The sequence below is a fragment of the Vibrio sp. CUB2 genome (genome assembly GCF_001557945.1).
GTDB lineage: Bacteria > Pseudomonadota > Gammaproteobacteria > Enterobacterales > Vibrionaceae > Vibrio > Vibrio owensii.
Window position 1 is genome coordinate 230,685 of the sequence record NZ_LNRB01000007.1, and the last position, 57,671, is coordinate 288,355.

General features: G+C 45.8%; 47 protein-coding genes and 2 tRNA genes (2 of these 49 cut by a window edge). 19 read left to right on the forward strand and 30 right to left on the reverse strand.

What is annotated here, in order from left to right:
• The 5 genes from ATB78_RS29850 to ATB78_RS13700 form a co-directional block, all read right to left on the reverse strand.
• Nucleotides 1–32, reverse strand: partial view of a DUF5363 family protein gene (locus ATB78_RS29850; protein ID WP_179947004.1) — the beginning only. 136 nt of this gene lie to the left of the window's left edge; 32 of the gene's 168 nt are visible here — the first part of the coding sequence; its start codon is at nucleotides 30–32; its stop codon lies off the left edge, out of view.
• Between the two features lie 123 nt (nucleotides 33–155).
• Nucleotides 156–1,745, reverse strand: a complete 1,590-nt coding sequence (gene prfC / locus ATB78_RS13685) for a peptide chain release factor 3 (RefSeq protein WP_005439503.1) — start codon at nucleotides 1,743–1,745, stop codon at nucleotides 156–158.
• Between the two features lie 118 nt (nucleotides 1,746–1,863).
• A complete protein-coding gene (locus ATB78_RS13690; RefSeq protein WP_061008926.1) occupies nucleotides 1,864–2,931 on the reverse strand; it encodes a GGDEF domain-containing protein in 1,068 nt (355 codons plus the stop codon).
• 231 nt (nucleotides 2,932–3,162) lie between these two features.
• Nucleotides 3,163–3,621, reverse strand: a complete 459-nt coding sequence (gene rimI, locus ATB78_RS13695; protein ID WP_061008927.1) for a ribosomal protein S18-alanine N-acetyltransferase — start codon at nucleotides 3,619–3,621, stop codon at nucleotides 3,163–3,165.
• 12 nt (nucleotides 3,622–3,633) lie between these two features.
• Nucleotides 3,634–4,032 (reverse strand): DNA polymerase III subunit psi, encoded by a 399-nt coding sequence (locus ATB78_RS13700; protein ID WP_005431900.1) that lies wholly within the window; start codon nucleotides 4,030–4,032, stop codon nucleotides 3,634–3,636.
• Between the two features lie 63 nt (nucleotides 4,033–4,095).
• Between ATB78_RS13700 and ATB78_RS13705 the strand changes: the two genes are divergently transcribed.
• Nucleotides 4,096–4,548, forward strand: a complete 453-nt coding sequence (locus ATB78_RS13705; protein ID WP_005439486.1) for a hypothetical protein — start codon at nucleotides 4,096–4,098, stop codon at nucleotides 4,546–4,548.
• A gap of 83 nt (nucleotides 4,549–4,631) precedes the next feature.
• Here ATB78_RS13705 and ATB78_RS13710 read toward each other — a convergent pair whose 3' ends face one another.
• Nucleotides 4,632–5,135 (reverse strand): N-acetyltransferase, encoded by a 504-nt coding sequence (locus ATB78_RS13710; RefSeq protein WP_009707522.1) that lies wholly within the window; start codon nucleotides 5,133–5,135, stop codon nucleotides 4,632–4,634.
• Nucleotides 5,119–5,646 carry an SCP2 domain-containing protein gene (locus ATB78_RS13715; RefSeq protein ID WP_005431915.1) on the reverse strand — a complete coding sequence of 176 codons (528 nt, stop codon included), beginning with the start codon at nucleotides 5,644–5,646 and terminating at the stop codon, nucleotides 5,119–5,121. Before ATB78_RS13715 ends, ATB78_RS13710 begins: the two co-directional genes overlap by 17 nt.
• Nucleotides 5,647–5,911: 265 nt before the next feature.
• Here ATB78_RS13715 and ATB78_RS13720 point away from each other — a divergent pair, with 265 nt between their 5' ends.
• The 3 genes from ATB78_RS13720 (at nucleotide 5,912) to ATB78_RS13730 (ending at nucleotide 10,013) form a co-directional block, all read left to right on the forward strand.
• Nucleotides 5,912–7,951 (forward strand): EAL domain-containing protein, encoded by a 2,040-nt coding sequence (locus ATB78_RS13720; RefSeq protein WP_005439475.1) that lies wholly within the window; start codon nucleotides 5,912–5,914, stop codon nucleotides 7,949–7,951.
• Between the two features lie 149 nt (nucleotides 7,952–8,100).
• Nucleotides 8,101–9,114, forward strand: coding sequence for a U32 family peptidase (locus tag ATB78_RS13725; protein ID WP_005431919.1), 1,014 nt, complete (start codon nucleotides 8,101–8,103; stop codon nucleotides 9,112–9,114).
• Nucleotides 9,115–9,134: 20 nt separating this feature from the next.
• On the forward strand, nucleotides 9,135–10,013 hold the full coding sequence (locus tag ATB78_RS13730) for a U32 family peptidase (protein WP_009707523.1): 879 nt from the start codon (nucleotides 9,135–9,137) through the stop codon (nucleotides 10,011–10,013).
• Between the two features lie 70 nt (nucleotides 10,014–10,083).
• Here ATB78_RS13730 and vmrA read toward each other — a convergent pair whose 3' ends face one another.
• The 17 genes from vmrA to rlmE form a co-directional block, all read right to left on the reverse strand.
• The gene (gene vmrA, locus ATB78_RS13735) at nucleotides 10,084–11,430 is read right to left on the reverse strand and encodes a sodium-coupled multidrug efflux MATE transporter VmrA (protein ID WP_061008928.1); all 1,347 of its coding nucleotides are present in this window, start codon (nucleotides 11,428–11,430) and stop codon (nucleotides 10,084–10,086) included.
• Between the two features lie 57 nt (nucleotides 11,431–11,487).
• Nucleotides 11,488–11,901 (reverse strand): MarR family transcriptional regulator, encoded by a 414-nt coding sequence (locus ATB78_RS13740; RefSeq protein WP_005439471.1) that lies wholly within the window; start codon nucleotides 11,899–11,901, stop codon nucleotides 11,488–11,490.
• A 97-nt stretch (nucleotides 11,902–11,998) separates the two neighbouring features.
• Nucleotides 11,999–12,922: a lipoprotein NlpI gene (gene nlpI / locus ATB78_RS13745; RefSeq protein ID WP_005439469.1), complete on the reverse strand. Its 924-nt coding sequence runs from the start codon at nucleotides 12,920–12,922 to the stop codon at nucleotides 11,999–12,001.
• Nucleotides 12,923–13,105: 183 nt separating this feature from the next.
• Nucleotides 13,106–15,238, reverse strand: coding sequence for a polyribonucleotide nucleotidyltransferase (gene pnp, locus ATB78_RS13750; RefSeq protein ID WP_061008929.1), 2,133 nt, complete (start codon nucleotides 15,236–15,238; stop codon nucleotides 13,106–13,108).
• Nucleotides 15,239–15,552: 314 nt separating this feature from the next.
• Nucleotides 15,553–15,822 carry a 30S ribosomal protein S15 gene (gene rpsO / locus ATB78_RS13755; protein WP_005380094.1) on the reverse strand — a complete coding sequence of 90 codons (270 nt, stop codon included), beginning with the start codon at nucleotides 15,820–15,822 and terminating at the stop codon, nucleotides 15,553–15,555.
• A 150-nt stretch (nucleotides 15,823–15,972) separates the two neighbouring features.
• The gene (gene truB, locus ATB78_RS13760) at nucleotides 15,973–16,917 is read right to left on the reverse strand and encodes a tRNA pseudouridine(55) synthase TruB (RefSeq protein WP_020193888.1); all 945 of its coding nucleotides are present in this window, start codon (nucleotides 16,915–16,917) and stop codon (nucleotides 15,973–15,975) included.
• Nucleotides 16,917–17,324, reverse strand: a complete 408-nt coding sequence (rbfA, locus tag ATB78_RS13765; RefSeq protein WP_005431935.1) for a 30S ribosome-binding factor RbfA — start codon at nucleotides 17,322–17,324, stop codon at nucleotides 16,917–16,919. The genes truB and rbfA overlap by 1 nt, the downstream gene beginning before the upstream one ends.
• Before the next feature lie 109 nt (nucleotides 17,325–17,433).
• The gene (gene infB / locus ATB78_RS13770) at nucleotides 17,434–20,118 is read right to left on the reverse strand and encodes a translation initiation factor IF-2 (RefSeq protein WP_009707526.1); all 2,685 of its coding nucleotides are present in this window, start codon (nucleotides 20,116–20,118) and stop codon (nucleotides 17,434–17,436) included.
• Nucleotides 20,119–20,139: 21 nt separating this feature from the next.
• Nucleotides 20,140–21,627: a transcription termination factor NusA gene (gene nusA, locus ATB78_RS13775; protein ID WP_005439457.1), complete on the reverse strand. Its 1,488-nt coding sequence runs from the start codon at nucleotides 21,625–21,627 to the stop codon at nucleotides 20,140–20,142.
• A gap of 36 nt (nucleotides 21,628–21,663) precedes the next feature.
• On the reverse strand, nucleotides 21,664–22,119 hold the full coding sequence (gene rimP / locus ATB78_RS13780; protein ID WP_005439455.1) for a ribosome maturation factor RimP: 456 nt from the start codon (nucleotides 22,117–22,119) through the stop codon (nucleotides 21,664–21,666).
• A 231-nt stretch (nucleotides 22,120–22,350) separates the two neighbouring features.
• Nucleotides 22,351–22,427 (reverse strand) — tRNA-Met (locus ATB78_RS13785).
• A gap of 56 nt (nucleotides 22,428–22,483) precedes the next feature.
• A tRNA-Leu gene (locus tag ATB78_RS13790) sits at nucleotides 22,484–22,567 on the reverse strand.
• Nucleotides 22,568–22,585: 18 nt separating this feature from the next.
• Nucleotides 22,586–22,924 carry a preprotein translocase subunit SecG gene (gene secG / locus ATB78_RS13795; RefSeq protein ID WP_005439454.1) on the reverse strand — a complete coding sequence of 113 codons (339 nt, stop codon included), beginning with the start codon at nucleotides 22,922–22,924 and terminating at the stop codon, nucleotides 22,586–22,588.
• Between the two features lie 225 nt (nucleotides 22,925–23,149).
• Nucleotides 23,150–24,490: a phosphoglucosamine mutase gene (glmM, locus tag ATB78_RS13800; RefSeq protein ID WP_009707527.1), complete on the reverse strand. Its 1,341-nt coding sequence runs from the start codon at nucleotides 24,488–24,490 to the stop codon at nucleotides 23,150–23,152.
• Between the two features lie 10 nt (nucleotides 24,491–24,500).
• On the reverse strand, nucleotides 24,501–25,340 hold the full coding sequence (gene folP, locus ATB78_RS13805) for a dihydropteroate synthase (protein ID WP_061008960.1): 840 nt from the start codon (nucleotides 25,338–25,340) through the stop codon (nucleotides 24,501–24,503).
• A 69-nt stretch (nucleotides 25,341–25,409) separates the two neighbouring features.
• Nucleotides 25,410–27,389, reverse strand: a complete 1,980-nt coding sequence (gene ftsH / locus ATB78_RS13810; protein ID WP_038894275.1) for an ATP-dependent zinc metalloprotease FtsH — start codon at nucleotides 27,387–27,389, stop codon at nucleotides 25,410–25,412.
• Nucleotides 27,390–27,497: 108 nt separating this feature from the next.
• Nucleotides 27,498–28,127, reverse strand: a complete 630-nt coding sequence (gene rlmE, locus ATB78_RS13815) for a 23S rRNA (uridine(2552)-2'-O)-methyltransferase RlmE (RefSeq protein WP_005439450.1) — start codon at nucleotides 28,125–28,127, stop codon at nucleotides 27,498–27,500.
• Nucleotides 28,128–28,265: 138 nt separating this feature from the next.
• Here rlmE and yhbY point away from each other — a divergent pair, with 138 nt between their 5' ends.
• The gene (gene yhbY / locus ATB78_RS13820) at nucleotides 28,266–28,562 is read left to right on the forward strand and encodes a ribosome assembly RNA-binding protein YhbY (RefSeq protein ID WP_005425257.1); all 297 of its coding nucleotides are present in this window, start codon (nucleotides 28,266–28,268) and stop codon (nucleotides 28,560–28,562) included.
• A 92-nt stretch (nucleotides 28,563–28,654) separates the two neighbouring features.
• Here the strand turns inward: yhbY and greA are convergent, their stop codons facing one another.
• Nucleotides 28,655–29,128 carry a transcription elongation factor GreA gene (gene greA, locus ATB78_RS13825; protein WP_005439449.1) on the reverse strand — a complete coding sequence of 158 codons (474 nt, stop codon included), beginning with the start codon at nucleotides 29,126–29,128 and terminating at the stop codon, nucleotides 28,655–28,657.
• Nucleotides 29,129–29,665: 537 nt separating this feature from the next.
• On the opposite strand from greA, the gene ATB78_RS13830 reads away from it, so the two are divergent.
• Together ATB78_RS13830 and dacB are read left to right on the forward strand one after the other, a co-directional pair.
• On the forward strand, nucleotides 29,666–30,670 hold the full coding sequence (locus ATB78_RS13830; protein WP_009707530.1) for a porin: 1,005 nt from the start codon (nucleotides 29,666–29,668) through the stop codon (nucleotides 30,668–30,670).
• A gap of 117 nt (nucleotides 30,671–30,787) precedes the next feature.
• Nucleotides 30,788–32,212: a serine-type D-Ala-D-Ala carboxypeptidase gene (gene dacB / locus ATB78_RS13835; protein WP_061008930.1), complete on the forward strand. Its 1,425-nt coding sequence runs from the start codon at nucleotides 30,788–30,790 to the stop codon at nucleotides 32,210–32,212.
• Here dacB and ATB78_RS13840 read toward each other — a convergent pair.
• Together ATB78_RS13840 and tyrS are read right to left on the reverse strand one after the other, a co-directional pair.
• Entirely contained in the window at nucleotides 32,191–33,036 is an 846-nt protein-coding gene (locus ATB78_RS13840) for a magnesium transporter (RefSeq protein WP_009707532.1), read from the reverse strand. The two genes, dacB and ATB78_RS13840, sit on opposite strands and share 22 nt — an antisense overlap.
• Before the next feature lie 424 nt (nucleotides 33,037–33,460).
• A complete protein-coding gene (tyrS, locus tag ATB78_RS13845) occupies nucleotides 33,461–34,648 on the reverse strand; it encodes a tyrosine--tRNA ligase (protein WP_005439437.1) in 1,188 nt (395 codons plus the stop codon).
• 130 nt (nucleotides 34,649–34,778) lie between these two features.
• On the opposite strand from tyrS, the gene ATB78_RS13850 reads away from it, so the two are divergent.
• Nucleotides 34,779–36,068: a peptidoglycan DD-metalloendopeptidase family protein gene (locus ATB78_RS13850; protein WP_005439427.1), complete on the forward strand. Its 1,290-nt coding sequence runs from the start codon at nucleotides 34,779–34,781 to the stop codon at nucleotides 36,066–36,068.
• A 38-nt stretch (nucleotides 36,069–36,106) separates the two neighbouring features.
• Here ATB78_RS13850 and ATB78_RS13855 read toward each other — a convergent pair whose 3' ends face one another.
• From ATB78_RS13855 to erpA, 3 genes are all read right to left on the reverse strand, one after another.
• Nucleotides 36,107–39,241 (reverse strand): efflux RND transporter permease subunit, encoded by a 3,135-nt coding sequence (locus ATB78_RS13855; protein WP_061008931.1) that lies wholly within the window; start codon nucleotides 39,239–39,241, stop codon nucleotides 36,107–36,109.
• A gap of 9 nt (nucleotides 39,242–39,250) precedes the next feature.
• Nucleotides 39,251–40,366 (reverse strand): efflux RND transporter periplasmic adaptor subunit, encoded by a 1,116-nt coding sequence (locus tag ATB78_RS13860; RefSeq protein WP_061008932.1) that lies wholly within the window; start codon nucleotides 40,364–40,366, stop codon nucleotides 39,251–39,253.
• 114 nt (nucleotides 40,367–40,480) lie between these two features.
• Complete coding sequence (gene erpA, locus ATB78_RS13865) at nucleotides 40,481–40,822, reverse strand: iron-sulfur cluster insertion protein ErpA (protein WP_061008933.1); 342 nt, start codon at nucleotides 40,820–40,822, stop codon at nucleotides 40,481–40,483.
• Between the two features lie 246 nt (nucleotides 40,823–41,068).
• Between erpA and hemL the strand changes: the two genes are divergently transcribed.
• From hemL to ATB78_RS13925, 11 genes are all read left to right on the forward strand, one after another.
• Nucleotides 41,069–42,364: a glutamate-1-semialdehyde 2,1-aminomutase gene (gene hemL, locus ATB78_RS13870; protein ID WP_061008934.1), complete on the forward strand. Its 1,296-nt coding sequence runs from the start codon at nucleotides 41,069–41,071 to the stop codon at nucleotides 42,362–42,364.
• Nucleotides 42,365–42,722: 358 nt separating this feature from the next.
• Nucleotides 42,723–43,808 (forward strand): AI-2E family transporter, encoded by a 1,086-nt coding sequence (locus ATB78_RS13875; protein ID WP_009707537.1) that lies wholly within the window; start codon nucleotides 42,723–42,725, stop codon nucleotides 43,806–43,808.
• Between the two features lie 76 nt (nucleotides 43,809–43,884).
• Nucleotides 43,885–44,910, forward strand: coding sequence for a 16S rRNA (guanine(1207)-N(2))-methyltransferase RsmC (gene rsmC, locus ATB78_RS13880; RefSeq protein ID WP_061008935.1), 1,026 nt, complete (start codon nucleotides 43,885–43,887; stop codon nucleotides 44,908–44,910).
• Between the two features lie 228 nt (nucleotides 44,911–45,138).
• Nucleotides 45,139–48,525, forward strand: coding sequence for a response regulator (locus ATB78_RS13890; protein WP_061008936.1), 3,387 nt, complete (start codon nucleotides 45,139–45,141; stop codon nucleotides 48,523–48,525).
• Nucleotides 48,526–49,361: 836 nt separating this feature from the next.
• Nucleotides 49,362–51,044, forward strand: a complete 1,683-nt coding sequence (locus tag ATB78_RS13895; RefSeq protein WP_009707539.1) for an ABC transporter substrate-binding protein — start codon at nucleotides 49,362–49,364, stop codon at nucleotides 51,042–51,044.
• 170 nt (nucleotides 51,045–51,214) lie between these two features.
• Nucleotides 51,215–52,201 carry an ABC transporter permease gene (locus ATB78_RS13900; RefSeq protein ID WP_005425282.1) on the forward strand — a complete coding sequence of 329 codons (987 nt, stop codon included), beginning with the start codon at nucleotides 51,215–51,217 and terminating at the stop codon, nucleotides 52,199–52,201.
• A 2-nt stretch (nucleotides 52,202–52,203) separates the two neighbouring features.
• Nucleotides 52,204–53,229, forward strand: a complete 1,026-nt coding sequence (locus tag ATB78_RS13905) for an ABC transporter permease (protein WP_041058686.1) — start codon at nucleotides 52,204–52,206, stop codon at nucleotides 53,227–53,229.
• 2 nt (nucleotides 53,230–53,231) lie between these two features.
• Nucleotides 53,232–54,215: an ABC transporter ATP-binding protein gene (locus tag ATB78_RS13910; RefSeq protein WP_005439411.1), complete on the forward strand. Its 984-nt coding sequence runs from the start codon at nucleotides 53,232–53,234 to the stop codon at nucleotides 54,213–54,215.
• Nucleotides 54,216–54,263: 48 nt separating this feature from the next.
• Nucleotides 54,264–55,259 carry an ABC transporter ATP-binding protein gene (locus tag ATB78_RS13915; RefSeq protein WP_005439409.1) on the forward strand — a complete coding sequence of 332 codons (996 nt, stop codon included), beginning with the start codon at nucleotides 54,264–54,266 and terminating at the stop codon, nucleotides 55,257–55,259.
• 71 nt (nucleotides 55,260–55,330) lie between these two features.
• The gene (locus tag ATB78_RS13920; RefSeq protein WP_061008937.1) at nucleotides 55,331–57,070 is read left to right on the forward strand and encodes a glycoside hydrolase family 9 protein; all 1,740 of its coding nucleotides are present in this window, start codon (nucleotides 55,331–55,333) and stop codon (nucleotides 57,068–57,070) included.
• Between the two features lie 2 nt (nucleotides 57,071–57,072).
• A protein-coding gene (locus tag ATB78_RS13925) for an N-acetylglucosamine kinase (protein WP_061008938.1) crosses the window boundary here: on the forward strand, nucleotides 57,073–57,671 show its 5' portion. Its footprint extends 292 nt past the window's final position; 599 of the gene's 891 nt are visible here — the first part of the coding sequence; the start codon lies at nucleotides 57,073–57,075; the stop codon falls past the right edge of the window.

The following is a 57,671-nucleotide window of genomic DNA, read 5'->3' on the forward strand; positions in this document are numbered from 1 at the left end:
TAACGCTTGAGTCCTTTCTTAAACCAGTTCATTGCAACCTCTTCTGTTTAACAAACAAAAACCGAGTTTCACCAATAAAAAAACCGCCGTTAGCTAAGTGTATAGCTAACGGCGGCTTATGATCTAGTACGCGATGTAAAGCGAGTTAGATTCGATTAGTGCTCACGAGTCGCACGGAAATCGATATCAGGGAAACGCTCTTGCGCTAGGTTTAGGTTAACCATAGTTGGCGCGATGTACGTTAGGTTATCACCACCATCCAATGCTAGGTTAGTTTGGTTCTTACGTTGGAACTCATCCAGTTTCTTCGCATCGCCACACTCAACCCAACGCGCTGTTGCTACGTTAACGCCTTCGTAGATCGCTTCAACGTTGTATTCTGACTTCAAGCGAGCCACAACCACATCAAACTGAAGTACACCAACCGCACCAACGATCAGATCGTTGTTTTGCAGTGGACGGAATACCTGTACCGCACCTTCTTCAGAAAGCTGAACCAGACCTTTCAGTAGCTGTTTCTGTTTCAATGGATCTTTTAGACGAATACGACGGAACAGTTCCGGAGCGAAGTTTGGAATACCCGAGAACTTCAGCGCTTCACCTTGAGTGAAGGTATCGCCAATTTGGATAGTACCGTGGTTGTGTAGACCAATGATGTCACCCGCGTAAGCGTGTTCTGCACGAGAACGGTCACCCGCCATAAAGGTAACCGCATCTGAGATACTTACTTGCTTGCCAAGACGAACGTGGTTCATCTTCATGCCTTGTGTGTAAGTACCCGATACGATACGCATGAATGCGATACGGTCACGGTGTTTTGGATCCATGTTTGCTTGGATCTTAAATACGAAGCCAGAGAACTTGTCTTCTGTCGCTTCCACATCACGCTCAACCGCTTGACGAGTTTTCGGCGCTGGCGCCCACTCAGTCAGACCGTCTAGCATGTGGTCAACACCAAAGTTACCCAATGCAGTACCGAAGTAAACTGGCGTTAGTTCACCAGTAAGGAAAGCGTCATGATCAAATTCAGGGCAAGCGCCCATCACAAGTTCAAGCTCTTCACGAACGCTTGCTGCTAGGCTTTCACCCACTTTCTCATCAAGTTCTGGGTTGTCTAGACCTTTGATGATGCGAACTTCTTGGATCTCATGACCGTGGCCTGATTCGTAAAGAATCGTTTCGTCGCGGTGGATGTGGTAAACACCTTTAAACTCTTTACCACAACCGATTGGCCATGTGATTGGGGCACACATCATGCCCAACTCGTTTTCTACTTCGTCCAACACTTCCATTGGGTCACGAACGTCACGGTCAAGTTTGTTCATGAAGGTTACGATTGGCGTGTCACGCAGACGCGTTACTTCCATCAGCTTACGAGTACGGTCCTCAACACCTTTCGCCGCATCGATAACCATCAGACAAGAGTCAACTGCCGTTAGAGTACGGTAAGTATCTTCCGAGAAGTCTTCGTGTCCAGGAGTATCAAGTAGGTTTACCAGACAATTGTTGTAAGGGAACTGCATTACAGAAGTAGTAACCGAGATACCACGTTCCTTTTCCATTTCCATCCAGTCTGATTTTGCGTGCTGTGCGTTACCACGACCTTTAACCGTACCTGCTTTTTGGATCGCGTTTCCGAATAACAGTACTTTTTCAGTAATGGTGGTTTTACCCGCATCCGGGTGAGAAATAATAGCGAACGTTCTGCGCTTAGAAACTTCGCCTAGAAAAGGTGTATTTGACATGAAACTGGTCTTCTTTGATGTCTGATCGCTTGCTCAAAATTCAAACAAGCTTTATTCGATTCAATATTGCGCGGTATTCTCGCTTATTATTGCTTTAGGGGCAACTTTCCTAGCATGTTTAAAGGAAGTGACCTTGCTGAACTTCATCTTGCCAATCCAACACTTCTGGCTCAACAGTCGTCGTTGACGCCACCACAACTTGGTCACGCCCGTTTTGCTTTGCATCGTACAAAGCAATATCCGCACGTTTCAACCACTGATCGGGGGTGTCGCCTTCCAATAAACACTCCGCGACACCTACGCTTAACGAGACTTGTGCATGACGCGCAAAGTGTTTTGAACGAACCTTGTCGCTGATGCTGCTCATCATAAAGTGCGCCGTTTGTTCAGAAAGCCCTTCAAACAGGAGTAGAAACTCATCTCCACCTAAACGAAACACTAAATCATACTCGCGAGAATAATCATTAAGAATGGTCACAGTTTGGTTGATCACCTCATCGCCTACATCATGCCCGTACAAATCATTGACCTGCTTGAAGTGATCGATGTCGATCACGGCGATCGTTGACGCTTTGCCTAATCGCTTGTCATCCAATGCTCGATGTAAAAATGCTTCTAATTGCCCACGATTCAACGCTCCAGTCATGGAGTCCCGTGTGGACAGGAACGTCAATTTATCTTGCAGCTCTAGGATTTTATGTACGGCGACATGCGCGACGATCGCACAGCAAATCACGGCAAGAACAAAACGCAAAGTCACGTTCCATTCCAGTTGGTGCCAAGCAGAAATCGTACAACCAACAATGATCCAAGCATTAGTGACCAAGGCATCTTTAGTCGGAATAATAAATACCAGCGCCACAATCACAGGGAACACCCAGTACGTCGCAATAATGCCAAAGATGTGCACACTCAGAACCACCGACAACCAGAGCAAAAACAATGGAATGCGATAGCCTATCTTGCTTTCTCCCAGAATAAAGAGCGCCGCCAGTTCAATAACGAAGCTGAGTTGGAAGGTAAGCAGAACAACACCAAGGAAAGTCTCCCCGATGATTAGATTCTTGATACCAAGTGGCACAAACGTTGCCAAGGTGACCAACATTAAAACTTTAAGAACGGTTCCCCTGCTTTGCTCATCGAACAGTTGAGCGACAGGAGTGTCGAATTTTTGCGGATACGGCATCGTAAATCCTTCCTCCTGTTCAGATCTTGTTTCATATAATTTATAAACTTATAACTTGTATGGTAATAAAGCGAACAAAAATAAGCTCAACAAATATGTCAAAAGAATGAATTTGGAAGAGAGAAAGCTATGTTTTCAGATGGGAGAAAGTAAAAAGCCCCGGAAATTCCGAGGCTTGTTGATTTGGTTTAGCGTCCTGAGAGCGATGCAACCTGTTGGTTACAAAACACTTTATTCGTTAAAGAACAGATAGCTCATAATAATGGCGTCTTCTTTACCATTACCGGTTTCCGCTGGGTAATAGTTGTAACGACGGTCCACTTCATTGAAACCCGCTTGTTCATAAATATGGATAGCGGGATGGTTACTTTCACGCACTTCCAACCAAGCACTCTCAGCTTTGGCTTGTTCACAATACTCGATGAATGCATCCAGTAATTTTTGCCCTAACCCTTTGCCCTGTTGAGAAGGCGATATAGCAATATTCAATAGCGTCACTTCCCCGACAATATTCTGTCCATAGAAGTAACCAACCACTTGAGCGCCTTCAAGCATCACATGATGACAAGCGCCGCGACTGGATAAGTCACGAACTAAAGATTCTGCCCAGGGATGAGAATGCGCTTGTTGTTCGATTTGCCAAACTTGGTCGAGGTGCTCAGCACGCATCGGCGTAATTTCAATTGTCACGCGGTCGCTCCGTTAAGAGTACGAACAGATTTGTTGCCACAATGCGCGGCGTTGTTCGTTATTGCCATCAATATCTTGTAATAGCGGTGAAGTCAGTTGCTTGGCATTGATGCTGGCATCTGCCTCACAACCTGCGAACCACACCCACTCTAGTTGATGTTCACCCAACATGGATAAACGCTCAGGCTCTAGGTGCAGTGCGTCGTCGAGCGTGAGCTTAATGCTTTTTAATACGCGCTCAAACATCAAAGCTGTCTCGTTTTCTGGACACATTGGCGATACCAATAGGAGTTTACAAGAACTTTGCAAATCCAATAATGGTGATTGATAGCCTTCCAGCCTTTCTGGGTGACTCAGCTCCCAAGTGCTGATCCCCATTTCATGTAAATATTGTTTCTCGTTAATTGACATCTTTTGTCACCTATTTGAACGAGGCAATCCTATCAAAATTTCGCATTTAAAGTCAGAGGTGTTATGAAGCTTTTCCAATCACTCGCTATTACGTTACTTATCGCCACCACCAGCTTTACCGCTTTCGCTAAGGATAGCAACGATGGCTGGGAGCTAATCGCCGAGAAAACCGTAAACTTCCAAACCGAGACCGACACGGTAGAACCAAACGGTCTGTTCAAAAACCGCAAGTTCAGCAAAATCAAAATCAAATGTACTCAAGGCACCATGAGCATTAAGAACATGAAAGTGACCATGACCGATGGCAGCGAGAAAAAGCTCAAAACCATGGTTGGAACACTAACGAATGGTATGTCGACACGCGCTTGGACACTACCAGGTTCTGAAGATGCGAAGTTCAAACGTCTAGAGATGGAATACAAAAGCTGGGGCAACATGACATTGAATGCAGCTGGTATGAGTAAAAAGGCAAAAATCGAAGTTTGGGGTAAAAAACGCGTCCAAGAACAGGATTAAATCACTTTTGCTCTGTACGACTCACTAAGAGCTCAAAAACAAAGCCCGCTTTTACAGCGGGCTTTGTCATTCAATATTGGCGATTATAGCTCAGAAAATTCTGGAGAATAATCGATGCGACCAGAGCGTCCGTCACACTGACCTTCGACCAATTCTGCTACGCGGAACGCACCTTGCGGCACTTCCCATGCACAGTCAAAGCCCATATCTTCAGCAGCGGTAAAGCCTTGGCGCGCGTAGTAATCTGGCTCACCTAATACCACACATACTGGGTAACCAAAGTCACGTAGCGAATCAAAACCTTCTTTGATTAGCTCAGCAGCAATACCTTGGCGGCGATAGTCTTCATGTACAGCCAAAGGCGCAAGACCTTGCCAAGATAAATCTTCACCATTCAACGTCACAGGGCTAAACAGCGCATGACCAACCACTTCACCTTCATCAGTACAGGCTACCAAAGACAAAGTGAGCTTGCCGTTTTCACGCAAACGCATCACTAGGTTGGCTTCCGCATCTGTTGGGAAAGCGTGTTTTAATAAGCGGTCAATGGTGAGAATGTCCGCAGGGGCTTCAGTTCGAATAAGCATTCGCTACTCCGGTTTCTTGTGCAGGCGCTTGAACCCCTTTCTGAACAAAGTCAGCCAGTTGGTTCAGTGCTACTTGCATCGCTTTTGGTAACTGCTCTAAGTCGACACTGTCCATCAGGTTTTTCACTTCTAAGCCAAGCTCAGTATCGCCTTCAATAGAAAGGCGACGTTGGAAGAACAGTGTATCAGGGTCTTCTTTACGACCAGCAATAAGTACTAGGTCGTTAAGGTTACCACTAAAACTCACATCTTCCTGAACCGGTTTCTCTGCTACCACTAATTTTTCATCTTGGTAGCTGATGTACCATGCTAAGTTCAAGTCTTTAATCGCAACTTTCAGCCACTTGTCTTCAAGGAACTCAAAATCACCATCTTCTAGGGCTTCTTTGAACACCATTTTCAAACCTTCTAGCAAGGCTTTTTTCTGAACAGTTTGTGGCAATAACTGGACTGGAGATCGCAAAATTGATGCTGCGTTCTTTACTAGTTGACTGCGAATCTTGTTTAACACGCTAATTATCCGTTACTTTGTCATAAGGTTGTCTATCTTACGCAATAGAGTAATACCTGTACCTGTTATGTATCAATAAATCTGTTTGTTTTAGAAGTAGGCGGTTTACTCACTCAAACGTCGTTTTTTTGACCTTACGTGTATTATTGACGCTAAGTCGTGGATAAACGCTTTAATAACGGTATGTTCAAAGTTATAGTTATCAAAATAGCGTTTTTATTACACGGACGAATAATCAGGCTCATTGGAGATCGGTAACACCTTAATGCCTTCCCAGCAATTACAACATTGGTTTGCAACGCTTACCTCAAATAGCCCATTCTTTTTTGCCATTCTTGATAAGAAACACAATTATCGAATGGTGAGTGATCGCTATTGTGACATTGCAGGCTTAGGACACGACGAGATCGTTGGTCTGAACGACAGCCAAGTACTGGGAGAGCAGTTCTACAAGAAGCTCGCGCCCTACTACCAACGCGCGTTCAAAGGTGATCATGTTGAAGCGGAAATTACGCTCGACGAAACCGATCTTGAAACCAGTCTTCACTTCAGCCTTTCTCCCGTTCATGAAGAAAACGAAATTCGCTTTGTGGTTTTTCATGCCATCGACACGTCTGAAAAACAAATTCTGGTTCGCTCGTTAGAAGAGTCCGAAAGCAAGTTCGCTAAGCTAACTCAGCTGTTGCCCGACGGTTTGCTGTTGGTAGAAGATGACATCATCATTTCTGCCAATCCAGCCTCCGCACGTTTACTCGGGTTAAACTCGCCTCATGAGCTACTTGGAGAAGAGCTGACTCGTCTGTTTATCGATGAAAACAGCAAAAAAGTCTTCACTCATCGCATCAGCACATTACTCTCAGAAAAACCTTTTGTGTGTCTGACCAGCGCTCGTTGTGGCTTCGAACGTAAAGTTCAATTGCATGCCGATACCACAGCAATTCTCGGCAGTGAATCTCAAATCATTTTGATCCAAGATGCCGACGATGCGCCCAAGCTGCTCTCTTCTAATTCCAATGAAGATGCGCACATTGATTCACTTACCAAACTGTATAACCGCTTCGGCTTTACGAAACGCTTAGAGCAACTGATTAAGAGCCAGACGCCGTTGCTGGTTTTCTACCTCGACATCGATAACTTTAAGAATATCAATGACTCACTTGGCCATCACATCGGTGACAAAGTGATTCAAGAGGTTTCAGCTCGTCTAAAACGTTCTTTGCCAAATCAAGCGATTATTGGCCATTTAGGCGGCGACGAGTTTGGCATCATCCTGCCTGAGCCTGAAAACACTCGCATGGCAGAGATTTTATCTGAGCGCATTATTTCTCTGATCAACCAACCTTTCGATCTGCATCATTTCAGTAAGCGCCTAGCATGTTCTATTGGTAGTGTTCGTTACCCAGAAGACGGGCAAGACGCGCGCATTCTGCTGCAAAACGCTGATACCGCGATGTACGAAGCAAAAGATCGTGGTCGTAACCGTCTGATTAAATTTAACGATCAGATGAACAAGGAAGCACGTATGCGTTTGTGGTTAGAGATCGAGCTACAAAAAGCGTTGCAGCAAAACGGCTTGGAAGTATGGTACCAACCAAAAGTTAACGCCCGCGACTTCAGCATTAACGGAGCCGAGGCGCTAGTACGTTGGAAGCATCCGGTCGAAGGTTACATCAGCCCGGGGGCATTTATCCCTGTAGCTGAGCGTGCAGGCTTGATTGAACACCTTGGTCGTGTGGTCATGCGTGATGTGTTTAACACGGTAAAACGCTGGAAACTGCAAGGCATTCTACCGGGACGCGTGGCGATCAACCTCTCTCCAGAACAGTTTGGGAACCCACAGCTGATCGACTACATGGAGAAGCTACTACGCACCACCGAACTTGACCCAAGCTGCATTACCTTCGAGCTAACAGAAAGTGCGGTAATGAGCGACAGCGAACACACGCTGCAAATGCTTAATGCGATCAAGAAGCTTGGTTTCGCATTGTCTATCGATGACTTCGGTACGGGTTACTCTTCCCTTTCCTACTTAGCACGCTTCCCTATCGATGAGCTAAAAATCGACCGCGCGTTTATCAACGACATCGATACACTCCCGAAACAAGTAACAGTGATTGAGAACATCATCAACCTTGGTAAATCATTGGATTTGACCGTGGTCGCCGAAGGTGTGGAAACCCACCAACAAGCAACACTGCTATCGAACCTGCAATGTAACTCGATCCAGGGCTTCCATTTTTACCGTCCTCAACCTAAACACGAGGTTGAAGAGTTGTTTGCGCAAAACCGCCGTCATAAGAACTGATCTCAACTGCAACAAAATCTGAGTGTTACCCCTTACTCTCAAGGGGTAAATCTCAACTTTATTGAGCTAAACCTAACTTAGGTCAATTTCGCTATTCATAATTCTTCATAAAATGCGGGCACCTTTTTATTCTCTATGATTGTGAGCATATGGAACTCTTGTGTCCTGCGGGTAACCTGCCTGCGCTAAAAACCGCGATTGATTGCGGTGCAGACGCCGTATACATCGGCTTTAAAGACGATACCAACGCTCGTCACTTTGCTGGTCTGAACTTCAACGGCAAGAAGCTTGAAAAAGCGGTGCAATACGTTCATGACCGCAACAAAAAGATCCACGTTGCATTAAACACGTTTGCCCACCCAAATGGTTTCGAGCGTTGGACAAATGCGGTCGACAATGCAGCAGCACTGGGTGTGGACGCACTTATCGTGGCTGACATTGCGGTACTTGAGTACGCTGCTCGCAAATACCCAGAACTCGAACTGCACCTTTCTGTGCAAGCATCAGCGACCAACGTTGCAGCGGTAGATTTCTACAAGCAAAACTTCAACGTAAAACGCGTTGTACTGCCTCGCGTATTGTCTATCCATCAGGTAAAACAGCTTTCTCGTAACATCACTAGCGATGTCGAGCTAGAAGTCTTTGCTTTTGGTAGCCTGTGCATCATGTCAGAAGGTCGTTGCTACCTGTCTTCATACATGACTGGCGAATCACCAAACACCGTTGGTGCGTGCTCTCCGGCGAAATACGTTCGCTGGCAAGAAACAGAAAACGGTCTGGAATCTCGTCTTAACGATATTCTGATCGATCGCTACAGCGCTGGTGAAAACGCAGGCTACCCAACTTTGTGTAAAGGTCGTTTTGAAGCTGAAATTGAAGGCGAGAAAAAACGCTACCATGCACTGGAAGAACCAACCAGTTTGAACACTCTTTCTATGTTGCCTGAGCTGTTTGCGGCAAATGTGGCTTCCGTAAAAATTGAAGGTCGCCAACGTAGCCCTGCTTACGTAGAACAAGTAACGCGCACGTGGCGTGCAGCGATTGATCGTTACCAAGCAAACCCAGAAGCTTACCAAGTTGAAGCGGCTTGGGATGCAGCGTTGGCAAACGTGTCTGAAGGTACGCAAACCACACTTGGTGCTTACCACCGTAAATGGCAGTAGAGGTTAAGATGGATAACTCAATGAAATACGCACTTGGTCCACTGTTGTACTTCTGGCCAAAGCAAGACGTTGAAGCGTTTTATGAACAAGCAAAATCAAGCTCTGCGGACATCATCTACCTTGGTGAAACCGTATGTTCGAAGCGTCGTGAAATGAAGCCTGCACATTGGTTCGATATCGCGAAAGAGCTGTCTGCATCTGGCAAACAAGTCGTGCTTTCCACGATGGCATTATTAGAAGCGCCAAGTGAAGTGAACATCATGAAGAAGTACATCGACAACGGTGACTTCGCGATTGAAGCCAACGACGTGTCTGCGGTTCAACTGGCTTCTGAGCACAAAGTGCCATTCGTCGTTGGCCCTGCGGTTAACACTTACAACGCGCACACACTTAACTTGTTCCTAAAACAAGGCATGATCCGCTGGTGTATGCCTGTAGAGCTGTCTCGTGAATGGCTCAGCAATACCTTGGTTCAATGTGATGAACTCGGTATTCGCAATAAGTTTGAAGTGGAAGTTTTCAGCCACGGTTATCTGCCACTGGCTTACTCGGCGCGCTGCTTTACCGCTCGTGCAGAAAACAAAGCCAAAGACGACTGCGAAACTTGCTGCATAAAGTACCCAACGGGTATCCAAGTAAGCAGCCAAGAAGGCCAAGAAGTGTTTAACTTAAACGGCATCCAAACTCAGTCTGGTTACTGCTACAACCTGATCAACGATCTACCAAGCATGGAAGGTCTGGTTGATGTGGTTCGTTTAAGCCCACTTGGTCTTAGCACCTTCTCTGAGCTAGACCAATTCCGTTCAAACGAGAAAGGCACCAACCCAGGCAAGATCCAAGACCGCCAATGTAACGGTTACTGGCATCAACTTGCAGGTCTAGAAGTGAAGAACATCTAATCCCTGCTTACGGTTTCAAAGCCATAAAAAAGCGAGGTACTGACCTCGCTTTTTTTACATCTTTTCGTCGTTAAGACGCTTGAATACTTGGCTCTGCTGAACTCTCGTTCATTAGCTTCTTAATATCGCGCCACAACATCGTCATCACCACTAAACTCAAGGCGATGTTAGACAGTGGGAATGCAATCCAAATCCCCGTCACACCCAATAGCTTTGGCATGATGAACAAGAACGGCAATTGAATTGCCATATTACCAATGGTCACAAACATCGCTTTGCTGCCTTTGTTTACCGATTGGTAGTACGCCGCAGCAACCACTAAGAAACCATCCAAGAACAATGCAAACATATGGAGACGAATCCCCACTACTGTCGCATCAATCAGGTTTTGATCAGCATTGTTGAACACCGAGACAAACTCATACGGGAAGATGTTCATCAAAATAACAAACGCGACACCACCGAGTACTGACGTGCCCATTGCGACCTTTAACAGCTTACGAATATTGTCTTGATTGCGTGCACCGTGGTTGTAGCTCACTAAAGGCTGCATACCATTCGCGATGCCTTCCGCGATCAAGTAGTAGACCGTCACGATATAACCTAAGATGGCGTAAGCACCAATCAACAACGCACTACCGTACTGGGTAAACAGCGCATTATGCAGAGCGACCATCATCGAGCCGTATGCGTACATAAAGAAGCTCGATGTGCCGATCATGATAATCTTAGGGATAACATCAAATTGCATCTTAAGATCGCTGATAGTCAAACGCATCTTCGCTCTTGAAGTAAAGAAATATCCCACACCAAGAATGGTGACCACCATCTGTGCTAACGCAGTCGCAATAGCTGCACCTTCAAGCTCCCAACCAAGCCAAGCAATAAACAGGTAATCAAGCACGATATTGATCACGGCACCAATCACCATCAAGAGGGTAGCTAAGTTCGGGCTATCATCGTTACGCAGCAAAAACGGCACTGCGATTGAACCAAGGGAGAACACACACGCCACGCTTAAGATATGCAGGTACTGCAAACCAAGCTCGTATACTCGTCCTTCTGCTCCTTGCCAACGAATAAAGTCATCAGCGAAGAAGAACAAGGTTGTCGCTACGACAGGCATCAAAGCAACTAAAAGCAAAAGACCAGTTGAGAGAATACGTTTAGCACCTTCACTGTCTTTTTCACCTTGTTTGATAGAGGCGAGTGCCCCCGTACCTACGCCCACCATCATACCGATACCAAGTATCGAGCCAATGATCGGCCACGCGACGTTGATCCCGGCTAATCCATCAGCCCCCACATAACGACCAATAAAGATACCATCAACGACTTGGTATAAACCGTTGACCAGCATGGCTGCGACGGTCGGAATTGTGTATTTCCAAAACTGTTTATAAATAGAGTTTTGCATGACTACCACCAATAGTTAGCAAAGCTAACTAAATAGATAAAAGAATAAAATGTATGTTTAGTTTCCGAGCGCTTTATCCAGTAGCGCTTTCAGTTGCTGTGCTTCTTGCTTATCAAGTTTACGCACGAGTTGTTCAGAAATATCCTTGTATACCACCTGTTCAAGGGACATCTCTGCTATCACTTCTTCCGTTAGCAAAACGCGCTTTGAACGCGCATCTTCGTTACAAGCGATGCGTCTAACCAACCCCTTTTTCTCCAAACGAACCACCATATTCGAAGCTGAAGGTTTGGTGACTTGCAGCTCTTCAGCTAAGTCCGTAATACGCACACCTTCTGGATGAAGCTGGATCACTCGTAAGTAATCGAACTCATTAAAGCTCAAATGTGAAAGCGGATCTTCCTTGGCATAAACACGCCACGCTTTGGCACAAAATCGTTCTAACTCAATCAGGCTTTTTTCTAGTGCCATTGTGCTTTGCTCATTTAGTTAGCAAGGCTAACTATTTTAGAGAAGCTATCCAAATTCTTCAAGCACAAAAAAGCCGCTCTAGTTGAGCGGCTCACGGTTATTTTTCTTCTTGTTGCTGTTGTTCGGCTTTGAGCTTAGCAAGTTGTTCTTGCTGCAACTGATCGTAGATTTGCGCCAGTTCCAAGAAGGAGTAACGGTGTTCTACGTATTCATAAACGTTGAAAGAGATTGCTAGCTTGTACAATGAAATCGCATCGGCAATATCACCTTCTAATTGGTAACGCTTACCAAGGTAGAAGTAAGTTTCTGTTAAACGTTCAGCAAGACGGTAGTTTTCGCGCGTACCATCCATGATAGCTTTAAGCGCAGCATCATCAGACACATCACGCAGCATGATCGCAACTAAAACCCAGCCCCACTCTTCACTGCGGTCGCGTTGGTAACGCTTCTCTAGGTTCGCTTTTGCTTGCTCAGGGTTTTGCTCTGCTTCGATGATGTATAACCATAGCGCGCGGAACGGGTCACTTGGCATTTCTTCATAATGCTTAGTCATGTCTTCCAGAGCTAGGTCGATGCGACCGCCGTAATACAAAGCTATTGCACGGTTACGCTCTGCGTATGAATTCTGTGGCGCGAGCTCAAGTGTTGAATCAAATGCTTCGTAAGCGGCATCAAATTCACCCACTTGGGTAAAGTAAACACCTAATAGGTTGAAGATATCTGGTTGAGCAGGGTTCAGTTGCAGAGACTGATTAAAGTCCAAACGAGCCAAATCACGCAGGCCTACACTGTCGTAGTAGTTACCACGCTCGTAGTGCATCTTAGCGCGAACTTCATCGCTCAAGTCTGGACGCTGTAAAAGCTGGGAAAGACGTGCAATCTGAACTTCTTGCTGAACGCTTGGCTGTAGCGGTACCGCCATCGGAGGATAGATCCACTTTTGTGCCGAATGTTGAGAGGTATTAGCACAACCGGTCAGCGCGATAGCGACACATAAACTTGCGGTTTGAAACCATTTCACTAATTGGTACTCCTGTTTGGACCGCTCTGGGTCTGTTTCTCTTTATGCACTATAGGATATATAACTTCGCTTGAGGCTAAACTTGTCGAAACAGGCCAAAAAAAAGGGGAGCGAAAATGCTCCCCTTTTATAGCATGCTTTCAGTCTCTTAAGCTAATAAAAGACCAAAAGTCGAAACTTAGATTATTCGCCTTTTGCTTCAGAAGCGTCGTTTGCTTCTTCTGCTGGCTTCTCTACAGCTTCTTTCATACTTAGACGTACACGGCCTTGGCGGTCGATTTCAAGAACTTTAACTTGAACTTCTTGACCTTCAGTTAGGTAGTCAGACACTTTCTCAACGCGTTTTTCAGCGATTTGAGAGATGTGTACTAGACCATCTTTACCTGGAAGAACCGTTACGAATGCACCAAAGTCAGCTAGACGTGCAACCTTACCAGTGTAGATACGGCCTACTTCAACTTCAGCAGTGATCTCTTCGATGCGGCGGATAGCTTCTTTCGCTGCTGCACCTTCAGTTGCTGCAATCTTGATAGTACCGTCGTCTTCGATTTCGATAGTTGTACCAGTCTCTTCAGTTAGAGCACGGATAACTGCACCACCTTTACCGATAACGTCTTTGATCTTCTCTGCGCTGATCTTCATTGTGTGAATGCGAGGAGCGAATTCAGAGATGTCTTCACGAGCACCAGAGATAGCTTCATCCATTACAGATAGGATGTGCTTACGTGCACCTTGAGCTTGGTTAAGCGCAATTTGCATGATCTCTTTAGTGATACCTTCGATCTTGATGTCCATTTGAAGTGCTGTGATACCAGTGTTAGTACCCGCTACTTTAAAGTCCATGTCACCTAGGTGGTCTTCGTCGCCAAGGATGTCAGAAAGAACAACGAAGTCGTCGCCTTCTTTAACAAGACCCATTGCGATACCCGCAACAGAAGACTTGATTGGCACACCTGCATCCATAAGAGCAAGAGAAGTACCACATACAGAAGCCATTGAAGAAGAACCGTTAGATTCAGTGATTTCCGATACAACACGTACTGTGTATGGGAATTCATCAACAGAAGGCATTACTGCTGCGATACCGCGTTTAGCCAGTTTACCGTGACCAATTTCACGACGCTTAGGAGAACCTACAAAACCAGTTTCACCAACACAGTATGGAGGGAAGTTGTAGTGTAGTAGGAAGTGATCTTTACGCTCACCTGTTAGCTCGTCGATGATTTGAGCATCACGCTGCGTACCTAGAGTCGCAGTTACTAGAGCCTGAGTTTCACCACGTGTAAATAGTGATGAACCGTGTGTACGTGGAAGAACACCAGTACGTACGTCTAGCGCACGAACCATGTCTTTTTCACGGCCGTCGATACGTGGGTTACCAGCGATGATGCTGCGACGTACAACTGTCTTCTCTAGATCGTGGAAGATAGTGTGGATTTCTTTTGTGTTCGCTTCTGGATCTTCAGCAAGTAGCACTTCGTTTACTTCACCAGCGATCTCGTGGATGCGGTCGTAACGAGCCATCTTCTCAGTGATTTGGTAAGCTTCAACAAGCTTAGCTTCAGCCAGTTCAGCGATCTTGTTTACAAGCGCTGTGTTCTCTTCTGGAGCAACCCAATCCCAAGCAGGAGTCGCTACTTCAGCAGCAAACTCGTTGATTGCCTTGATCACTGTTTGTTGTTGGTCGTGGCCGTAAACAACCGCTGATAGCATTTCTTCTTCAGTTAGGTTGTCAGCTTCTGACTCAACCATTAGTACTGCAGATTCAGTACCCGCAACCACTAGGTCTAGCTTAGAAGCTTCTAGTTCAGTGTTGCTTGGGTTAAGTACTAGTTGACCGTCGATGTGACCAACACGTGCAGCACCGATAGGACCGTTGAACGGAATACCAGAGATAGCTAGCGCCGCAGAAGTACCGATCATAGTTACGATATCAGGTTGAACATCTGGGTTAACGGATACTACCGTTGCGATAACTTGTACTTCGTTTTTGAATGCATCTGGGAAAAGTGGACGGATTGGACGGTCGATTAGACGAGCCGTTAGCGTTTCACCTTCAGATGGACGACCTTCACGCTTGAAGAAACCACCAGGGATTTTACCTGCAGCGTAAGTACGCTCTTGGTAGTTAACTGTTAGCGGGAAGAAGTCTTGACCTTCAACTGCTTCTTTTTTACCAACTACAGAAACGAATACTGCTGTATCGTCCATAGTTACCATAACGGCTGCCGTAGCTTGACGTGCGATAACGCCAGTTTCTAGAGTAACTGTGTGGTTACCGTACTGGAACGTTTTAACAACTGGTTTTTCGAACATTGTTATTCCTTGTTTCTAAGCGCATCGATGGACTTGCTCAGAGAGTATTGATTGATACTCAAGACATTACGAATCGCGACTAGTGAAAACAAACTGACATGGTGTGCAATTCGCTTTTAATAGTCGCGACCTTTTGGTCGACGTGGTTGACTGTAATGCAATGAGTCTTTGTGAAAATCTCAAAACGAGATTTAACCGCGTGTAGTATAACGGCATAAGTTTGATTTGGCTAAGCCATAGCAGTGAAAATAAGTAACGGGCAACAAAAAAGGGGCATAAAGCCCCTTTTAGACAAACTGCTATGCAGTCGCTGATTAGCGACGTAGGCCTAGACGCTTGATTAGGTCTTGGTAGCGAGCTAGATTTTTACCTTTTAGGTAATCTAGAAGCTTACGACGACGAGAAACCATACGTAGAAGACCACGACGGCTGTGGTGATCGCCTTTGTGTGCTTTGAAGTGACCTTGTAGGTGGTTGATAGAAGCTGTAAGTAGAGCTACTTGAACTTCTGGTGAACCTGTGTCGCCTTCGCCTTGTGCGTATTCTGCAACGATTGCTGCTTTAGTTTCTGCATTCAGAGACATAATTCTCTCCTAATAAGAGTAAGTTTAAAGTTGTAGCAGCCAATCTCTGATTCAGCCGCTACGCGAAGCGCGAATTATAGGGAAGTTTCCTCACCCGCGCAATATAAAAATACCGGCATTACAGCCGGTATTTTCTAGAGCTTGATGAAGTTACTCTTCGTCGCGGAAAACCACCAAACGTTTTGGTGCCACTTTTCCATCGTCGTTCACTTCAGCAACGCCAATAAACAGCTTATCTTCACCAGAAGTCATGCGAATTGGCGTCCCTTCTGGCGCGCCAAACACTTGTACTGGCATACCATGCTGTACCAAGTTGGTTAGCTCTGCGTTTAGGTTTACCTCAGGTAAATCTTCAACGGCAGTGTCCATTGGCAACAGCAGTGGATCAAGCAACTCTTTTGGTGCGACTTCATCACGATGCGCTTGCTCTAGCAACTCATTAAGTTGCTCTAGCGTCACCATTTTTTCGTATGGGTACTTAGCAACACCAGTACGACGAAGCATGGTCACGTGTGCGCCACAGCCAAGCATTTCACCTAGGTCATCAACGATAGTACGGATGTAAGTGCCTTTCGAGCAGTGTACTTCCATCTCAACTTCGTCACCTTCAAAACGGTGAAGCACGATTTCGTATACGGTGATCTTGCGCGATTCACGTGGCACTTCAATGCCTTTACGAGCGTACTCGTACAATGGCTTACCTTGGTATTTCAATGCTGAGAACATCGAAGGTACTTGGTCTGATTCACCACGGAACGTGTCGATGCACGCTTCTAACTTCTCAAGGTTCACGTCAACTGGACGCGTCTCTACCACTTCGCCATCAGAGTCAGACGTATCAGTACGCTCACCTAACTTTGCGATTACGCGGTAGCGCTTGTCTGAATCCAACAAGAACTGAGAGAACTTAGTTGCTTCGCCTAAGCAGATTGGCAACATGCCCGTCGCTAGTGGGTCCAATGCACCCGTATGACCCGCTTTTTCAGCAAAGAAAATACGTTTTACTTTTTGCAGTGCATCATTTGAAGAAATACCTGTTGGTTTGTCCAACAAGATAACGCCATTAATTGGACGACCTTTACGACGACGAGCCATTACTCTTCCCCTGCCTGATCTTCTTCGCGACCTGAATCTTGCTGTTTACGTTTATCTTCGTTAACAACTTCAGAAACTAGGTTCGACATACGCATACCTTCTACTAGTGTGTTGTCGTAGTAGAAACGGATTTCAGGCGTCAGACGTAGGCGAATACGCTTACCAAGCATCATACGGATGTGCACTTCGTGCTCACGTAGTGCTGCTAGGCATGATTCTGGCGTTTGCTCACCCACACATAGGAAAGTAACGAATACTTTTGCGTAAGCAAGATCGCGTGATACTTCTACATCAGAAATCGTAACCATGCCTAGGCGAGAGTCACGAACTTCACGTTGAAGGATCATCGCAAGTTCTTTTTGCAGCTGCTGTGATACGCGCTGCGTGCGGCTAAATTCTTTTGACATATTCATTCTCTTAAATAGAAAGAATGGGGGGATGGTCAAGCCAGCCCCCCATGGTGTATTCAACAACCAATTACTATTTGTCTTTCAGACGTTTAGTAATTTTAGTCAATTAGTCTAGAGTACGTTTGATTTCAACGACTTCGAATACTTCGATCTGGTCGCCAACGCGAACGTCGTTGTAGTTCTTAACGCCGATACCACACTCGTAGCCATTCTTAACTTCTTGAACGTCATCTTTAAAGCGACGAAGTGACTCTAGTTCACCTTCGTAGATAACAACGTTGTCGCGTAGAACGCGGATTGGGTTGTTACGCTTAATTAGACCTTCAGTAACCATACAACCAGCGATTGCGCCCAGTTTCGGTGACTTAAATACGTCACGTACTTCAGCAAGACCAATGATTTCTTGCTTGAATTCTGGAGCAAGCATACCGCCCATTGCTTGTTTAACTTCGTCAATCAATTGGTAAATGATTGAGTAGTAACGTAGGTCAACGCTTGCTGCTTCAATTGCACGGCGAGCAGATGCATCCGCACGTACGTTAAAGCCAAGGATGATTGCGTTTGAAGCTTCTGCAAGAACTGCGTCAGTCTCAGTAATACCACCAACACCAGAACCAACGATGTTCACTTTAACTTCGTCAGTAGACAGTTTCAGTAGAGAGTCTGCGATTGCTTCTACAGAACCTTGTACGTCAGCTTTCAGTACTACGTTTAGTTCAGCAACTTCACCAGCAGTCATGTTAGAGAACATGTTCTCTAGTTTAGATTTCTGCTGACGAGCAAGTTTCACTTCACGGAACTTACCAGCACGGTAGTTTGCTACTTCACGCGCTTTACGCTCGTCACGTACTACTGTCGCTTCGTCACCTGAAGATGGTACGCCTGAAAGACCTAGGATCTCTACAGGGATAGATGGACCAGCTTCTGTGATTTCTTGACCTAGTTCGTCACGCATTGCACGAACACGACCGTATTCTTGGCCACAAAGAACGATGTCGCCTTTGTTTAGCGTACCTGATTGAACAAGTACTGTTGCAACTGGACCGCGACCTTTATCTAGGCGAGATTCAACAACAACACCAGATGCCATGCCTTCAGCTACAGCTGTAAGTTCAAGAACTTCAGACTGAAGAAGGATTGCTTCTAGAAGACCATCGATGTTTGTACCCTGTTTAGCAGAGATGTGAACGAACATGTTCTCACCGCCCCATTCTTCAGGGATTACGTCGTATTGAGCTAGCTCATTCTTAACGTTGTCTGGGTTCGCGTCTTCTTTATCGATCTTGTTCACAGCAACAATTAGAGGAACGCCTGCCGCTTTCGCGTGCTGGATCGCTTCAACTGTTTGTGGCATTACGCCATCGTCTGCTGCAACTACAAGAACAACGATATCTGTCGCTTGAGCACCACGAGCACGCATTGCAGTAAACGCTGCGTGTCCAGGAGTATCAAGGAACGTGATCATGCCGTTGTCAGTTTCAACGTGGTAAGCACCGATGTGCTGTGTAATACCACCCGCTTCGCCTGAAGCAACGTGTGTACGACGGATGTAGTCAAGTGTTGACGTTTTACCGTGGTCAACGTGACCCATGATAGTTACAACTGGAGCGCGTGGTACTGCTTCTGCGTTTGTATCACGATCAGATAGTACTGCTTCTTCCAGTTCGTTCTCTTTACGAAGAACTACCTTGTGACCCATTTCTTCAGCAACAAGCTGTGCTGTTTCTTGGTCGATCACTTGGTTGATAGTCGCCATAGCGCCCATCTTCATCATTACTTTGATAACTTCTGTCGCTTTAACCGACATCTTGTTAGCAAGTTCAGAAAGAACGATTGTTTCACCGATTACTACGTCTTGTTTTGCTACAGTCGCAGACTTATCGAAACCGTGTTGCATTGAAGTTGGCTTAGCAAGCTTGCCTTTGTTACGGCCTTTGCCACCACGTTGGTTACGACCACCGCGTGATTGCTCTTCTTTTGCTGGCTTCTTCTTCTTACGACGAGCACCGCCTTCTTCTTTACGGTCAGCTGCATCTTCAGCTTCACGAGCGTAACGAGAAGTGGTTACGTGGTAGTCAGAGTTTTCAAGTTCTTTCTTCTTAGACTCTTCTTCAGACCAACGAGCTTCGTTCTCTTCTGCAAGTTTACGAGCTTCTTCAACAAGCTTCGCGGCTTCTTGCTCAGCTTTACGTTGGGCTTCTTCTTCCTGACGACGCTTTAGCTCGTCAGCTTCTTTCTTCGCTTGCGTATTAGCATCCGCATTTTTTGCATTCATGTCTTTCTTAGCCTTTTCAGCTTGTGCGCGTTTTGCCTTTTCTTCAGCTTCACGTTTTGCATCCGCTTCACGTTTCGCTTTCTCATCGGCTTCGCGCTGTGCTTTCTCTGCAGCTTCACGTTTGGCTTGTTCTTCTGCCTCACGCTTCGCAAGCTCTTCAGCTTCACGCTTTGCTGCTTCCTCAGCCTCACGTTTTGCGTCGTCTTCGATAGTGCTGCGCTTCACATATGTGCGCTTCTTACGCACTTCTACTTGAACATCCTTACTTTTGCCGCCACCTGCTGCAACACTTAGCGTGCTACGAGTCTTACGTTGAAGCGTCAGTCTAGTAGGTTCAGATTCGCCCGACTTATCGCCGTGCTCTTTCTTCAGGTGAGAGAGAAGCTTTTGCTTCTCTTCATCCGATACATGGTCAGAACTCGCTTTGTTCATGCCAGCGTCAGCAAGTTGTTCCATTAAGCGGTCGACTGGAGTACCAATCTCTTCACTCAGAGCTTTAACTGTTAATTGTGTCATGCCGCTTCCTCCTTGCTGATATTATGCTTCTTCGCCGAACCAACAGATGTTACGTGCAGCCATGATAAGCTCACCTGCGCGTTCTTCTGTCAGGCCTTCAATACCTTCTAAATCGTCGATACCTTGGTCGGCTAGATCTTCTAGTGTTGCTACACCTTTTGCTGCCAACTTGAATGCCATCTCACGCTCTAGACCTTCAAGGCCTAGTAGATCTTCAGCTGGCTCTAGACCTTCAAAAGACTCTTCTTGCGCTAGGGCAATTGTCGTTAGCGCGTCTTTCGCACGGCTACGAAGCTCTTCTACAAGCTCTTCGTTTAGGCCGTCTACGTCTAGCAGTTCGTTAACTGGAACGTATGCGATTTCTTCTAGCGTTGAGAAACCTTCTTCAACAAGTAGTTGAGCGAAGTCTTCTTCAATGTCTAGGTACTTCATGAAGTTTTCGATAGACGCTTGAGATTCTTCAGCGTGTTTCTTCTGAAGATCTGCCACAGTCATTACGTTCAGTTCCCAACCAGTTAGTTGAGATGCTAGACGTACGTTTTGACCGTTACGACCGATAGCTTGCGCTAGGTTGTCAGCTTCAACTGCGATGTCCATTGAGTGTGCATCTTCATCAACGATGATAGAAGCAACGTCAGCTGGCGCCATTGCGTTGATAACGAATTGAGCTGGGTTATCGTCCCAAAGAACGATATCAATACGCTCACCACCAAGCTCACCAGATACTGCTTGTACACGTGCACCACGCATACCAACACACGCACCTACAGGGTCGATACGTTTGTCATTTGTTTTAACAGCGATCTTAGCGCGAGAACCTGGATCACGTGCAGCACCTTTAAGCTCGATGATTTCTTCAGCGATTTCTGGTACTTCTACACGGAATAGTTCTGCCAGCATTTCTGGCTTAGAACGTGTAATGAACAGTTGGAAACCACGCGCTTCTGGAGCAACTTTGTACAGAAGACCACGAACACGGTCACCTGGACGGAAGTTTTCACGAGGAAGTTGGTCATCACGTAGGATTACCGCTTCTGCGTTGTTACCTAGATCCATTACAACTGTTTCACGGTTTACTTTCTTAACAACACCAGTGATTAGGTCACCTTCGTTGTCGATAAACTGTTCTACGATTTGTGCACGCTCAGCTTCACGTACTTTTTGTACGATAACTTGCTTAGCAGTTTGAGTCGTAATACGGTCAAATGTAACCGATGGGATATCGTCTTCTACGAAATCACCTAGTTGAATGTCTGCATCTTCATACTGTGCAGCTTCTAGAGAGATTTCTTTTGTTGGGTTTTCTACATCTTCTACAACCAACCAACGGCGGAAAGTTTCAAACTCACCCGTTTTACGGTCGATAGCGACACGTACATCGATTTCGATTTCGTATTTTTTCTTTGTAGAAGTTGCTAGAGCAATCTCAAGAGCTTCAAAGATACGCTCACGAGGTACCGCTTTTTCGTTCGATACCGCTTCTGCTACCGCTAAAATTTCTTTACTCATTGTATTTAGCCTCTAAGCTTCAAATTTTTTAGGGAACTAAAATTTAGGGATCAGGTTAGCTTTTGAAATGTTACTTAGAGCAAACTCTTCTTGTTGCCCATCAACAGTAACTGCAATTGTCTCACCATCTACGCTGTGGATAATACCTGCCCACTTACGACGGTTTGCAACAGCCATTTTCAAAACGATGCTGACCTCGTGACCAATAAATTGCTCGTAATGTGCTGCTTTGAAAAGTGGTCTTTCTAAGCCTGGAGAAGAAACTTCTAGGCTGTAAGCAACAGAAATTGGATCTTCAACGTCTAGTACTGCGCTAACCTGATGGCTTACTTCTGCACAAGCGTCTACATTGATGCCATTTTCGTGGTCGATGTAGATACGTAACGTTGAGTGCGCACCCGCACGAATAAATTCTAATCCAACCAACTCATAGCCTGATGCCTCTACTGGAGCTTCAAGCATTTCAGTAAGTTGTCTTTCTAAACCAGTCATTTGAACCACTCCAGAAACAAAAAAAGGGCTCAGAGCCCAATCAAAAAACCAAGCAGTGATCCGAGTTAAATTACAAAAACTCAGATAACAAAAAACCCCGAAAGTCGGGGTTTTATGCTGCTGGACCCTGATACGTTAAGAATAGCCAAAATTTGCTTTTCTTAACTCACAGTGTGGTTAGCACTGTGCAAACTTGCCAATCGAATCATTCTTTCCAATGAAAGAAGAGATTGGTTGCGGGGGCCGGATTTGAACCGACGACCTTCGGGTTATGAGCCCGACGAGCTACCAAGCTGCTCCACCCCGCGTCCGACTTGCTGAGCATTATACGCTCAACTAAGTGATTTACAAGTTTGTAAATTCATGGTGCCGAGAGAGGGACTCGAACCCTCACACCAAAGGCACTAGCACCTCATGCTAGCGTGTCTACCAATTTCACCATCTCGGCTACATAAACCTTTACAGCTTATTGTGGAATCTCATCACCTGCTGGTGCTGGAACTTCACTTGCTGCATCTTTAACTTGTTCTACAACTGGCTGACCTAGTGTTGGGTCTACCCATTGTGACTCAGTCTTGTGCGTAGACATACGACCAAGTAACAAGCTAATGATAAAAAATACGGTTGCTAAAATAGCAGTTGTTCGGGTTAAGAAATTACCTGAGCCGCTTGCACCAAACACTGTGTTTGAAGCACCTGCACCGAACGAGGCTCCCATATCTGCGCCTTTACCTTGTTGAATCAACACAAGGCCAATCACACCAAGCGCCGCCAACAGGTAAATCACAAGTAGAACTGAAAACATTTTTTTCCACCTATGTTCCAAATTGTTGAGCCAGCGCCGTTCAAAAACAATGATGTTTATTTATGAACAAGGCTAGCGACCTCCTAACGGGAGGCGGAGCAATACTAGCGAAAGCCAGTAACGCTGACAAGGGAAAATTAGCAAAAAGTCAGCGCTAACGCATTAAGCGCTCAAAAAAAGGGCAAAAGATGCCCTTTTCTCTCGCAAAATAGGTTAACGCAATGATTAACAACTTGCTTTTACTGCGTCTGCAATTTTAAGCGCAGAGCTTTGAACAAGCTCGGCATCTTCACCTTCAACCATCACTCGGATCAGAGGCTCAGTGCCTGATTTGCGAAGCAATACGCGACCTTTGTCACCAAGCTCAGCTTCAACCGCTGCTACTGAGTCTAGTACAGCTTGAGCTTCAAGTGGGTTGCTTTCACCAGCAAAGCGTACGTTTTCCAGTACTTGTGGGTAAAGCGTCATCCCTTGAGACAAGTCGTGTAGTGTCATATCACTGCCGACCACAGAAGCAAGAACTTGCAACGCGGCAACAATTGCATCACCCGTAGTAACTTTGTCTAGCAAGATAACGTGACCTGAGTTTTCAGCGCCAATCTTCCAGCCTTTCGCAAGTAGCTGCTCCATCACGTAGCGATCACCTACAGCTGCACGTACAAATGGAATACCTAGTTGCTTTAAGCCATTTTCCATGCCTAGGTTTGTCATTAGCGTACCAACAACACCACCTTTTAGTTCACCACGACGCAATGCATCGCGTGCGATGATGTAAGCGATTTGGTCACCGTCGATCTTGTTACCTAAATGGTCAACCATAATGATACGGTCACCATCACCATCGAACGCTAGGCCAAGATGAGCTTGCTCTTCTACCACACGCTTTTGTAACGCACGAACGTCAGTCGCGCCCACTTCAGCGTTGATGTTAGTGCCGTTTGGCTCAACACCCATTGCGACAACTTCTGCGCCTAACTCTTTGAATACGTTAGGAGCAATGTGGTAAGTCGCACCGTGTGCACAGTCAACAACGATTTTTAGGTTTGCAAGGCTCAACTCAGAAGGGAAAGTGCTCTTACAAAATTCGATGTAACGACCTGCTGCATCATTTAGACGAGTCGCTTTACCAAGCTCAGCAGACTCAACACATTCGATGTCTTTGTCTAGCTCAGCTTCAATAGCAAGCTCGATATCATCCGGAAGCTTAGTACCTTCAGACGAGAAGAACTTAATACCGTTGTCGTAGTAAGGGTTGTGAGACGCTGAAATAACGATACCCGCTTCCGCACGGAAGGTTTGCGTTAGGTAAGCGACTGCCGGTGTTGGCATTGGACCCGTAAAGGTAGCTTTCAGACCAGCTGCTGCAAGACCGGCTTCAAGAGCAGATTCAAGCATGTAGCCAGAGATACGCGTATCTTTACCGATGATAACTTTCTTAGTGCCTTGTTTTGCTAGTACACGACCAGCTGCCCAGCCAAGCTTTAGTACGAAATCCGGAGTAATCGGGTATTGACCAACTTTACCGCGCACACCGTCAGTACCAAAATAACGTCTTTTATCAGACATAAAACTTTCCTTAATTCTTTTTGATATTTTTGTTCGTCATCTCAACCACCTTCATTGCTTCAATGGTTTCTTCAAAGTCATGAACTCGAATGATCTGCGCACCTTTCATTGCAGCGATAGTCGCACAGACCACGCTTGCATTAGTGCATTCCGCTGCGGCTTTATCCAACAGCTTAAAGATCATTGACTTACGCGACATACCAGCAAGTATTGGTAAGCCGAATTCATGGAACTTATCGAGATGAGCGAGCATATGATAATTGTGTTCTATGGTTTTGCCAAAGCCAAAACCTGGGTCTAGGATAAGTTGAGACTTATCAATACCCACCGCTTCACAAGCAGCAATGCGTTCTTTGAGAAATTCTGAGACATCTTCCATCAGATCATCATACTGTGGATTTGCCTGCATCGTTCTAGGTTGACCTTTCATGTGCATCAAGCAAATTGGTAGGTTTGCTTGTGCCGCCACTTCCAGAGCCCCCGGTTCTTGAAGCGCGCGAACATCATTGATGAGATCGGCTCCCGCTTCATAAGCTTGGCGCATCACTTCAGCTTTACTGGTATCAACAGAAATCCAAACATCGTGTTTTTTGCGAATCGCTTTGATAACAGGAATGACGCGTTGCAGTTCTTCCTCTAGCTCAACATCTGGCGCGCCAGGACGCGTCGACTCACCACCGATATCGATAATACTGACGCCGGCAGCAATCATTTTCTCAGCTTGGACAAGCGCAAGATCGAGTGAGTTGAACTTACCACCATCGGAGAAGGAGTCTGGGGTTACATTGAGAATCGCCATGACGTGAGGGCGAGAAAGGTCGAGAGATTTGTTGTTTGCTTTAATAATCATAGCTTTAATAATCACAACATATACAAAAACCCCGAGCTTAACTCGGGGTTTATTATCAAAGGCTACTCTTTATTCAGAGTCTTTCTTTTCTGGCGCTTCGCTTGAAGTCGCTTCTTGAGAAGCCGGTTGCTCTACTGGTTTTGTAGGCTCTTCTGATTTCTCTTCAGCTTTTGCTTCAGGTTTCGCTTGAGGCTTATCGTTGTCTTCTGGTTTGTTTGCAGGCTTATCACCCCAACCAGCAGGCTCACGAATGTCCGCCTTACGCTCCATCAGATCATCAATCTGGCCAGCATCAATGGTTTCATACTTCATTAGCGCGTCTTTCATCGCATGCATGATATCCATGTTGTCTTGCAAGATTTGTTTCGCACGGTCGTAGTTACGGTCGATGATCTTGCGAACTTCATCATCGATTAGCTTCGCTGTGTCATCAGACATGTGTTTAGTCTGAGTAACACTACGTCCTAGGAACACTTCACCTTCTTCTTCCGCATACAGTAGCGGACCAAGTTTCTCAGAGAAGCCCCACTGCGTAACCATCTTACGAGCGATGTCTGTTGCACGTTCGATATCGTTCGATGCACCTGTCGATACTTTGTCAGCACCGTAGATCAGCTCTTCCGCTAGACGACCACCGTACAAGCTAGAAACCATTGATTCTAGGTGTTGGCGAGACATACTCACACGGTCTTGCTCAGGTAGGTACATAGTCACACCCAACGCACGACCACGTGGAATGATAGACACTTTGTAAACTGGATCGTGTTCAGGAACCAAGCGACCAACAATTGCGTGCCCCGCTTCGTGGTATGCTGTTGATTCTTTCACTTCCTCAGACATCACCATTGAACGGCGCTCTGCACCCATCATGATTTTGTCTTTAGCCAGTTCAAACTCAACCATAGAAACGTTGCGCTTGTTGCCGCGTGCAGCAAATAGAGCCGCTTCGTTAACTAAGTTTGCTAGGTCTGCACCAGAGAAACCCGGAGTACCACGTGCAATTAGAGATGGCTCTACGTCACCCGCTAGAGGCACTTTACGCATGTGTACTTTAAGAATTTGCTCACGACCACGTACGTCTGGAAGACCAACAACGACTTGACGGTCAAAACGGCCAGGACGCAACAGCGCAGGGTCAAGTACGTCAGGACGGTTAGTCGCAGCGATAACAATGATACCTTCGTTACCTTCAAAACCATCCATCTCTACAAGCATTTGGTTTAGTGTTTGTTCACGTTCATCGTGACCACCACCAACACCTGCACCACGTTGACGACCAACCGCATCGATCTCATCGATGAAGATGATACAAGGTGCCGCTTTCTTCGCTTGTTCAAACATGTCACGTACACGAGATGCACCAACACCTACGAACATTTCTACGAAGTCAGAACCAGAGATAGTAAAGAATGGTACTTTTGCTTCACCAGCAATGGCTTTCGCTAGTAGCGTTTTACCAGTACCAGGAGGACCAACCATTAATACACCTGTTGGAATCTTACCGCCCAGTTTTTGGAAGCGGCTTGGATCACGCAGGTAGTCCACCAATTCTTTTACGTCTTCTTTTGCTTCGTCACAGCCTGCAACGTCCGCAAAAGTTGTCTTGATCTGCTCTTCGCTCATCATACGAGCTTTGCTCTTACCGAAAGACATAGCGCCTTTACCGCCGCCGCCTTGCATTTGACGCATGAAGAAAATCCATACACCAATCAGTAAAATCATTGGGAACCAAGAAATGAAAATAGTGCCTAGCAGGCTTTGCTCTTCAGGAGGCGTACCTTGCACTTTCACGTTTTGATTAATTAGGTCATCTAGAAGCTTTTGGTCATACACAGGCATGTAAGTAACCATTTTGGCACCGCCGCCGCGACGAACAAAGCTAATCTCACCGTCTTTAAAAGTTGCTTCTTGAATCTGGCCTTGGCCAACTTCCTGTACAAACGTGGTGTAATCCACGGTTCTGCCATTGCTCTCTCCAGGGCCAAAGCTCTGGAATACCGACATCAATACGACAGCGATAACAAGCCACAGAATTAAATTTTTTGCCATGTCACTCAAGGTGTCAGCCTCTCGATAACTAATTGTAATTAAAGGTAGGGTACTACAGTTCATTTCCTGTAGCTATAGTGTTAACCATGCTCTAAACAAGCGAAATAGTTAACCTTTGTAACCAGTGGCTACAACGAAGACTTCTCGGGAGCGAGCTCGCGATGAGTCTGGTTTTCTGATTTTTACGACTTTAAACATGTCTCGGACTTCTTTCACAAATTGATCGAAGCCTTCACCCTGGAAAACCTTTACGACAAAGCTACCATTAGGTGCTAGAACTTGTCGACACATATCTAAAGCCAATTCAACTAAATACATAGCTCGTGGCTGATCTACAGAGTTATTACCAGCGATGTTAGGAGCCATATCAGACATTACTACGTCAACCATCGAAGGTTGGATTCTTTCTAATAGAGCATCTAAAACCGCCTCGTCACGAAAGTCACCTTGCAGGAAGCTTACACCAGCGATTGGATCCATAGGCAATAAGTCACATGCAATGATTTGACCTTCTTCACCTATTATCTTAGCAGCATATTGAGACCATCCACCTGGAGCTGCACCTAAATCGACGACAGTCATCCCAGATTTCAACAATTTATCTTTTGTTTGGATCTCTTCGATTTTGAAGTAAGCACGAGAACGGTAGCCTTTCTTACGAGCTTCGTTTGCGTATTTATCATCAAAGTGTTCTTTCAACCAACGACCAGAACTAGCCGAATGTTTTTGTTTACTCATTTTAATCCCAACAAGGCGTAATTAGGAGCTATTGTTCTAATAGGCTCAACCTATTACTCAATAAATTATAGTCTTCAGCAATAGATGGCGTTAAAATAGCTTTTTTCAACCCTTATTTTAAAGAAAATTGGCCGCGTAATGAACCTAAGCACCAAACAAAAGCAGCACCTAAAAGGCCTGGCTCACAGTTTAAAACCTGTTGTGCTAATGGGCGCAAATGGACTTACAGAAGCCGTGCTAGCAGAAATTGAAATCGCTCTTGACCACCACGAACTGATCAAAATTAAAGTTGCATCAGAAGACCGTGAGACAAAACAGCTGATCATCGACGCTATCGTACGTGAGACGGGCGCTGAAAAAGTTCAGACAATTGGTAAAGTACTTGTGCTATACCGCCAGTCTGAAGAGCGTAAAATCGAAATCCCACGTAAGTAATCCCTACTTGCGCAGAGGAAGAAGAAAAGGTCGCCATGGGCGACCTTTTTTGCATCTACTATTTAAGCCTAATTAAAACAGACTGGTTTTAATTAGATATACTCAACGCTATCGATTTCGAAGTCTTTCGCGCCGCCTGGGGTTTGAATAACGACTTCGTCACCTTCCATCTTACCGATCAAGCCACGTGCGATTGGAGAACTGATTGAAATGCGGCCGGCTTTGATATCTGCTTCATCGTCACCAACGATTTGGTACGTTTTCTCTTCTTCTGTATCACAGTCAATTAGAGTAACCGTTGAACCAAAAATCACTTTACCAGTGTTGTCCATCGTTGTTACATCAATGACTTGAGCTACAGATAGCTTGTATTCAATGTCACGGATTTGTGCTTCACAGATACCCTGCTCTTCACGAGCTGCGTGGTATTCTGCATTTTCCTTCAAGTCGCCTAGTTCACGCGCTTCTGCGATTGCTTCTGAAATTTGTGGGCGAAGCTTTAGTAGACGATCTAGCTCAGTACGTAGCAATTGTTCGCCACGCAGTGTCATTGGAACTTTTTCCATTATATAACCTCAAGGCCAAAGGTGTCTTTGGACAAAAAAAGCCCACCCAATCATGGTGACTGGGTAGTACGTTCAAAGATTCTGTTTTGATTAGTTTAAACAAACTAGGGTATGAAATCACCTTAATTCGATTTTGCTGTCTAGTTGTGTGGTTAATAACGCGCCATCAATTGTTTTTAGATTTAACCATCATCGCAATTTATTGAAAAACAACACTGTTCATTACATAAAAAACCTCAAGAAAGATAAAAACAAATCAATGTCAGGCTAATGTCATGCCGACACAAACCATTAAAATACAACCACTTAAGACAAGCAACCACACAATTGAACACTGTTCATTAGTTGGATTTATATCATTTTACTAACTCATAAGGAAACTTTAGCAGTAAAACATGTCCGGCAAGTTGTTACGTCATAGCTTTTTCGAATGTGGGCGATTCTCACGAGTGAAACTATACGCACAACAACAACTTGTGAGAGATAACCTCTCCCCCATAAAACAATGATTATGGACAGCTAACTAGGACAAATAAGATGAAAAAGACTCTAATTGCTCTTTCTGTATCTGCAGCAGCTATGGCAACTGGCGTTAACGCAGCTGAGCTTTACAACCAAGACGGCACTTCTCTAGAAATGGGCGGCCGTGCTGAAGCACGTCTATCTATGAAAGATGGCGACGTAGCGGACAACTCTCGTATCCGTCTAAACTTCCTTGGTACTCAAGCAATCAACGACAACCTATACGGTGTTGGTTTCTGGGAAGGTGAGTTCACTACAGCTGAAAACGGCGGCGTAGACGGCAACAGCAATCTAGACACTCGTTACGCATACGCTGGTCTAGGCGGTGCTTTCGGTGAAATGACTTACGGTAAAAACGACGGTGCGCTAGGCGTTATTACTGACTTCACAGATATCATGGCTTACCACGGTAACTCTGCTGCTGACAAACTAGCTGCAGCTGACCGTTCTGACAACATGTTCTCTTACAAAGGCCAATTCGAAAACCTAGCTGTTAAAGCTAGCTACCGTTTTGCTGACCGTGAAGAAGTAAACGGCGAATACAAAGACAACGGCGAAGATGGCTACTCTCTATCTGCAATCTACACTCTAGGCGACACTGGTCTTGACCTAGGTGCTGGTTATGCAGACCAAGCTGACGCTAACGAATACATGCTTGCTGCTTCTTACACTATGAGCGACCTATACTTCGCTGGTGTATTCACTGACGGCGAAAAAGAAGCTGACTTCAAGAACACTGTAGACTACACAGGTTACGAACTAGCGGGTGCTTACACTCTAGGTCAAACTGTGTTCACTTCTACATACAACAACGCAGAGACAAACGGCGAAACGTCTGCAAACAACTTCGCTGTAGACGCGTCTTACTACTTCAAGCCTAACTTCCGTGGCTACGTATCGTACAACTTCAACCTAATTGATGCTGGCGATTCAATGGGCTCAACTACTGCTTCTAACTACAAAGCTACTAAAGCTGATGCAGAAGACGAGCTAGCTCTAGGTCTACGTTACGACTTCTAATTAAGTCTTAAGACTTGAAGATAAAATGCTCGCACTATGCGGGCATTTTTTATATCCAGAATTCTGCGATTTTTCGGTATATACTCAATTGCATAACTAACCTCACGAACTGTCACTATGCGCTTACCTTGGTCTTTATTACTTTTTTCTAGTCTCGCCCCACTCACATCAATGGCTTATCCTCATCAAGAGGTTTTGCCAGAAGGTTCTCGTGTCAGCTTGATTGCTGAAAAGCTCAACGACCAAAGCGAGCTAACTGGTATTCACCCAACCGATCAGTATTTCCCACCAGCCAGCACCTTAAAAGTGGTCACGGCTTTAGCGGCAAAACTTGAACTGGGGAATAGCTTCGCATTTCGTACCACATTAGAAAGCTCGAGCTCAGACGCTGTACTTACCTTCTCTGGCGACCCAACCCTGCTCACTCAAGATCTAAAAACGATGCTGGCGCGAGCAAAGAAAAATGGACTAAGCCAAATTAAAGGCGATCTTTGGTTAGATAATAGCGCCTTTACTGGGTACAACCGCGCTGTAGGCTGGCCATGGGATATTCTGGGGGTTTGTTATAGCGCGCCAGCGTCCGCAATCACTCTAAACGACAACTGTGTTCAAGCTTCCATCTACACTAAGAAAAACGGCTCAACACGGGTTTATGTTCCTGAACATCAACCAATTAATGTCAGCACGAGTGTAAAAACCGTCTCTAGAAGCGTTCAGAAGAGCCGTCACTGTGATTTAGACCTTATTGCTAACCCAGACAACAAATATGAACTAACCGGCTGTCTGGTCGACCGTGGCGACAAGCCCCTTCCTCTTAAATTCGCCGTGCAAGATCCTGAGCGCTACACCAGCCAAAAAGTGCAAAAACTCCTTAAACAAGTCGGCATTTCATTAAAAGGGAATGTCCGAATTGGTAAAGCCCCAGAAAAACAGCGTAAATTGCTTGCTGTACACAAATCTAAACCGTTGCCGCAATTATTGGATCAGATGCTCAAACGCTCAGACAACTTGATTGCTGATACGCTGACTAAAACACTTGGCGCGAAGTTTTTTGTTCAACCGGGAAGCTTTACTAATGGCACAGAAGCCATCAAACAGATCATCTTTGCCAATACTGGTGTCGACATTCGTAATGCAAGATTAGAAGACGGCTCTGGCTTATCACGCAACAACCGAATTTCAGCTACTTCGATGGCGGCTATTTTACGTTACATTTGGCAGCATGAGAAGGAGCTTAACCTGATCGCAATCATGCCTAAGTCTGGTGAATCAGGGACCTTGCAATACCGCAAAAGTATGCGTAAAGCGCCAATTAAAGGACAGTTGATTGCGAAGAGCGGTTCACTTTACGGAACCTACAACATGGCTGGGTATGGATTAGATAAGAATGGTAAACCAAACACCGTCTTTGTTCAGTTTGTGTCAGACTATTTCCCAGAAAAAAGGGACGATAACAAACCTGTTGTCGCCCCTATTACTCAGTTTGAGAAATTGTTCTACCAAGACATTGTGAGCTTTAGTCAGGCAATGCCTAAGAAGTAGTTCACAACGGTAAAGTAGATCCACATCCCTGATATATCGACAATCGATGCTAAAACTGGACTCACCAATACGGCGGGGTCCAGTTTACAAGCTCGAGCAATAATCGGCAGTAATCCGCCAAGCGTGGTTGAAATGGTCACCTGAATAAACAACGCGACGGCAATCGCCAACGCGATATCCTCAAGCGCAAAGCCACCTGTCGATTGCCCACCACTAAATAGCATGATGCGACCAACCATAACGACAGCAATCGCTAGCGCGATAAACAGAGCGACACGGCTTTCTTTCCATAGCACTTCCAACCATTGGCGCTTCTTAAGCTCACCCGTTGCGAGAGCGCGAATCACCAAGGTTGCCGCTTGCGTCCCTGTATTACCACCAGCTGCCGCGATTACCGGCATGTAAACCGCTAGCAATACAAGTTGGCTCAATGTGTCTTCATATTGGGCGATGATTAAGCCAGATACAATTCCGAGCAGCGCAAGCGCAATGATCCAGCCAATACGCTGTTTCACATGCCCTAGCACACTCGTAGAAAGATAACCGTCTGGTGTATCAACCTCAGACATATGCAAACCTAACTGGTGAGCATAGTGACGCGCACGTTTGTCATGCCCCGCTTGTTCAAGCTGTGCAATAAGGCTATTCACATAACCTACCGAGCAATGCTGCAAAATACCCACCGCCTCATCAATAGGCATAACCGTGAGTAAATGCAGCTGTTGCTCTTGCTCGTATCGCAAAAAGGCGTTACGAGCGGCACCAATTTCTACTTCTGAGAAGTTTGGTGTTGTTTCAATAAAAGTGTTGTTCATTACCGTCATGGCGAATCTCCCGATTGGCATTGGTAACGACCATCGACAACGCACGCAAATAGCCTTCAGCACAATCCATTACGTGTATTAGAAACACTGGATGCACGAAAACATCAATGCAATAGCACTGCCTATTCAGAATTTATGAAGGGAAACAACAAGAAGGAAAAAATTAGAAAAGATGCCTTACCACTCAGGTAAGGCGGAGATCGCCAATACCGAAGCGGGTTATTTCGCTCCCTTAATCTTACTCACCCAGCAACTGGGAGGATGGTCGGTATTGTTCATGTAAATCTCCGATAAAGCTGCTCATCTAGCAGCGCGCGTATAGTAGCAAAAACGAGTCACTTTTACAGTCAATCTCTTGCGGATTCACCAAATTTTCATACAAAAAAAGCGCCCAGTAGGCGCTTTCATTTTGAACAGTTATTGATTACTTAATAGTAATTCGTGCGAATTTACGTTTACCAACTTGGAATACGTAAGTACCTGCTTCAGGTGCAAACTTCGCATCAGCAACTTTCTCGCCTTCGATCTTAGCTGCGCCTTGCTTAACCATGCGCATTGCTTCAGAAGTTGAAGCACATAGACCGGCTTCTTTCAGTAGGTTTGCTACTGGTGTACCCGCTTCAAAATCAAACTCAGGCATTTCATCTGGAATTTGGTTCTTAGCAAAACGGTTAACGAATTCTTGCTCTGCCGCATCGGCATCCGCTTCACTATGGAAACGAGCAATGATTTCTTTCGCTAGCAGTACTTTGATATCGCGAGGGTTCTTACCTGCTTCCACGTCAGCTTTGAACTGTGCAATTTCTTCCAATGGACGGAAAGACAGTAGCTCGTAGTAGCTCCACATTAGATCGTCAGAGATAGACATGATCTTACCAAACATTTCGCTTGGCGCTTCGCTGATACCAATGTAGTTGCCTGAAGATTTAGACATCTTCTTCTCGCCATCTAGACCAACTAGAAGAGGCATCATCAGTACAACTTGAGGTTTTTGACCGTGAGATTTTTGCAGCTCACGCCCCATTAGCAGGTTGAATTTTTGGTCAGTACCACCAAGTTCAACGTCCGTTTCCATTGCTACTGAGTCCCAACCTTGAAGTAGTGGGTACATGAACTCGTGGATAGCGATTGGTTGACCGCCAGCGTAACGCTTTTTAAAGTCGTCACGTTCTAGCATACGAGCAACAGTTTGGTTCGCAGCAAGACGAATCATGCCTTCTGCGCCAAGCTCAGATAGCCACTCAGAGTTGAACTGAATTTTTGTCTTAGCTGGATCTAGGATTTTGAACACCTGCTCTTTGTACGTTTCAGCGTTACGAAGAACGTCTTCACGACTGAGTGGTGGACGAGTTGTGTTCTTACCTGTTGGGTCACCAACCATCGCAGTGAAGTCACCGATTAGGAACGTCACTTCATGACCTAGTTCTTGGAACAAGCGAAGCTTATTGAAAATAACCGTATGGCCTAGGTGAATGTCAGGTGCTGTTGGATCGGCGCCCAATTTAATACGTAGAGGACGACCTTCTTTTAGTTTTGCGATCAGCTCTTCTTCTGGAATCAGCTCTTCAACACCGCGCTTAATCTCGGCTAATGCAGCTTCAATGCTCGCCATTCTTGTTCACTCCCACAGATTTGGCAAAAATATAATAGCTGAACATCTTACTTGAATAGCGATGCATTTTGAAACACGTTAGACTAGGTAGTTGTCAATTTTTACGTTTAATTTAGTAATCAAGTACCTCATGCATTCGATTTTTGTCCGACTACCACTCTTGCACAAAGTACTGATCGGTTTTTTTAGTGCACTTATCATTGTCGCGCTGTTTTTCTTACCCGATCCGCAAGACCTCGATCCGCAGCAAAGCCGACTCAAAGTTGGTGAGCATTATTCGGTACCGATTTCCGTAGAATCACCCGAGCGCAGCACTTCTTCTAACCTCCCTTCTGTTTTGCGCTGGGAAACGTATAAAGTCAAAAATGGTGAGAGTGCTGCAGTCCTGTTTCAGCGCGTGGGTCTATCACCTCGTCTTTTGCATGAACTGATTACTTCCGATAAAGAAATCAAACAACAACTCACTCGACTTCGTCCTGGCGATAGACTCCAATTTGGCTTTGATGAAAACAACGACTTTATTCAACTTAAACGTACACTCAATGCCTTCGAAACTTTCCGTATAAAACTGCAAGGCAGCAAATACGTTTCTGAAGTGGACAAGAAAGAAGTCGATTACCAATTCAACTACGCAGAAGCGACCATCAAATCCAACTTCTGGAATGCAGGCATCTCATCAGGCTTGAATGCGAACCAAATTATGGAATTAGCCGGCATCTTTGGCTGGGACATCGACTTTGCTTTGGACATTCGTAAAAACGACACCTTCCGCGTGCTTTATCAAGAAGAAGTCGTCGAGGGCGAAGTCATTGGACGTGGCAAGATCATCGCCGCGGTCTTTAAAAACCAAGGTGACACCTTCACTGCGATTTTAGATGAGAAGAGCGGTAAGTACTTCGACGAAAATGGTCGAGCAATGAAGAAAGCCTTCTTGCGCGCTCCTCTGGATTTCCGCCGTGTGAGCTCTAACTTTAACCCTCGCCGTTTACACCCAGTAACGGGCAGAGTTCGTCCTCACCGAGGCACCGATTACGCAGCACCAGTTGGTACGCCAATTTGGGCAGCTGGTAATGGTGTGGTACAAAAGTCAGCTTACAACAAATTCAACGGCAACTACGTGTTTATCAAACACAGCAACACCTACATCACTAAGTATCTGCACTTGACGAAACGTACAGTGAAAACAGGGCAACGAGTGAAACAAGGGCAAACCATCGGTACTTTAGGCGGTACTGGCCGCGTAACCGGTCCACACCTGCACTACGAGTTCTTGGTCAACGGTGTTCATAAGAACCCAAGAACCGTGAAGTTGCCGCAATCGAAGTCTTTAACGGGTAAAGCGAAGCAAACCTTCATGGCGAATGCAAAAATCAGCATGGCGAAGCTGGATCGCTACAGTAAGTTACTCGCGATGAAGTAAAAAGGCATGATTGGTTAGAACAACACCTAAGAGGCAGCCTAAGCTGCCTCTTTTGTTTGTGGTTCTTTTTCATCAAGGTTGTGTTCACGGCCAAGCATGAGAAGACAAGGCGTAAGCACCAGCGTCAACACCGTAGCAAAAGCCAAACCGCCCGCAACAGCGGTTGCTAATTGAGACCACCATTGTGTGCTTGGCGCACCAAACTCAATCTTCTGATTCACTAAGTCGATGTTCATCTCTAACACCATTGGCAGTAAGCCAAGAATGGTAGTGACTGTAGTTAACAACACGGGGCGAAGACGTTGCACCCCAGTACGTAAAATCGCATCTGATTTTTCTAAACCGCGTCTGCGCATTTGATTGTAAGTATCAATCAATACGATGTTGTTGTTTACAACAATACCAGCCAGCGCGATCACCCCAATCCCCGACATAATGATGCCGAATGGTTTTTGGAAGATGAGCAAGCCGGCAAACACGCCAACCGTAGAGAACAGAACTGCACTTAAAATCAAAAATGCTTGGTAGAAGCTGTTGAATTGAGTAATCAGGATCAAAGCCATCACACCGAGTGCAACCATGAAAGCACTTTGTAAAAACGCAGAAGAGTTTTCTTGCTCCTCGTTTTGACCGCGAATTTTAAAATCAATACCAGCAGGCAAGCCCAACCGCTCAACTTCTGCAGTTATCTTTGGTAATTCAAGGGCAAGGTTATACCCCTCAACCATGTCTGCTTTGATGTTCACCACGCGTCGACCATCAACACGTCGAATTGTATCTTGCTTATGGTCCGGCTTAATCTGCGCAAAGTTAGTGATCGGCACCAAGCCTGCCGCCGTTTTTACACGTAATTGATCAAAGCGGCCGATATCCCGCTTATCTTGCGGATAACGCACTAAAATATCGACTTCTTCATCGGCATCATCGGGCAAATAATCACCAATCTTCAAACCGTTAGTCACGAACTGGACGGTATTACCAACCAGAGTCGCATCAGCGGCAAAGCGAGAAGCATCGTCTCTGCGGATATCAATCTGCCAATCAATCCCTTCTTTATTAGTGGTATCACTCAAGTTAGTTAAAGCGGGATTACGATCAGCCCAGTAACGAACCATTTTGGCCGCACTGTCTAACTGGTCAATGCTTGAATTTTGCGCCGACATTTCAATGACGAGATCATGCTCTACTGGCGGACCAGCATCAGGGAATTTGTACTCCAACTCCACACCTGAAAATTGATTAGTGGTCTGTTTGAGCTCTTCAATGATGTCTTTCACTTTGCGACGATATTGCCAGTCAACAGGGGTGATCTGAATCTGACCTATCTCATCGCCATCATTTGAATCCGTTCCGGTACGCGTGTAGACACTTTCAAACTCATCGTGTCCTAGCATGACTTTTTCGATCTCTTTCATTACGACGTCTTTTTCGTTGATCGATAAATCACCGTAAGAACGCACCTTGACGGTAAAGAATGCAGGGTCCACTTCTGGGAAAAATTCAGCGCCTAAGCCCGCTTTGCTATAAGTAAAGCCAACACCACCCGCGAGCAAAATCGCACTGAGCAATACTTTTAACGGGTGACGAATTGCAATCGAAAGCGTCTTGTAATAGAGCTTGGTGATGCCAGTGGCTTTATCAAATTCACCATTATGCAGATCAACCATCTCTTGCTGGCTTTTTGGATTCACAACTTGGGGCTTACCAATAATCCCACCAATCACCGGAACAAACAGCAGCGCCATCATCAGTGAGGCAGTAAGTGTTGCGATCAAAGTTAACGGTAAGTACTTCATGAATTCGCCAGTAATATCTGGCCAAAACAGTAAAGGGGCAAACGCTGCAAGGGTCGTCGCAGTTGATGCCGTTATAGGCCAAGCCATCCGTTTTGCCGCGTCTCGATAGGCTTCTTTACGTGGCGTACCTTCTTGCATCCGTCTATCAGCAAATTCGGTCACTACGATAGCCCCATCCACCAGCATCCCTACCGCCATAATAAGCGCGAAGAGCACCACTATGTTGACCGTTAAGCCAAACACCGACAGCACTAACAAACCTGTAAGGAAAGAACCCGGAATCGAGATACCAACCAAGAGAGCGGTTCGCACACCAAGTATCGCGATGATAACAATGACGACAAGAATGATGGCAGAGAGAATGTTGTTTTGCAGATCGTTGAGCATCAGTTTGACGTCATCAGACTGATCCCACGTGTATTTGACTTGTAGGTTATTCGGCCACTCTGAACGCTTTTGTGCCTCGTGCATCACTTGTTTGACTAACTCAACTGTCTCAATGATGTTTTCACCCGCGCGTTTTTTGACGTTGAGTACGACAGCAGGATTACCATCCAAGCGAGCAAAACTCTCAGGATCACGAAATGCCCTACGCACCGTCGCCACATCACCAAAGGTAATCACCTCTTTACCGTTCACCTTGATAGGTAGCTCTAGTACGTCTTTAAGAGAGTCAAACACAGAGGGAACTTTAACCGAGAAACGACCATATCCCGTATCGACAAAACCCGCAGCCACGACTCGGTTGTTGAGAGCAATCAAGTTGTAGATGTCTGCTTGATCCAAACCATAGCTTTCCATCAACAGCGGATCGACGACGATCTCAACAATGTCTTCACGATCACCGGCAATATCAACTTCCAACACCTGACGGTAGCTTTCTAGCTTGTCACGCAGTGCACGAGCAATTTGTACTGTTGTGCGCTCAGGGACAGTGCCATACAGAACCAAAGTGAGGACAGGCTCTTCTGATGCGAACGTCACTTCATTTACGGTTGGCTCATCACTATCTTCAGGCAATTTAGGTTTGGCAAGATCGACGGCGTCACGCACATCTGCCATCGCTTCAGCCAGATCAATACCGACACTAAATTCAAGCGTAACCGAGGCATGGCCTTCTGAAGCAACCGCGGTCATTTCTTTTACGCCTTCAATTGAACGCAGCTCTTGCTCTATTGGGCGAACTAATAAGCGCTCCGCATCAGTTGGTGAAATGCCTTGGTGCCCAACGGAAACATAAATAATTGGGATGGTGATATCGGGGCTCGACTCTTTGGGGATCGTGATGTAGGTGATCACTCCAGCAATCAAAATCATCACCAATAAAGTGAGCATGGTACGTGCACGCGATAACGCAGCATCAATCAAAGCAAACATATTGCCTCCTTACTGCTGATTCGCGGCTTCGATGGCGTCATCCACCTTGGTCGCCATCACTAAATCACCATCACGCGCAAAACCTTGTCCGAGCACAATGATGTCCACTTGGTCGCCTAATCCAGACAACCAAACGCCATCTTTTTCGGCTTTCACAAGTTGAATAGGAACAAAATGGACATGCTGATCGCGTAGTGTCTTGATGCCAAGGTTGCCTTCTTCATCGAGTGCGAGCATGGCTGCGGTCACTTTTACGGCCAACACTTCGCTCAAAGACAACACGACTTCGGCACTGATCCCCGCCGGCATTGCACTCTCACGGTTATCAATTTCAATCTCAATTGGGAACGTATTGGTTGAAGTCGAAGACACACGTCCGATATAACGAATCGTGCCTTGGTGATGAAGGTTGTTGATAGTGCGAACGTCAGCTGCTTGGCCTTCTTTTAAATACTGAATGTGACGCTCGCTCACATCCGCTTCGATGACTAACTTTTCAAGGTCAATAACGGTGGCAATCGGATCGCCAACACCAACAAAGTCACCAACTTCAACGAATCTATGGTCAAGAATGCCATCGAAAGGCGCTCTTACTTTGGTGTTTTTGAGTGCAGTTTCAACGTTACTTAGATTTGCGCGTGCATCAACCAAGGCAGCTTGCGCTGTGGCAAACGCAACTTCACCCTGTAAGCCTCGATTTTTAAGAGACTCTGCGGCTTTAAACTCTTTTTCTTTAACACGCAGCATCGCTTTGGCGCGTTTAAGCTGAATATCGAGGTCACGCTCATCAATATAGGCAATCACCTGCCCTTGCTTCACGCTTTGTCCTTTTTGCACATTCAAACTGATGATCTTACCTGCGACTTCAGCCCCTAGACGAGCTTGTCGATTTGGTGCGGTGCGACCGTACAGTTCAATGGTTTTGCTGGTTGGTTGGGCGGTAAAAGAATTGAACATCACCTTAGCAACAGGTGTGTCTTCGGATTGAGAGTTTGAGGGAGAAACCGTTTCGTCTTGTGCTTTAAGTTGACCCATTGCGAGCCAAGCAGCTAAAGCGATCACAAGCGTTAGAGAGACTAGCCATGGACGCTCTACAATACGACGTCCAAAAGAAACTCCAGACATACAAAGTCCTTTTTATTTTTAGCTCGCAGCTCTCTTTGGAACTGGGAGTGCGTTTACGTGACTTCCTGCTACGTAAAACTCAGGCAGCCAATTGGCTGCCTGTTGTCGTGTTAATTAAACACTGAATGATGCACCACAACCACAAGTTGTCGTCGCATTTGGGTTATTGACGAAGAAGCGAGCTCCTTCCAAACCTTCTGTGTAATCAACCACGCCACCAATTAGGTATTGCAGGCTCATTGGGTCTACAACCAGTGTTACGCCACTGTTTATGATCGTTGTGTCACCTTCATTTATGTTTTCATCAAATGTGAAGCCGTATTGGAAACCACTACAGCCACCACCAGTAATGTATACGCGTAATTTCAGCGCTGGGTTTTCTTCTTCCGCAATCAGTACCTGAACGCGAGATGCCGCGGCATCAGAAAAAGATAATGGTACGTTTACTTCGCTCACGAAGACCTCTCTCACTCGTGTAATGCGTCAAGCCTGAAGCAAGACGTCAAATTTGTGCTAATTAGAGCGATTATCCAATACCTGACCAACTCGTTCAAGTATTCACCGCCGATTCTTTATATCCGATGCTGATATGTAAGATTACAACGCCAGACTACACATAAATTACCCAAAACGTTTCTAACTTGAGTTTAGCTAGGTACAATGCGCTCCACTTGGTCCGAGCAATCAAAAGAGGATAACCCCATGACCAAATCATCAGAGCTATATCAAAAGGCTCAGCAAACCATTCCTGGCGGTGTGAACTCACCAGTTCGTGCATTCAACGGCGTTGGCGGTTCTCCGCTATTTATCGAACGAGCAGACGGTGCCCTGATTTTTGATGCCGATGGTAAAGCGTACATTGATTACGTTGGCTCTTGGGGTCCTATGATTCTAGGTCATAACCACGCAGTAATCCGTGAAGCGGTTATCGATGCTGCACAACGCGGCCTAAGTTTCGGTGCACCAACTGAGATGGAAATTGCGATGGCTGAGCTTGTATCTGAGTTAGTGCCATCAATGGAACAAATCCGCATGGTAAGCTCTGGTACAGAAGCGACCATGAGTGCTATCCGTCTAGCTCGTGGCTTCACTGGTCGTGACAAGATCATGAAATTTGAAGGTTGTTACCACGGCCATGCTGACAGCTTGCTAGTAAAAGCGGGCTCTGGCGCACTAACTCTAGGTCAACCAAGCTCTCCTGGCGTTCCTGCAGATTTTGCTAAGCATACGCTAACAGCAACATTCAACGACCTAGATTCAGTACGTGAACTATTCGCAGCAAACAAAGGCGAGATCGCATGTATCATCGTTGAGCCAGTAGCGGGCAACATGAACTGCATCCCACCAGTAGAAGGTTTCCACGAAGGTCTTCGTGAAATCTGTGACCAAGAAGGCGCGCTGCTGATTTTTGATGAAGTAATGACAGGTTTCCGTGTTGCTCTAGGCGGCGCGCAAGCACACTACAACATCAAACCAGACCTAACGACTCTAGGTAAAGTGATCGGTGGCGGCATGCCAGTGGGTGCTTTCGGTGGTCGTAAAGAAGTGATGCAATACGTAGCTCCGACAGGTCCTGTTTACCAAGCGGGTACGCTTTCAGGTAACCCTGTGGCGATGGCTGCGGGCTTTGCATGTTTGAACCTTCTAAAAGAAGAAGGCAACGAGAAACGTCTTGCGGCGAAAACAAAACAGCTTGCTGAAGGCTTCAAAGCACTTGCTGAGAAACACGGTATCCCAATGGTAGTAAACCAAGTGGGCGGCATGTTCGGCTTCTTCTTCACTGACCAAGAAACCGTAACGTGCTACGAAGACGTGACTAAGTGCGACGTTGAGCGCTTCAAACGTTTCTTCCACCTAATGCTAAGCCATGGCGTTTACCTTGCACCATCTGCATTCGAAGCAAGCTTTACTTCACTTGCTCATGGTTCAAAAGAAATCGACGCAACACTAGAAGCAGCAGATCACTGTTTCGCGATTCTAGCAGAAGAAGCGAAGTAAGCTTTTTACTCGCACACCAAAAGCAAAAAAGGACCTTCAGGGTCCTTTTTTATTGTCTGAGTTATGCTTGCCAATTAAAAATCACGAGAATAGCGAGTACGCCGATAACAATACCAAACCACGGTATGCGTTTGTTTTTCTTCTCACTCTGACACTTCTTGTCACCGTTACAACAACCCATTTTTCTATCTCTTGATTGATAACTGCCTGATTTGTGGTCATTATAACAAGGTCCGTTGCACCTTCCCAATTCAGCTATGTCATAAGCTTGAAAGAATCGTCGGTGCAAAGTAATAAAGGTTTGACGCTGTGGTATAAAGCGCTAGCCGTAACATCATCCGTAAGTTGGATTAATCCCATGCCGAACAATGTAAAAATCACGTCGAGCCACCGAGTGTTAGTTGTTGCACTACTCGCCGCTGCTTTTGCCTGCTATTTATTGGTTGAACCCTACGTAAACTCAATCGTAATGGCCTTTATTATCTCGCTACTTATGTTCCCAATACATGAGTGGTTTGAGAGCAAAATGCCTAACCATAAAAACTTGGTCTCACTACTCTCCTGTGTGGTTCTAACCTTTATTATTGTGATTCCATTGTTGTTTGTCTTTGCTGCCATCGTTCAGCAAGGTTCCGTCTTTTCTCAAAATACCTATAAATGGGTGACCAATGGTGGAATCCAAGATATCTTCCAACACCCTTGGGTAGTCAAAGGTTTAGCGCTGGTTAATGAGTACTTACCTTTCGATAAAATAGAACCTCAAGCTATCGCAGAGAAGATTGGTCAATTCGCCACATCATTTGGTTCAAACCTTGTTGCTATCAGTGCAAAAATCCTTGGTGATGCGACGAACTTCCTGATGGACTTCTTCCTGATGCTGTTTGTGTTGTTCTTCCTGTTGCGTGATCACGATAAGATCATCTCAGCAATGCGCCACATCTTGCCGCTTTCTCGTAGCCAAGAAGACAAGATTCTGACCGAGATTGAACAAGTATCGAAATCCGCAGTTATGGGGTCATTCTTGACCGCGATAGCTCAAGGTTTTGCGGGTGGTATTGGTATGTGGTTGGCTGGCTTCCCTGGCCTGTTCTGGGGCACGATGATGGGCTTCGCGTCTTTCATTCCAGTCGTTGGTACCGCGTTAATTTGGATTCCGGCAGCCGCTTACTTGTTCCTAACTGGTGATACAACTTGGGCCATTTTCCTAACGGTGTGGAGCGTGGTCGTGGTTGGCTCTATTGATAACCTGTTGCGCCCGCTGCTAATGCAAGGTAGCGCCGGCATGAACACCCTTATGATCTTCTTCTCGTTACTGGGTGGTCTGCATCTGTTTGGTTTGATTGGTCTTATCTACGGTCCATTGATCTTTGCCGTGACCATGGTGTTGTTTAATATCTACGAAGAAGAGTTCAAAGACTTCCTCAACCAACAAGACAACAGCTAGTCATCGCTTAAGCACTTCAAGCTTGGGGCAGATTGTGCGAAAATCTGCCCCTAATTATTTCTGATGAACCTAATTTATGTCTGCTTACATCGCACCTAGCCAAGTTGCTCAGCGCCAACTTGAGTATTTCAACGGAAAACACGTTTTAGTCGCAGGAGAAGTTGAAGACTTGTTCCCGCTAGAGTTAGTGGAGCATTGCGAATCTGTAGAAGTGTTTACTTCCAACTACAGTTACTATCGCCAAATTCAAACCTCTGACAAAGTCAAAAGTCATTTTGGATCTGAGTTTGACTTTGAAACACAAGCAGACATGGTCCTTTTATACTGGCCAAAAGCTAAAGCTGAGGCGGAATATCTGCTAGCGATGTTGATGGCTAAGCTAGGCATCAATACAGAAATCGTTGTGGTTGGTGAAAACCGTTCAGGTGTAAAGAGCATCGAGAAGATGTTCAAAGACTATGGTCCCGTGAAGAAGTACGACACCGCTCGTCGCTGTTCATTTTACTGGGGAACTTGCCTTAACCAGCCAAACCCGTTCAATCAAGGCGACTGGTTTAAATCTTACGAAATTACACTTGGTGAACAATCACTTACCGTTAAGAGTCTACCTGGCGTATTTAGCCATGGTGAGTTTGATCTGGGCAGTCGTCTTCTGCTGGAAACCTTACCAAAACTTTCAGGCAAGGTACTCGACTTTGGCTGTGGTGCTGGTGTGCTAGGTGCATTTATGGCTCAAGCAAACCCAGAGATCGCGATTGAGATGTGTGATATTAACGCTTATGCCATTACCTCTAGCCAAGCAACACTCGAAGCGAATGGATTATCAGGTCGTGTTTTTGCCTCAGATATCTACTCAGACACAGCTAAAGACTACCGTTTTATTGTCAGTAACCCTCCATTCCATAGTGGCTTAGACACCAACTACAACGCAGCAGAAACTCTGTTAGGTCAAGCACCAAAGTATATGACGGCCAACGGTGAGATGGTCATTGTGGCGAACAGTTTCTTGCAGTATCCGCCAATTATTGAGAAAGCATTCAATAATTGCGAGACGCTAAATAAGACCAATAAATTCTCTATCTACTACGCTAAAAAATCGTAACACTCCCTTGCGCAGGTGAATTCCTGCGCAATCCATTGCTGAATTTTACACAACTCAAAGAAAAACTGCGTCGCTACCCACGCTTTGCAATCAACTTTCTTGTCAAAGAAAAAAAACTCGTTAATTTTGTTAATTCTATCGAATTTAACTTCTTGCCCGTTTTTAACGAGAACCTTGGCAAGCGCCAACCAATCGGTCGCTGCCCTTTAACGAGTTGTAATCTTATCCATGTTTAAATTCTACAAAAAGCAGAAATTTAAGCGCCTGCAAAGCACGCTAATGACCGCATTTTTGGTTCTTAGTATTACGCCCCTGACGATCACTGCGATTTTCTTCCTGCAATCACACAGTAAAGATCTCCAAGAGCAAAGTACATCGCACCTGCTCTCTGTTCGTGATACTAAGCAACAGCAGATCATTGACTACTTCGCTGCGCAAGAAACGGAAGTGATGGGCTTCGTACGTTCAGAACTTGCCTATGCCAGTGGCGGACGCTTCTACGGCTTAGTCAACGCATTTAGCCGTTTAGGGCACGATATTGACGAAGCGAGAGAAAACGCACAGCACCGCTACATCAAAGGCAGTGGTGATCAAATCAAAACGTTGATTTTGCCGGAATCGTCCAACTATGTTGGCAGTGAACGCTACCGCCTACTCCACAAACGCTACCATTGGGCATACCTAGAACTGCTAAAACGTTCTGATTTCAATGATATTTTGTTGGTCGACATTGACGGTAATGTCACGTACTCCATCAATAAAGATGACAACTACGGCACAAACCTACTAACCGGTCGCTATAAAGAGACGGCGTTAGGTCGTACCTTTAAACGTTTATCAGAAGACGTCAGTGCACGCCGAAAAGTCAATGAAGATTACACCCCAGTGGTGGTGTCTGACTTTGATATCGAAAACGGAAAGCAAGTTGCTTGGTTAGGTGCGCCTATTGTTCAGCAAGGCTACCTCCACAGTTACGCAATGTTCCGTTTGCCAAATAACGGCATTACCAAGCTTATTGCGGAAATTAACCGTGATTCATCCATTGAAACCCTGCTCGTTGGTAGTGACCACAAACCTAGAACGATCAATACCAAACAAGAAGATATCCAAAACAGCTTAGAAATCGTGGATAAAGCGTTGGCCGGTGACACTGAAGTAGGTACTTACAGTAACCGCTTAGGTGAAGAGATGATTGCGGCGTTTGCGCCAATTGAAACTCGTGGCCTTACTTGGGCATTAGTCGTGCAACTTCCGGAAAAAGAAGCCTTTGCGCGTGTCCACCAGCTTGAAAAACTGTTTGTGATTGCGATGTTAATTGCGATCGTATTGGTAGTTATCGCCTCACATTACTTATCAAACTTCATCACTTCACCGCTGCTAAAACTGACTTGGGCAGCAGAGAAAGTGTCTGCTGGTGATTTGGATGAAACAACCTTTAACACCGAACGAAAAGACGAGATTGGGCGTCTTGCGATCAGCTTTGAGCGTATGCAACGCTCTATTCGTGAAAAGATTCAAACCATCAAGCAGCAAAATGAAGAGTTAGAAAGCAACATCAAGCTGATCCAAAAGCAAAACGAAGAATTACAGCTGGCTGATAAGCTGAAAGATGAGTTCCTTGCGACAACCTCCCATGAACTTCGCACGCCATTACACGGCATGGTTGGTATTGCAGAAACCTTGGTATCTGGCGCAAATGGGGCTATTCCGGCTAGCCAGAAATATCAATTGGACATCATCATCAAGAGTGGTCAACGCCTAGCGAACCTCGTTGATGACTTATTGGATTACCACAAGATGCGCTATGGCAGCATGGATATCCAAAAGTCAGCAGTGAGTTTAGCAAGTGCCACACGCTTAGTATTAGAGCTTTCCGGTCACCTATTGGGTAACAAGACTATCCGCATCATTAACCAAGTGCCTGCAGATTTGAAAGCTGTCTCAGCGGATCCTCAGCGCTTAGAACAAGTGCTGTACAATTTGATCGGTAATGCCATCAAGTACACCTCTGAAGGTAAGATCGTCATTTCAGCAATGGTTGTTGACGATCAAGTTCGAGTGCAAGTCGTGGATACAGGTCAAGGCATCCCAGCAGAGCATCTAGACCATATCTTCGAACCTCTGATTCAAGCAGGTCAAGACGCGAGCCGCTACCGTCAAGGTGCAGGACTGGGTCTATCAATCAGCCGTCAACTTATTGAGTTGATGGGCGGTTCATTGTATGTGAGCAGTCAACCTATGGTAGGCACCACATTCAGCTTTACCCTGCCGCTGGCAAGTGAAGAAGAGATCCAAGCTACACAGAGCCTTGCCGCTCGTGGGCACTTCCAAATCCCTGAGGCAAATTTTGAGAACAACGATGACTTGTCTCTGCCAGAGAACCCAGACGGTCCATTGCTTTACGTTGCCGATGATGAACCAGTTAACCTGCGTGTTCTAGAAAGCTTCCTAAGGTTGGAAGGCTATCGCGTTCGTACAATTTCTGATGGTCCAGAAACGCTGGCGCTGATTGAACAAGAAAAGCCAGAACTGCTTTTATTGGACATCATGATGCCGGGGATGAGTGGTTATCAAGTGTGTAGTGAGCTTCGTGAAACTTACGATCATGCAGAGCTACCAATCATCATGCTAACCGCATTAAGCCAAACAGAGGACCGAGTGAGAGGCTTTGAAGCGGGCGCGAATGATTACCTGACAAAACCATTCAACAAACAAGAGCTAGCGGCACGTATTCAGGCGCACCTAACGGCAAGTAAAGCGGAAATGCGACACATCGAAAACAAGTTATTAGAGTCGGAGCTGCGCCAACGTGCAGAAGTCGAAGCGAGCTTGTTGGAGACCCAAGGGCGATTACTAGAACAGCTAGAGTCAGCACCAGAAGCCATTATTTGTCTTCGTGAAGACCAACGCATTCGCTTTGCTAATGAAGCGGCCTGTAAGCTGTTTAAACGCAGCTTAGAACAGTTGAAGCGATCTTCAGCAGACGAATTGATCGCACCTAAGTTCTTGACGGTTAAGCAGCCTCACTACTGTGGCAAGATTGATATCTACATTGAAGATATTCGCCAAAACATCGAAGCCGACATTCTAAAACTGCCAGAAGGCTCTGGTTTGGATGTGATGTACATCTTTAATGTCGGCGGCGGAGCTAACGCTGCTCGTATCCACAACCTAGAGACGGCAGTTGAAGTGCTTTCATGCTACGCATTCGATGGCGACAAAGACCAACTTCAGAAGCTAAAAGAGCTTGGTGGAGAGTTTACACGCTTAGCAGATAAAGCTTTGGGTAACAAGAAAGACAAACAAGAGCTGCTTCGTGAGGTTCTTGTCGATACCATGACCCATGCATTGGAATACTGGGAGTCTGTTACCGGAGAGACCAAGTTTGCGTTTGCTGAGCAAAGTGGCTTGTGGCGTGTTTACCTAGACCGCAGTACCTTGCAGACTCGTACCCTCGACAAATACATGCGTATCGAGACACTACCTAAAACACCACGTTGGAGAACGGTATTAAGCTCGATTGAGTTTATCTTGGAGCACTGTAAAGAACAGAGCCCAGAACGCGCATACATTGAAGCTCAGCGCGACAAAATGCAGAGACTTTTAACAAGCTAACTGCACAACACACAAATGACAGCCCCGCATTTAGCGGGGCTTTTTTATATTCGACCAAAACTCACGCTTACCGACTTAGATAGCAAGACGACCACTCAGGCTCTAATCTATATCTACTCAGTTACTCTCCATGTCCCACTTAGATCATCTTTTATCAGTTCATGTAGAGTTGGAAGCAAGCTATCAAAAAAGCCATTCTAGACACCCTCTACGTACGAATTTGAGCGGCAACTTTCTGGATAATTAGAAACGTAATTTATTACCCTAAAGTCCTCTAAAAACACTTCCTTTCCCTCATAAAAAAAGCATAATCAGCAGCCAAATTTTGCTGTTAAAAACCTCTATTTTTTACTCAGCAAGGGAAATTAGGCCAACATTTGATGGAGATTGCGAAGTCAATCACAACAGAACGGCAGATTAAATTTCACCTAGTTAATTAACAAAAAAATCGTGTGTGAGCCAGATCGCCAAAGCATTACAAGCCCACAAAACCATTAATTTAAAAGAGATTAAGAGTAAGCGTACACTAACACACAAAGTTAAAGTGGATATAAACTGCGACGCATATCAACGTTTACTTTTTAGCCTCACCAGGCTTAAAAACGAACAAAATGACGTTTATGACGGAGTTGGTGCGGTTTTTAACGTTTTTAACGGGAATCGAGTTTGATTATTTTGTGGATAAGGTGTTTTCTTACTCCTGCCTAAGGCCTACAGGCCACTCTTAGAGCGAAACAAATTTAATGTGGAGCGAAGAGGTGGGCCTTGGAGAGTGTTTATCAATTGATGACATTCAATTCCATTAGTGAAATGAAAGCAAATAGTAAGGAACAGCTATGCTTGCCAATATTAAAAAAACAGCACTAGCAACAGCAATTATTGCAACGGCTACTACAGGTTTTGCATCAGTAGCTACAGCCGCTGAGCGCAGTGAACTGACTATCCACCCTAAAGAGTTTACAACTTTTGTTCGTAACTTTAACCCTTTCTTGGGTGCAACAAACCTGCACACAACTACTGACTTTATCTACGAGCCACTAGTTGTTTTCAACGAAATGCACGGTAACACACCGGTATTCCGTCTAGCAGAAAACTTCCAAATGTCTGACGACCTAATGAGCGTAACTTTCGATATTCGTAAAGGCGTAAAATGGTCTGACGGCGAAGCGTTTACCGCTGATGACGTTGTTTACTCTTTCAACCTAGTTAAAGAGAAGCCAGAGCTAGACCAATCTGGTATCAACTCTTGGGTAACTGGCGTAGAGAAAGTTAACGACTACCAAGTTAAGTTCCGTCTAAGCGAAGCAAACTCAAACGTTCCTTACGAAATTGCTAAAGTACCAGTTGTACCTAAGCACGTATGGAGCAAAGTGAAAGATCCATCAACATTCACTAACGAAAATCCAGTAGGTTCTGGCCCATTCACAGTGATCGACACTTTCACTCCTCAACTGTACATCCAGTGTGAAAACCCGAACTACTGGGATGCAGCTAACCTAGACGTTGACTGTCTGCGTGTTCCTCAAATCGCGAACAACGACCAGTTCCTAGGTAAGATTGTTAACGGCGAAATGGACTGGACTTCTTCATTCGTTCCAGACATCGACCGCACTTACGCAGCAGCAAGCCCTAAACACCACTACTGGTACCCGCCAGCAGGTACTCAAGCGTTCGTAGTAAACTTCAAGAACCCAGATGCAGCGAAGAACGAAGCACTAACTAACGTTGACTTCCGTCGCGCATTCTCTATGGCTCTTGACCGTCAAACTATCATTGATATCGCATTCTACGGCGGCGGTACAGTGAACGACTTCGCATCTGGTCTTGGCTACGCATTCGAAGCTTGGTCTGACGAGAAGACTCACGACAAGTTCAAGGGTTACAACTCTTACAACGCTGAAGGCGCTAAGAAACTTCTAGCGAAAGCTGGCTTTAAAGATGTAAACAAAGACGGTTTCGTTGATACGCCATCAGGTAAGTCTTTTGAGCTTCTAATCCAATCTCCAAACGGTTGGACTGACTTCAACAACACTGTACAACTTGCTGTTGAGCAACTTGCTGAAGTAGGCATCAAAGCACGTGCTCGTACACCAGACTTCTCTGTGTACAACCAAGCAATGCTTGAAGGTACTTACGACGTTGCGTACACCAACTACTTCCACGGTGCAGACCCATACACTTACTGGAACAGTGCTTACAACTCAGCACTACAATCTGGTGACGGTATGCCTCGCTTCGCGATGCACTTCTACAAGAACGAGAAACTAGATGGTCTTCTAAACAGCTTCTACAAAACAGCTGACAAGCAAGAGCAGCTAGAAATCGCTCACGGTATTCAGCAAATCATCGCTCAAGACCAAGTGACTATCCCTGTGATGTCTGGTGCTTACATGTACCAATACAACACAACTCGCTTCACTGGTTGGTGGAACGAAGAAAATCCTAAGGGCCGTCCAAACATTTGGGCTGGTATCCCAGAGCGTCTACTTCACGTACTGGACCTAAAACCAGTTAAATAAGTAGAAGTTCATTTCTAGCGGCACACATCCCGTGTGCCGCCTATAAAAATCCCCTTGTTACTAAACCAACATATGGCGCTCGTCGTCAGGGGATTTTTCGCTCTAAATTTCGCTAGGAGCGACCTGAAACCAGAAACAGGGAAAAAATCTGGGTGAGTAAGGTGTGAGTTATGGGTTATTTTTTAAGACGTTTGTCGTTCTATCTTGTCGCGCTCTTGGTTGCAGCGACGTTAAACTTCATTATTCCGCGAGCAATGCCTGGTGACCCAGTTACCATGATGTTTGCTAACGCATCAGTACAGGTAACGCCAGAGCGAATCGCAGCAATGAAAGAACTGCTGGGTTTCGTAGATGGTCCAATCTACATTCAGTACCTGTCGTACATCAAAAACATTCTAAGCTGGGAGCTAGGTACTTCTATCCAGTTCTACCCGCTTTCAGTTAACTCTCTGCTAGGTGGCGCATTCGGTTGGTCATTGTTCCTAGCAGGTACTGCAGTTGTACTATCATTCTCGATTGCTTCTGTACTAGGTATCTTCGCAGCTTGGAAACGTGGTAGCCGATACGATGCATTCGTAACACCGGGCACACTGATCATTCAAGCGATTCCACAAATGGTTATCGCGATGCTAGCGCTGTTCATCTTTGCCATCGGTCTTAAGTGGTTCCCATCAGGCTACGCCTACACCCCGGGTACTGTGCCAGATTGGACAAGCTGGGAGTTCCTAAAAGACGTGGGTTACCACGCTATTCTTCCATTGTTCTGTGCGACGATTGTTCAGATTGGTGGCTTCCTAGTAAACATGCGTAACAACATGATCAACCTTCTTGCTGAAGATTACATCACAATGGCAAAAGGTAAGGGTCTGAGCGAAAACCGAGTAGTATTCAACTACGCAGCTCGCAACGCACTTTTACCAAGTGTAACCGCACTTTCAATGTCTCTAGGTATGGCAATCGGTGGTCAGCTAATCATCGAGATGATCTTCAACTACCCAGGTCTAGGTACGGTTCTTCTAAACGCAATTCACGCACGTGACTACCAAGTACTTCAAGGTCAGTTAATCATCATGACAATGTTCATGCTGTGCTTCAACCTAATGGCTGACATGCTGTACATGATTCTAGACCCTCGCCTACGTAAGGGAGGCAAATAATCATGAAAGAACTATTTAAACTGATTTTAGGTAACGCGTTCGCACGTGTTGGTTTGGCAATTATCTCAGTATTCATCTTTGTGGCAGTAGCTGCACCTTTGATTACTCAACACGCGCCAGACAAACGTACTGGTAACCCACACGAATACCCTGGCTTTGTTGTAAAACAAGCACAAAACAACCCTGATGGCTGGGTTGCAAAAAACCTAGCAGATGATCGTCGTACGCTGCTTATGTCGAAAAAGGCAGACCACGTTCTAGGTACATCTCGCATGGGTCGTGACATCTGGTCTCAAGTTGCTTACGGCGCTCGAGTATCGCTGGGTGTGGGTTTTGGTGCGGGTGTTATCGTGTGTTTCTTAGCAACGGTTATTGGTATCTCAGCAGGTTACTTCGGCGGCCGTGTCGATGACGTACTGAGTGCTGCAATGAACATCATGCTGGTTATTCCACAGTTACCACTCCTGTTCGTACTCGCTGCGTTTATCGGGGAGGCAGGGCCTCTCACCATTGCCTTGATTATCGCCGGTACTTCCTGGGCTTGGGGTGCACGTGTTGTGCGAGCTCAAACCATGGCACTACGAGAAAAAGAATTCGTTAAAGCCGCAGAAGTACTGGGTGAGTCACCAATTCGCATCATCTTCGTTGAGATTTTGCCAAACCTAATCCCAATCGTTGGTGCAAGCTTCATCGGTTCGGTAATGCTAGCAATCAACACGGAAGCGGTAATTTCATTCCTAGGCCTAGGCGATGCAAACACCATCAGTTGGGGCATCATGCTGTACAACGTACAGACTTCATCAGCGATGCTTATCGGCGCATGGTGGGAAGTTCTAGCACCTTGTATTGCACTAACTCTATTGGTTACTGGCCTTGCTCTACTGAACTTCGCAGTCGATGAAATTGCTAACCCGCAGCTTCGTTCACACAAAGGCATGAAACGCTGGAAGAAAATGGCAGCACAAGACAAGAAAGAACGTGAGCCAGAATTGGCGCCACAAAATGCACTATGGAGCGGAGATAAATAATCATGACTGCACCACTAATTTCTATCCGTAACCTATGCGTAGACTACATTACAGATGCGGGCGATGTCCGCGCCTGTAACAACGTCAGCTTCGACATTGCACCGGGCGAAGTATTTGGCCTAGCAGGTGAATCTGGCTGTGGTAAATCAACCGTTGCATTCTCGCTAATGCGCCTTCATAAGCCGCCAGCGTTTATCACAGGTGGTGAGGTTATCTTCAATGGCGAAGATATCCTCCAATACAGCGATGAGCGTATGCAGTCGTTCCGCTGGAGCGAAATGTCAATGGTATTCCAAAGTGCGATGAACGCTTTGAACCCAGTACTAACGATGGAAGAGCAGTTCTGTGACGTAATCATGCGTCACACCAACATGACTCGCGCTCAAGCCAAAGTTCGTGCAGAAGGTCTATTGGAAATCGTTGATATCCACCCTAGCCGCTTAAGCGATTACCCACACCAATTCTCTGGCGGTATGCGTCAGCGTCTGGTTATTGCTATCGCTTTGGCTTTGAACCCGAAAATGATCATCATGGATGAACCTACAACAGCACTAGACGTGGTAGTTCAGCGTGAGATTCTGCAAAAAATCTATGCACTTAAAGAAGAGTTTGGCTTCTCGATTCTGTTCATCACCCATGACTTGTCATTGATGGTCGAGTTCTCTGACCGCATCGGCATCATGTACTCAGGTGAACTGATTGAAGTCGCCCCTTCTAAACAAATTCTGGAAAGTCCTTACCACCCTTACACAAAAGGTTTGGGTAGCTCTTTCCCTCCACTAACTGGTCCTAAGACCAAATTGACTGGTATTCCTGGCAACCCTTTGAACCTATTAGAAGTTCCTCAAGGTTGTCGATTCCAAGCTCGTTGTGACCGTGTCCATGAAGCTTGTACGCGAGTACCAACTCAGCTGCGTCAAATTGAACCTGGTCGTCTCTCAAACTGCCACTTGTATGGCGACACGATTGCTCAAGCTAAGGTTTAACAACAAAAAATAACGCTAGCTAAGAAGAAAATTACACTGGAGAGAATTATGAGCAAACAATTCGGCGAATTGCTGGTTGAAGGTAAAAATGTCGTTAAGGACTTCCCTTTAAACAGTAATTCAATCAAACAGTCTAAGATGCGTGCAATCAACGACGTATCTTTCAAAATGTACAAAAGCCGCGGTTTATCAGTAGTAGGTGAGTCTGGATCAGGTAAATCTACTACCGCAAAAATGATTGCGAAAATGTACGCACCAACTGATGGCATCATCGAGTACAAGGGTCGTGATATTCAAGACATCACCTCTCGTCACGATTTGATGACTTACCGTGAAGGCGTGCAAATGGTATGGCAAGACCCGTTTGGCTCGCTAAACCCGACACACAACATCTTCCACCATATTGCTCGCCCACTGCTGATCCACAAGAAGGTTTCTCCGGGCAACAAGAAGGAACTGGAAGAGCGCGTGTATGACCTACTAGAACAAGTTGGTCTTATTCCACCAAAAGAAACGGCGCAAAAGTTCCCGCACCAACTTTCTGGTGGTCAGCGCCAACGTGTGAACTTGGCTCGTAACATTGCGGTCGGCGCAGAAGTTGTTCTGGCTGACGAACCAACGTCAATGCTCGACGTTTCAATTCGCGCCGGTGTTCTTAACCTGATGGAAGAGATGAAGTTTGAGAAGCAAATGTCTCTGCTTTATATCACTCACGACATCGCAACAGCGCGCTACATCGCTGAAGATCTCGCGGTTATGTACGTGGGCCACATGGTTGAATGGGGTGATACAGAGGAAATCATTCATGATCCTCAACACCCATACACGCAGCTACTGGTTTCAGCAGTGCCAGATCCATCGAAGTCAATCCACGAGAAACTGAAAGGCAACAAAGGTGAGATCCCACTGTGGACACCAGAATCCGTGGGCTGTCCATTCGCTGGACGCTGTGTTCATGCCACAGAAAAATGTCGCGAGCGACTGCCTGGTGTGACGCAACTGTCCGATAACCACTTTGTTCGTTGTTACTTATTCGAAGATTAATCATAACGAGGGTCAGGCATCAACCTGACCCCTTTTTCCCTTTATATTTTATTGTTTCCCGGAGAAATTGAATGCTGCTACTGACTAACCATATTGGTTATGAGCGTCTGGGCCCTAAAAAAGCGATCATCCAGACGAGCCGATCACGCCTGTCTTCTTATACGGCTTTATTGGTTTGCGCCAATAGTCATCAGACGGTTGCCACCCTAACCGTAGAGAAGCAAGGCAAAGTAGCGAACTGGCATCAAGGTCATTTCTACCTGATCGACTTTTCTTCATTTAATACTCCAGGTCACTACTACCTTCGTTTCGATCATTTACGCTCATCTCACTTTGAGATCGGCGAACATATTCTTTTCGATCGCACGCTTTCAGATGTGATCCATTATTTTAAATCTCAGCGCTGCGGAGGCATTTTCGATCAGCAAGATCGTCAGGCTCCACTGCTAAATTCCGACGAAACCGCCGATGTTCATGGCGGTTGGTATGACGCTTCAGGCGATGTAAGCAAATATCTGAGCCATTTGTCGTACGCAAACTACCTAAACCCACAGCAGACCCCTATGGTGGTGTGGAACATGTTAAAAGGTTTGTCTCTACTTGAAGGCAACGACAAACTGGCTAAATTCACTGCTACTCGCCTTATTGAAGAAGCCCTGTTCGGTGCAGACTTCCTTGTTCGTATGCAAAACGAAAAAGGTTTCTTCTACATGACCGTGTTCGACAAGTGGAGTAAAGACACAGCTCAACGTGAAATCTGTGCCTACGAAACCCAACTTGGTCATAAGTTTGATGACTACCAAGCCGGTTACCGACAAGGAGCTGGCGTTAGCATTGCTGCATTAGCTTCAGCAGCACGTCTAGAGGTTCATGGAGAATTCGACCAACAAAAATACCGTAATGCAGCAGAAAACGGCTACTGGCACTTAAAAGAGCACAACACCCAATACCTAAACGATGGTGAAGAGAACATCATCGATGAATACTGTGCATTACTTGCAGCGGTTGAACTATTTAAGACCACCAAAGAAGCACGCTACCTAGAAGAAAGCCGCGTGTGGGCAAACCGCCTTTCTGCTCGTCAAATGAATGATGAGCACATTCAACATTTCTGGGCAGCCAACCAAGATGGTAGCCGCCCTTACTTCCATGCGGCAGAAGCAGGACTTCCTGTTATCGCGCTGTGCGAATACTTGGCGATTGAAGACGACTCTGAGCGCGCTTCAGTAGCAAAACAAATCATCACTCAAGCTTGTGAGTTTGAAGTCTCTATCACCAATAGAGTAAAGAACCCATTTGGTTACCCACGCCAATATGTAAAAGGCGTGGACGAAGCAAAACGTGATGCGTTCTTTGTGGCACACAACAATGAATCGGGTTACTGGTGGCAAGGTGAGAATGCTCGCTTAGGTTCACTCGCAACCATGGCGTATTTGGCGCAGCCATTTATCGAGTCAGAAATTCTAAAGCAGCAACTTTCTAAACTCGCACAAGATTCTATCAACTGGATTGTGGGTCTGAACCCGTACGACATGTGCATGTTGGACGGTCATGGTCGTAACAATCCGGACTACCTTCCTCAATATGGTTTCTTCAATGCAAAAGGTGGCGTGTGTAACGGCATCACCGGCGGTTTCGAAGACGAGGAAGACATTGCATTTAATCCACCAGCACAGAAAGACGACATGCTTCAAAACTGGCGCTGGGGAGAACAATGGATCCCGCATGGTGCGTGGTACCTACTCGCAGTAATGAGTCAGGCTCAGCACATCTCGACTTTAGCGAACTCTCAAGCCTTCAAGGAGCAATAAACATGGGGATGTATTTTGTAGGTATTGATGGCGGTGGCACTTCCTGTCGCGCCCGTATCAAAGACGCGCAAGGCAACTTCGTTGGAGAGGCTAAAAGCGGCAGCGCTAACATTATGTTAGGTGCAGAAGTCGCGATGGCGTCGATTCTTGAATCCATCGCTTCAGCGGCACAACAAGGCGGTCTCACTCAACAAGACTTCGCTTCTATGCACGTTGGCTTAGCACTTGCGGGGGCTGAACATAAAACCTCTTGGCAAGCATTCATGGCTTTAGAACACCCATTTGCCAGTATGACACTCAATACCGATGCTTACGGAGCATGTATTGGTGCGCATAACGGTGAAGATGGCGCAATCATGATCGCAGGAACCGGTTCATGCGGCATTCTCCTCAAAGGCCTTGAGCAACATGTCGTTGGCGGTCGCGAGTTCCCAATCTCCGATCAAGGTGGCGGCGCAGTCATGGGATTGCGTCTGATCCAACAAGTATTGCTAGCAGAAGATGGAATCCGTGAAAAAACACCTCTAGCCGCGCACGTCATGAATCATTTTGAAAATGACATCGACAACGTAGTAGCGTGGTCTAAACAGGCTTTGCCTCG

What these genes read in the sequence shown, in the direction of transcription:
- prfC (WP_005439503.1), bottom strand. Translation starts at nt 1,745, where the DNA reads ATGTCAAATACACCTTTTCTAGGCGAAGTTTCTAAGCGCAGAACGTTC.
- ATB78_RS13690 (WP_061008926.1), bottom strand. Translation starts at nt 2,931, where the DNA reads ATGCCGTATCCGCAAAAATTCGACACTCCTGTCGCTCAACTGTTCGAT.
- ATB78_RS13700 (WP_005431900.1), bottom strand. Translation starts at nt 4,032, where the DNA reads ATGTCAATTAACGAGAAACAATATTTACATGAAATGGGGATCAGCACT.
- ATB78_RS13705 (WP_005439486.1), top strand. Translation starts at nt 4,096, where the DNA reads ATGAAGCTTTTCCAATCACTCGCTATTACGTTACTTATCGCCACCACC.
- ATB78_RS13710 (WP_009707522.1), bottom strand. Translation starts at nt 5,135, where the DNA reads ATGCTTATTCGAACTGAAGCCCCTGCGGACATTCTCACCATTGACCGC.
- ATB78_RS13720 (WP_005439475.1), top strand. Translation starts at nt 5,912, where the DNA reads ATGCCTTCCCAGCAATTACAACATTGGTTTGCAACGCTTACCTCAAAT.
- ATB78_RS13725 (WP_005431919.1), top strand. Translation starts at nt 8,101, where the DNA reads ATGGAACTCTTGTGTCCTGCGGGTAACCTGCCTGCGCTAAAAACCGCG.
- ATB78_RS13730 (WP_009707523.1), top strand. Translation starts at nt 9,135, where the DNA reads ATGAAATACGCACTTGGTCCACTGTTGTACTTCTGGCCAAAGCAAGAC.
- vmrA (WP_061008928.1), bottom strand. Translation starts at nt 11,430, where the DNA reads ATGCAAAACTCTATTTATAAACAGTTTTGGAAATACACAATTCCGACC.
- ATB78_RS13740 (WP_005439471.1), bottom strand. Translation starts at nt 11,901, where the DNA reads ATGGCACTAGAAAAAAGCCTGATTGAGTTAGAACGATTTTGTGCCAAA.
- pnp (WP_061008929.1), bottom strand. Translation starts at nt 15,238, where the DNA reads ATGTTCGAAAAACCAGTTGTTAAAACGTTCCAGTACGGTAACCACACA.
- rpsO (WP_005380094.1), bottom strand. Translation starts at nt 15,822, where the DNA reads ATGTCTCTGAATGCAGAAACTAAAGCAGCAATCGTTGCAGAATACGCA.
- truB (WP_020193888.1), bottom strand. Translation starts at nt 16,917, where the DNA reads ATGGCTCGTCGTCGTAAAGGTCGTCCAATTAATGGCGTTATCTTGTTG.
- rbfA (WP_005431935.1), bottom strand. Translation starts at nt 17,324, where the DNA reads ATGTCAAAAGAATTTAGCCGCACGCAGCGCGTATCACAGCAGCTGCAA.
- infB (WP_009707526.1), bottom strand. Translation starts at nt 20,118, where the DNA reads ATGACACAATTAACAGTTAAAGCTCTGAGTGAAGAGATTGGTACTCCA.
- nusA (WP_005439457.1), bottom strand. Translation starts at nt 21,627, where the DNA reads ATGAGTAAAGAAATTTTAGCGGTAGCAGAAGCGGTATCGAACGAAAAA.
- rimP (WP_005439455.1), bottom strand. Translation starts at nt 22,119, where the DNA reads ATGACTGGTTTAGAAAGACAACTTACTGAAATGCTTGAAGCTCCAGTA.
- secG (WP_005439454.1), bottom strand. Translation starts at nt 22,924, where the DNA reads ATGTTTTCAGTTCTACTTGTGATTTACCTGTTGGCGGCGCTTGGTGTG.
- glmM (WP_009707527.1), bottom strand. Translation starts at nt 24,490, where the DNA reads ATGTCTGATAAAAGACGTTATTTTGGTACTGACGGTGTGCGCGGTAAA.
- folP (WP_061008960.1), bottom strand. Translation starts at nt 25,340, where the DNA reads ATGATTATTAAAGCAAACAACAAATCTCTCGACCTTTCTCGCCCTCAC.
- ftsH (WP_038894275.1), bottom strand. Translation starts at nt 27,389, where the DNA reads ATGGCAAAAAATTTAATTCTGTGGCTTGTTATCGCTGTCGTATTGATG.
- rlmE (WP_005439450.1), bottom strand. Translation starts at nt 28,127, where the DNA reads ATGAGTAAACAAAAACATTCGGCTAGTTCTGGTCGTTGGTTGAAAGAA.
- yhbY (WP_005425257.1), top strand. Translation starts at nt 28,266, where the DNA reads ATGAACCTAAGCACCAAACAAAAGCAGCACCTAAAAGGCCTGGCTCAC.
- greA (WP_005439449.1), bottom strand. Translation starts at nt 29,128, where the DNA reads ATGGAAAAAGTTCCAATGACACTGCGTGGCGAACAATTGCTACGTACT.
- ATB78_RS13830 (WP_009707530.1), top strand. Translation starts at nt 29,666, where the DNA reads ATGAAAAAGACTCTAATTGCTCTTTCTGTATCTGCAGCAGCTATGGCA.
- dacB (WP_061008930.1), top strand. Translation starts at nt 30,788, where the DNA reads ATGCGCTTACCTTGGTCTTTATTACTTTTTTCTAGTCTCGCCCCACTC.
- ATB78_RS13840 (WP_009707532.1), bottom strand. Translation starts at nt 33,036, where the DNA reads ATGACGGTAATGAACAACACTTTTATTGAAACAACACCAAACTTCTCA.
- tyrS (WP_005439437.1), bottom strand. Translation starts at nt 34,648, where the DNA reads ATGGCGAGCATTGAAGCTGCATTAGCCGAGATTAAGCGCGGTGTTGAA.
- ATB78_RS13850 (WP_005439427.1), top strand. Translation starts at nt 34,779, where the DNA reads ATGCATTCGATTTTTGTCCGACTACCACTCTTGCACAAAGTACTGATC.
- ATB78_RS13855 (WP_061008931.1), bottom strand. Translation starts at nt 39,241, where the DNA reads ATGTTTGCTTTGATTGATGCTGCGTTATCGCGTGCACGTACCATGCTC.
- ATB78_RS13860 (WP_061008932.1), bottom strand. Translation starts at nt 40,366, where the DNA reads ATGTCTGGAGTTTCTTTTGGACGTCGTATTGTAGAGCGTCCATGGCTA.
- hemL (WP_061008934.1), top strand. Translation starts at nt 41,069, where the DNA reads ATGACCAAATCATCAGAGCTATATCAAAAGGCTCAGCAAACCATTCCT.
- ATB78_RS13875 (WP_009707537.1), top strand. Translation starts at nt 42,723, where the DNA reads ATGCCGAACAATGTAAAAATCACGTCGAGCCACCGAGTGTTAGTTGTT.
- rsmC (WP_061008935.1), top strand. Translation starts at nt 43,885, where the DNA reads ATGTCTGCTTACATCGCACCTAGCCAAGTTGCTCAGCGCCAACTTGAG.
- ATB78_RS13890 (WP_061008936.1), top strand. Translation starts at nt 45,139, where the DNA reads ATGTTTAAATTCTACAAAAAGCAGAAATTTAAGCGCCTGCAAAGCACG.
- ATB78_RS13895 (WP_009707539.1), top strand. Translation starts at nt 49,362, where the DNA reads ATGCTTGCCAATATTAAAAAAACAGCACTAGCAACAGCAATTATTGCA.
- ATB78_RS13900 (WP_005425282.1), top strand. Translation starts at nt 51,215, where the DNA reads ATGGGTTATTTTTTAAGACGTTTGTCGTTCTATCTTGTCGCGCTCTTG.
- ATB78_RS13905 (WP_041058686.1), top strand. Translation starts at nt 52,204, where the DNA reads ATGAAAGAACTATTTAAACTGATTTTAGGTAACGCGTTCGCACGTGTT.
- ATB78_RS13910 (WP_005439411.1), top strand. Translation starts at nt 53,232, where the DNA reads ATGACTGCACCACTAATTTCTATCCGTAACCTATGCGTAGACTACATT.
- ATB78_RS13915 (WP_005439409.1), top strand. Translation starts at nt 54,264, where the DNA reads ATGAGCAAACAATTCGGCGAATTGCTGGTTGAAGGTAAAAATGTCGTT.
- ATB78_RS13920 (WP_061008937.1), top strand. Translation starts at nt 55,331, where the DNA reads ATGCTGCTACTGACTAACCATATTGGTTATGAGCGTCTGGGCCCTAAA.